Consider the following 57,671-nt stretch of genomic DNA (forward strand, 5'->3'; position numbering starts at 1 on the left):
CTTTACAGGATACCTGTATCTTTTTTCGGCTATCGTTTGCTATCCCGTTTCTCTTGCTCTACTTTTTACTCTTTTCGAGTTCGTTTCCTCGCGATTATTCCGCTAAACGTCATTTCGCAGAAGTCTTACTAGTACAGTGAACACTTCCCCTCTTGAAATCGAGACACTTGCTCCTCAATCATCCTTCTCTGATAAGGACGCCGTTAAAATCAAATCAGAGCAATTACGTAATATTGTCAAGTTGACCACAAACATGTTAGAAGATCTCGCACAAGGAGAAGATCCCAAAAAAGTTATCCGTAAGTACAAAAATAGCCCTTACTGGCAAGACAGCTTTGAAGATATGATATACATGGAAAATAGCGTTTATAATGGTGATTACGCTGAAGAGACACTCCTCATTCCCACTGGTATTGACACCTTCGTTAAGATCACTAAAGATAACCAAGTTATTATAAACACTGCCGAAGCACGAGATACACTAACTGAAACATTAATATACTTCTCTGAGATCTCTTACCCAAACGTTTTTGATGTTGAGAGCATTGACGCCCTTTTCAAATATAATCCGGTATATGATTTTATTAGAAGGATGCATAGCAACCTCTTAAAAGGAGCCTCCCTTAAAGCAGTAATGAAAAAATATGCCGAGGAACCCGGATGGAAAGAAGAATTTGAAGATATGATATTCTGTGACAACACGCTCTATATTCCCAACCCGACTCAAAAAGCTGAATACATCGTCACAAAACGGAATAAACAAAATGTTTTCCACAAATCAAAAGTAAGAGGAAATATACACTCCTTTTTCAAAGGTCCAATACCCCCAAAGATCAACAACATATTAAACAAATATGACGATTTTATTACTTTTGCCAAAAAAATCTATAATGATTTCGATGCTGGCATGCCTCATTATATGATCAAACAAAAATACAGCAATAATCCGTTATGGTACAAAAAATATATTGAGTATCTAAAATACATTAATGGCACACTGTATATTCCATACAAAGAAAGTGCTTTAAGCTATGTAAAAATAAACGCCCAGGGAACAACAATAATCAATAGCTCAGCGGATGAAAAAGAGATCGATGAGAACCAGTTCACTCATTCTCATACAATAAAATACCCGTTACGCATGCTTCCACGAGATAAGATAAAAAAAATATTACTATATACTGACGATGACTGGTATCGCGGTGATTATGTTGTACAAACAATGATTATACGCAGTCTTCTTAAAATGTTTCCCCATGCACAGATAGAAGTAATCAATAAATACCCCTCATTATGGGAAGGATTTGAGAGGGTCGCTCTTCTTCCTAAAAAAACAGATTATACAAAAAAAGAATTTGATCTTGTCATAGACCTTAAAGCCAATGGACACCGATTATACAACGCTCCGAATGTAATCCACATTGACAAAATGCGTAACAGTTTCGTCTACACGGACAATATTAAAAATGAAAGTATACCCATTAAGGGCGCTCCTATATACAGTTTTGGTATTAACGACGAAGATATGGACATATTCAATCAGAAAGATGAGCCAGAAGCAACGATGGGAAACTCATACCGCTTTTATTCTCGCCTTGCAGAAACGTTTGGGGGAGGAGAGATTGGAGACATTAAGTCAATCCTTTCCGTGTCAAAGCAGGAAAAGAATACAATGCTCGATCTTTTGAAGAAAAGCGGCATTACCAATCCTGAAAAAAAATATATTATCATACTTAATCCATTTTCTCGCATGGAAAAAAAGGAGCTTTCCGCAAAGACCTGGATAATGATCATTCAAAGATTACAAACAATCATTCCTCCAAACGGAGTCATAATTGTTGAGCAGGGATATACAGATAATCATAAAGAAAAAATCGATACTATAAAACACGAGATTTTCAAAACAAAAAATCTTGATAAAGACCGTGTAAAATTACTCATATCTCCCGATTCCGAACACAAGCAGCTTTCACTCCGTAAACTCATCGTATTGATCTCTGTATGCGATATGCTTATTGGGCCAGATACATTTAGTTCACATGCCGCAAACGCTTTTGAAAAAGATACCATAACAGTATACACAAAGAAACTAAGGGAATATTTTAGACCTTTGGAGTTTAACGGCATATCCCCTAATTCGGTTTTCATTGAACTCACCCCGGACGAACAAGTCTTCCCTGCCGATATTATTGATGAAAATGAGCTGGAGTTTATGGCGGCGGCATTTAAGAGTTTCGGACTTATAAAAGATCGAAAGTTTAATGCTTTTTTCACAAAGAACAAAATCCCCAAAAAAACCATTGAAAACCTAAATTTTTATTTTGAACGGCTCTTCGAGTCAGTATCAGAAAAGAAATATGATGAGGCGCTTAAATTATGGCAGGATTTCGCCCTTCTTAATAATAAGGACTTCAGGCACCTCGTATCACGTATCAGAGAACCCTACCGGACACTTTTCACGGAAGAAATCAACATGCTCCCTCATTACATTGTTCGTAAGGACCCAGCAAACCCGGGTATAGCAGGCTATCTACTCGCATCAAATCTGTATAAATTTGTATCCCAGATTAATGCCTATCTTGGATTTCGGATACTTTTAAAACAAAGAGTAAAAAAACGACTTGATAAATACATAATGTCACAGAATGAACTCGGTAAAGAAGATACGGATATCGTTGGGATTAAAGGAGCTTACATCAGTGAATTAAATAAAATCGATAACGTCAACACTCCTAGAGGATTTATAGTATCAAAGACTGCATTCAAAACATTTATGCAGCACAACAAATCTCTGGCTCAATCAATACGCAACACACTTCACACACTGGACTGCAAAAATCTCAGCAAGGTTATTACTGCCGCAACGCAAATAAAAAAACGTATTTGTGAAGCACCGCTGCCCAAAATACTTGACCAGATCATCACTGATAGTTATATCAATCTCTGCAAAGATCTTGATCATCCTGACAATGCGCTTCCTGTTGCCGTAAGAAACTCCCTCATCTCAGAGAAACTGCCGCCCTCATCACTTGCAGGGCAAATGCATACTGATTTGAACGTGATAGGTATAGATGCAGTAAAGGAATCTATTAAAGAAAGTTGGGCATCTCTTTTCACCGCAAGAAATATCCTGCAAAGAATAGATGTCGGGTTAGATCCCATGGATGCTGAATCAAGCATCATTATTCAACAAATGATTAATAGCAAGATATCCGGAACCGGATTCAACTTTGATCTGGCCTCGGGTTGGCATGAACCAAAAAGCGGGGTTGTTTCTTTTGATGTATCATACGGACTTGGGGAAAGCATTGTAAAGGGTCTCACTAATCCCGATAGATTTCTCCTGCACTATAACTCGGAAACACAATCTTGGAACATCGTTGCCAAGAGTCCTGGCGCTAAAAAAATCGTAATTGTACCCAATGGCGAAGGAACTAAAAGCACAGCTACAGCTCCATCTCATAAAGAAAAATTCGCCATAACCGATATCCGGTCAAAAAATATAGCCGAAACGCTGTCCAGAATATCTCAATATTTTGGAAACGATATGAAAATTGAATTTGCCATAGATTCTGAAGACAGATTATGGATAACTGATGCATTCCCGGAAACTATTGCCAATCAACCTTCATATATAGTTAACTTAAAGAAAAAAACCGTTCCTATGGATGCGGCAAGGGAAGCGCAGATAATTACTCAAGGCATTCGAGGATATGGCGCGCATACAGGTACAGCGGTCGTTATAAATGTAGACCAGATTGAATCAGAAATCATTAATAAAATTGGAAAACCAGTTAAAGAAATGAACGAGGAAGAAGAGACATTATATGAAAGTCTGCGGTTACAGAAATTAACTCGCGAACTTAAAAAGATAAAAAGAGGCAACATCCTCGTAACAAAGATGACTTCTCCGAACATGATACTTGCGCTGAGGAATGCAGGGGGCATTGTGGCTGATCTTGGGGGAACAACTTCTCATGCATCAATAGTATCACGAGAAAGAGACATCCCTACTGTCATTGGAACACAAAATGCCACACAGGTCATACGTACCGGGGATTTAATCACCGTTGATGCGAATACAGGAAAGGTGTACAAAGGGAAACTTCCCGTAATAATTGAGGGAGAAGATATTGATACCCGCAAATTACCAAAAACCAAAACAAAAGTTGGGCTCATTATCACTACTCCAAATAAAGCACGTAAAATCGCCGCGCTACAATATGCTAACTGCCATTACGGTATGAGCCTTGTCCGAGGGGAATTCATCCTCGGTGAAATAGGTATTCATCCTGAAATCCTTGAAGCATATGATTTTTTTACAAGAGCTGTAAATCAAGGTATAACTGACTATCGATCAAAAACATTCAACTCTCTGGTTAAAAACAAAGAAATGAGAAAATACGTATTAAAAATTAGAGATAATAATGCGCTTAGAAACCACATTACAAATATGATTACAGGATATCCATCTGGAAAAGCATTTTATGTACAAAAAGTGTCCCAGGCAATAGCCGCTATTGCGGCAACAACACTCCCTGAACAACGAGTAATCTACCGGATAACAGATTATAAAACAAATGAATTTCAAAAGCTTATCGGGGGAAATGTTATCGAAGGTGAAGAAGCAAATCCTGCAATGGGTAAACGTGGCCTTGCAAGAATGCTAGACATGAAAAACCATTCAACGTTTGCATGGGAAATGGAAGCTATAAAAAAAGCGCGTGATATGGGATATTATAATATAGCAATTATGTTCCCCCTTGTGCGAAGACCGTCAAATCTTGAAGAAGGAATAAAACAGTTAGAACGTCATGGGCTTAAGCGTGGACAGAAAAATCTCAAAGTTGGCATGATGATAGAAACTCCTGCAAATGTTTTTCAAATAGACGAGTTTCTTGATAAAGGGCTTGACTTTGTATCGTTTGGGACTAACGACCTCACACAATTCATGCTTGGTTGTGAACGCGACAATAAAAAACTTGAGAGGCTTTTTAATGAAAGTGCGCCCTCAATAATAAAAAGTATCCTTTATGTTGCTGCTATCTGTAAAAAACGTGGTGTTGAAACAGGGTTTTGCGGCCAAATGATCGCAAATAATCCTGATACCGCAATAATGATCGCACCATTTTTAGATTCGGTGGGAGTTACTCCTGATGCATACTTTCAGACTGTACAAAACATAGCTGATTTTGAGAAAATAATATCTAAAAAGAAATCTACTTCCGCACAATCTGACAGCTATACAATACCTAAAAATGTTGGCTACCCCGAAACAGTATCAATATATGAAATCAGTGGTAACAGGTTATTCTTGAAACGGATAGAAAAACACCCGCTTTCTTTCACCGATAGGGAAAAAGAAGCATTCATTGACCTTGTCAAAGACCGCATTATTCAGCTATCACCAACAGCAGGTAAAAACGATACTCTCGTATATTCAGTTACAGATTTACCGGTAAACGCCTATCTCAGCCTTGAAAATTCTAAACTTTTCGAAACACATGAAGAGAATCCTTTAATCGGTTTTCGCGGCATGACACGGCATCTTGCAAATAAAAATAATGAAGCACTCTTCAGACTTGAACTCCAAGGTGTGAAAAAAGCCCGCAATAAAGGATATAATGTCGGCATATTATTAAAGATGGTGCGAACTCTGGAGGAATTAGATCAAGCGCTTGCTATTATCAAAGAGGAAGGACTGGATGATGCCCCGATTGGCTTTGATATTTCTGTTTCAGCAAATTTAATAATGATACATGAAATTCTTCAAAGAAAAATTGATTTTGTCACTGTAAATAAAACATCTCTAGCACAAAACCTTCTTGCATCAGAGATTGCAGACGATCGGTTTCTTAAAAAGGATCTACACTCTGAAAAAGTAAAGAAATCAGAACTTGCAGAACTTCTTTTAACTGCACTCGTAAAAAACCCCGAAAGCCTCATTCAGTATCTCAAAATTGAAAATGCTCTCATTAATCCACTAAAGATCGTATCTACTGCCTGTGAAACACATAAAACGAAAATGGGTTACTTGTATAATGAAACAACTAAACGGGCGGGAGTAGAGCTCAAAACATGGAAAAACCTTGCCATAGCGAATAAAATGCCACAAGAGGAACTTGATGCCTTTTTCGAAAACATAGAAATTAATCGAGAAATCATTCCCTTATCAAAACTTATTCCCACACAAAATATTATTTTTAGCGATGAGATAGAAGTAAGAAAAGACGAATTAAAGATCGGCATCATGGCGCCAATACTTGCCATACGATATGGCCCTAATTCTAAAGAAACATATATTGTCGACGAACACGGACATTACCGATCATATCTTGCGTATAAAGAAGGCCACAAAGAGATTGAAGCGCTCGTCATTGTACTGCCATCAACGATAGACAATCTGCCTCCAGCCCTCGAATCTATGTCTAAAATACAAGAAGTAATCAAAACAGGGAATCTAAAAACCATTGCGGATATAGAAGTCAAAAAAGGATCAACTGAACTCTCACTTTTTGAGGGATATGAAAAGAAAGAAGAAAAACCGAAAAAATTTATAGTTGATATAAATGAAAATCTTATTCCTCTCTTTATTGCCCGTGAATATCCGGGAGCAAAAAGAGTTCCGTCCACAACAACGCTTCTCCATTTAATTTCAAGTAATGAGTATACCTATTTATTTACAACAAGGCCTTCTATACCGCCATTTGTTTTCAACGAAGACCAAATCAAACAAACAGCAGAATTTAGTAAGAATTTTGAGTATTTTATATACAATAAATCGATCATTATCATTCCAAAAGATCTCATCACAAAAGCAATATCAAACGACTTGAATAATATAACTTCTCTCACCAGCGAATCACCATAAACTCAAGGAAGAATCAACAAATACAACAGCTATCTCACCCTAATACACTCATTTACTATCTAATAATACTTATTGCAATTTATACCCACCTACGCGGTGGAATTGGGTTGTTATAAAGCTTTTTCACTGCGGCGGTGGAGTTTTAACTAAAGCGATGGATCGTAAACGGGTATGAGTGCTATGCAAAGGTTATTCTTTTATATCAATATTATTGATGCCGGTTTTTTCAAATTCATCATAATATTTTTTAGAAAACGCCGCTTCTTCATCTAGCCGCTTTTCAAAATCCATTGCTTCTACTTTTTCCTTACCATACATGTTCACCATGTCACGTTCAGCAAGCCGCGTTGCAAGTTCTTCCCAAAAAATATTATTATCATATTCGAGAATAAACTTGTGGTTTTGCTCTTCAAACTCACTTGAAGGTAAATATCTTTTCTCTTTCTCATCATACTGCACACATTCATCTAACCCCTCCTTTTTTGCCTCCGAGAGTAGATGACTAAAACATTCGTCAAAATCAGTAAAAGCGTTTTCTATGGCCGGAGCGTCAAGCATCCACATCCCCAAATACGCCATTCTTAAAATCTTATCTAATTGCTCCTTGGTTATTTGCATTGCCATAATATGCCCTTTCTTTCATTGTGGCTTTAAATCGATTACTTTACTTCTCAATGTACGTGCAATATCAGTATATATATCATCCTCTTTTATCCCCGCTCTGTCCACTAATTCTTTAGGCTCTACCGGTTTTCCAAATATAACTTTTATCCTGTGAGGAGTTGTTTTTTCTGCTGTTCTCGGCCACGACTCAAATGCCCCATCAATATATACCGGCACAACCTGTACATTTGTTTCTTTCAGCACAATGCCTATCCCTTTCTTGAATTGTTTCACCTTACCATCTATTGACCTTTCACCTTCAGGAAATATTGAAAGGATTTTCCCATTTTTCAGTACATAATTTGATATTTTTAACGCATTAACCAATTCACCCGCCGCATCAATCTGAATTACCCTCATCGCTTTCATAAGGTACTTAAGATATCCGCGCTCGAATATTTCCCTATATCCCAGAAAATACGTTTCTTTTATATATCTATATCCTAAAGCTTGCATTATGGCGAGACCATCAAGATAACTGGTATGGTTCGCACAAAGTACAAAAGGGCCCTTCCCGGGAAGATTTTCTTTTCCTTCTACAGTAAAACCACACCGCACTTTAAAAAAATATCCATAAATACACTGTGCCCCAATCGTTATTATTTTAGATATAATAGAAGGCTCTAACTCAATCTTCTTAAGAACCGCATCTGGCGGCAATACCTCCAATACTTTCTCCCACAAAGTCTTCGACTCATTCATTTTAATACATGTAACGTGTGGCGATAACAACTGCAGTTTTACAACCAAATCTTTTACTGTATACACATCAGAAAGAAAATCATCTGGAAGCTCATAGTGCAACAACTGTGATAAATCGCTTATTATCTCAACACGCGAAAGGGAATCTATCCCAAGATCAAGCTCTAAGTGCTCAAATAGCGTAACTTTTCTTTTACATCGTTTACTGAGATATTTCAGTAAAACACCGGTAATAGATAATGCATAGAGCTCTTTATCTGCATCTGATAACTGTTCTTCGCCGCCCACATCTTTTTCCTGAGATAATTGTTTTACATACGCATCTTTCACCTCGTATCTTTTTAGTTTTCCAAGGCGTGTTTTAGATAATTCTTGGTCTGTTATAATAAATCCCATAATTCTCTGATAGATAGGAAGTTCTTTAGAATAATTTTCAAAATCCCATCTGATACTGTTTTCAATATTTATTATTCCCCTCTTTTTAAAATATTCATAATCAGGCACAACAACAGCATGTATCTGGACATGTTCCCCTTTTTCAATATCAACAACACATATTTCCTTAATAAAGTGTGACTGTTTGTAATGCGATTCAATTTCGTCCGGATATATATTTTTCCCAGAATCAAGAACCATAACCTCTTTTAATCTGCCGGTAATATAAACAAACCCATCACCATCAATAAAACCTTCATCCCCTGTACAAAACCATCCATCTTCTATCACAGCCTGCGCCTCATCCGGGCGATTATAATAGCCCTCCATTACATTTGGTCCTTTTACAAGTATTTCACCTTTTCCTTCCTTATCAGGCTTATCTATAGATACTTCTACTCCCGGAATAATTTTCCCTACAGAACCGATCTTATATGTATCCAGTGTATTTATTGTAACTACCGGACTTGTTTCTGTAAGACCATATCCCTCTAAAACAGTAAATCCTAATGCAAAAAAATACTCCGTTATTGATGGATCTAATCGCGCACCGCCACACGCAATAAAACGAAGTTTTTCACCAAATGCACAGTGCAATTTTTTTAGACATATCTTAGAGGTATTCATCCGTGTTTTGCACCGCAAAAACCAGCCACTTTTTACGGTAAGCTTCAATAGCTCTTTTCTTATACCCTTTATACTGCCCATCCTTTTTTCAATACCTTTTTGAAACATTGATAATATGTGCGGAACAAGCGTAAGGATTGTTACTTCTTTTTCGTTCATACACTGAATAATCTTTTCTGGATCAAAGTGTTTTATGTATATGATACGTGCACCACAGATAATAGGAACTAATAAGTTGCACATAAAAGGAAATGAGTGGTGAAGCGGTAAGATTGATAAGATAATATCGTTTTTAGTAATAAGGTTTAATGTTTGTATCGAAGATAGATTTGAAGAAAAGTTTTTGTGTGTCAGCACAACACCTTTTGGTCTACCTACAGTTCCTGATGTGTAAATAATTGACGCAGAGTCTTCGACTCTACCACCTTCGGGGGGTCTCCTATTGTCCATAGGACTCTTGAAAACTGTTTCTAGTGAAACATATGCAGTATCTTTATCAGAAGCATCTATAATGATGACCTTTTGTACTGAAGATGCTTTTTTTACTCCCGTCAACAACCTACGTGTACAAAAAACATACCTGGCGCAACAATCGTTAATAATTGCTTCTATTTCAATATCAGATGATTGTGAATCTATAGGGACAGCGATACCACCTGCTTTAAGAATGCCAAAATAAATCATTGGCCACTCAGGCATATTCTCTAAGATAAGGGCAACTCGATCGCTTTTTCGCAGACCAGAATCGGTTAGAAATGAAGATATCTTGCTAATATTCTCGTATAATACCGCGTAGGTATATGAACGATATCCAGATTCATTTTTAGCTTCTATAATTATTTTGTCAGGATTATTTTCTACTGTTTCTTTTAATTTTTTGTGCAATAAAAAAGCATTGTTCATATATGTCTCACTGTTTCATTAACATATATATTATTATTATCAGACCAACAGACCAGCAGTAAAACGAGAAATAATAGAGTTTATATGCCCGCACCAATTTAAGAAGCAATACCAGTGAACAGTACCCTGCTATTATTGAGACAAAAAAACCAATGAGAACATATCCAATATCGGTAGAGGAAAAACTGACGACATCTTTACACTGAACAAGCGTTGCACCAATTATTGCGGGAATAGATATAAGAAAAGAGAACTTTGCGGCCTTAACCGGATCGATCCCTCTATAGATACCCGTTGATATTGTAATACCTGAGCGTGATATACCCGGGCATATCGCGCATCCCTGCACGATACCCAGCAGAATAACATCTATTATGTTTATTTCTTTTTTCTCTCTATGTAAATAATACTTCGTAAAAAACAGGATACCCCCGGTAATGAGCAAAAAGAACCCTACCATACCTATTGAACCAAACAATGATTCAAACCAGTCTTTCAATAAAATGCCCATTATTCCCGTTGGTATCGTCGCAATAATGATATATATCCCCATTCTGAATGTGGAACTCTCTTTATACACATTTTTATTCCCTCTCAGAATGTCAACTGCACCTTTTATGAATCCAATAGTAATGTCGCAGACATCTTTCCATAAGAATAAAAGGACGGCGATTAATGTACCCACATGCAAAACAATATCAACAAAAAGTTGAGGTTCTTCAAAACCAAACAGATTATGGGTAATGACAAGATGCCCCGAGCTTGATACAGGCAAAAACTCTGTTACACCCTGCACCACACCAAGAATCACATTATAAAGTATTTTTTCCCACATAATTGCCTCATACCTTCAGCTATAGTATTATTCATTATCATTTCTTGTTTCTACGTATTTCACTCAACAAATCCTCTAAATTATTTACAGAATCTTTCTTATTCATATCAATATAAATAGTTTTCTCTCTTAATTTTGGTTCCACCCTGATAACCATAGGTTCTAAAAGCGGTATATCAACGGTATTTATTGCACCGCTTTTATCGACGTAACGTGCAATATTCCCAAGGATACATCTGTTTGAATAGTGTGAATTCCTGAGATCTTGAAGCACTATTGGTTCCTCACCGAGACGCTTCTGAGAAATCAGTTCATTGGGTAAAATAGTTTTTATATCAGATGATTTTATGCCGATCAGCGCGACACATTGCCATTTACCAACTTGGGTAACCACAACAACATTATTGGGGAACACCCTCAGAAATGTCCTTGCTATAAGCTCAAATGATTCTCTATCATGCTGATACAAAGGAATCCACTGGCAAAAGAGCCCGTCTTTATTCAAATGATCTCTAATATTCACAAAATGTTCATATGTATATAATCTATAGGCACCCTGATTCCATGCAAAAAACAGATCTCCTATAATGACATCATATCTTTCTTTTGCAGTACCAAAGTAATGCACTCCATCATCTTGTACTATGGTTACTCGCGGGTCTTTATAAAAATAATTTGATAATGGACCAAAGTATTCTAGTGATGCATCAATAACTAAAGGGTTCATCTCTACAACTGTTATTGATTCTACCGCGTCATGTTCCTGTGCCCCACTCGCAGTCATCCCTGTTGCAAGACCGATATAGGCAATATCACGGGGATTTTCATGCATCAAAAGCGGAATATGACTCATCAATCTATTCCACTGAGGATATTTTCCGGAAGATAACGTAAAGTTATTGTTAACAGTCATAATAATGTTTTTTCCGCGTAATTGTTTCACGCATACCACACCGGAAGGACCAACCTTGAGGTTAATAAGGGTTGCATCATCCCCGAGTCTTACGTGGGGTATAGTAATACTCAAAAACATAACAAAACACGCGCATATCACCGCGCCCCATACCCACGCACACCACGTGCTTGATCCTCTTTTCATTTTGGTCATCATGAGTATCCACACCACTAAAGGGACTACCCCAAGAAGCACGCATGATCTCCATATGCCAAAACGCGGTAACAGAACAAACTGGACCAATAACGCACCAATAACGGCACAGAGCGCATTTATTGACAATAACCATCCTATGATCTTTATCCCTTTCTTTTCATAATTCTTCGCTTGATCCAATAGCCAGGGAAATATGAGACCACACGTAAAAAGAACCGGACCGGCACTTACAAGACCAACAATAAGCATATAGGTAAGATATACCTCTAATCTGCCGGTAGAAATTGATATCATTTTCAATCCATTCGTAGCTTTATAAAAAAGTAATGGAAACACGCACAATGTACCGGCAATCAAAGGCACAATAAAAAGCAGTGTCTTTTTGCGTGAATATCGCCCAAAAGAAGAGATAAGCGCCGCAAATCCTAAAATCGCAATTACTTGAATGAGTATAATACCAAATGACCACGAACTGTTATGCCCCACTTGTGCACATGCGTGGAGCATTACCACCTCAAATCCGATAACAACAAGTCCGCTCATTCCGGCTAGGGTATATAAAATTGTTTTTTCAATATGATCCTTGTCTTCTCTATGAACATTTTCGAGAGAGGTATATCTATTAATATCCCGTTTAGAAAAAATATGGAGTATAAACGCGCTTATTCCTAAAAGCACACTGAGTGCCATAACCTGCTGTAATGTCCCGCTGACACCGAAGGAATATATAGCATAAAAAGTTACGCTTATTATGCCTACTACACCGCCGAGCGTGTTTCCTCCGTAGAGTACGGAGACTTTACCTTTAAACTGGATGTTTCTTATCGCTTCTATGAGTGCAAGTAAAGTACCTCCCATAAAAAATGTGGGGATTCCAACAAATGCACCGACGACTACTATCTTTACCGACGTTTCTGTTCCGAAGAAAGAGGACTCAAATAATGGATAAAGATTATAACAGGCTGCAAACAATGTTGGCAGCATGGTAAGCGCTATGGCAAGCTCTAAAAGCGCATACGAAAGCCACGGTGACTTCTGTAAAAGACTCCATAAACGAATGCTAGCGGCACCTAATGATAATGCAACAAAGAAGACAACAATAACCAGGGTAGAATTAAAGACTGATACGCCAAATATATTTGCAAAAACACGATTCCATAACGTTTCATAAGCTAACGCTGCAGCTCCGGATAAGATTGCTAATATAAATGCCCAGATAAAATTCATATAAACCTTTAACTTTGGTTGCGTTTTTACATGAATTATCTTATAAATAGAGTTGATTCGCTACCATTAATTACATTTTATGAAAAAATATATAATAACCCTACTCTCTTGCATTTTTATTTATACTGTGTGCATACCTGTCATATTTGCTCACGCACAATTTAAGCTTACAAAAAAAGAGTTTAAAGAAATAAAAGACGGAAAAATTATCCTTAAGGAAACACACCCTCATTATCTCAAAAAATATTCTAATACTCCATGGGTTGCAGTCACTTTCTTTGAAAGAACTCCTATTGAAATTGCAGGTGTCATACTTGATTTTCATAAATACACAAAAATGTTCGCGAAAGTAAAAGACCTAACAGTAAAACCCATGGGGCAGTCACGATACCGCCTTATATATACGGTGAAATCAGGGTTTTTCACGTTTTATTATACGATCATTATGACCTATGATAAGAAACAAAACCTTATCTGGTGGGATCTTGATCCAAAAGAAAAGAACGATTTTAAAACATACAAAGGATATTGGAAGTTCATCCAAAGAGATAAAGGTACCGTTGCAATATACTCAATATCCCCTATCGCAAAAATAGCCGTCCCTGATTTTTTACAGGAAAACGGTTCTCGTAACGAAATGCCAAAAACGGTACAGGAAATTAAAGACTGGATTAAAAATAAGGGGCAGGAAAAAACTTCCCACCCCTCAATTCAATTAGAAACACCTTTTGAGAAAGATTCTACGAGCAATTGGTAACCATTCTTTAGCATATATTCGTTTCAAAGCAGCATTATTAACCGTTATACCAAACACTTACATAGCGCATGTATTGTTTTTTATTTTACCCCTTGACATCTAAGGTTATATATATTAAATTAATATTTAAAATGATCGTTTAAAATAGTTATTTTATGTTTTGGAGATGTTTTTATGACTGATAACATTGATACTAAAGAAAATACACGGTTACGTGTTCTCAAGAGCGCCTGCGACATCTTCGCTGAAAAGGGCTATGACAACACAACCGTGCAAGAAATATGTGAAAAAGCCGGAGCAAATGTTGCTTCAGTAAATTATTATTTTCGAAATAAAGAAACACTGTACGAGGAAACGTGGAACCACGCATATACTCTTGCAAACAGCGCCTATCCACCATTTCTTGAAGAAGAAAAAGATATTTCTCCAGAAAAACGTCTCCACACATACATTAATGCTATGATACGGAGGACACTCGATGGTGGCGAGGCAAGCTATTTCTCAAAATTCATGATAAAAGAGCTCGCAAAACCAACACCAGCTCTCAAACACATTGTTGAAAAAATTCTTCTTCCCCAAACTGTATACATTGAGAAAATAATAAAAGACCTTCTCGGCCCAAAAGCAACCGATACACAAGTCAGGTTATGTTTAATGAATATAATCAGCCCACATGTGCTTTTTTCGTGCAATACCCCTATACGAAATATTATTCAATCAAAACAATCCCCGCTTCTGCCCGATACAAAATATCTTGTAGAACATATCGTTACATTTGTCCTGGCGGGAATTAATGATCTAAAAAAACGCATTGAGGAAAATGATCATGAATAAAAATACTATACAAGTAACACTACTCATCACTAGTTTAATGATATTTTCCTCGTCTTGCACATTTTTACCAAAAATAAAAAAACCTCCTGAGGGGAAAATATCCGAAGCATTTACTGAAAGTGACAGCAAAGTAAAAATGCCCGATCAGTGGTGGACTTCATTTGAAAATAATGATTTGAATGCTCTTATGGGAAAAGCTTTTGTAGGCAACCTTTCACTTAAAGAAACCTTTTATCGCCTTAAACAGGCAAAGGCGCGTGCAGTTATTGCCGGTTCTGAACTGTTTCCGCAAATCAATGCTACGGGCAATGCAAGCAGAAACCGCACGATGAGAGAGAATGTCACAACTAATACAACAACCTGGGGAACTCAACATAGAAAGATCTCGACCACTATTCAGGACTGGGCGGTGGGTATCGCGGCAAGTTATGAAGTCGATCTCTGGGGACGGATTCGTTCCGGACGAAGTGCAGCTATATTTGAGGAGATGGCATCTGAAAAAGATCTTGAGACATCGGCATTCAGTCTTTCTGCTGAAATCACTGACCGATGGATCAGAATACTCGAACAACGTGCTCAAAAAAGACTATTACATGAGCAGCTTAAAACCAATAAATCGTATCTGGAACTCGTCGAACTACGATACAAAAAAGCAATTGTCTCATCGCTTGACGTCTACCAGCAAAAACAAACCGTTGAATCTATACGCCAGCAGATTCCGCTTGTTGAAGCGCAGGAACAGGTTTTACTACATGAACTAGCGGTACTCTTAGGAAAACTTCCTCGGACAAACATGGATATAACAGAAAAATCTCTTCCCCATCTTCCGGCACTGCCTGAGACAGGGATTCCCGCTGATCTCTTACAAAACCGCCCTGATGTAAAAGCCGCATTTTTGAGACTGCAGGAATCTCGCTGGAATGTATCAGGGGCTATCGCAAACAGATTGCCCGCTATTAATCTTACAGGGGCAGCATCGTATGATACTGAAGGTATTGAAGATCTTTTTGATAACTGGTTTTTTAATCTCGGATCAAGCCTCGCAATGCCGCTTGTCGATGGATTTAAGCGTAAAGCAGAGGTCGAGCGCACCAAAGCGGTTATGAATGAATATTTAAACGCGTACAGAAGAACGGTCCTTAACGCAATAAAAGAAGTTGAAGACGCATTAATACGCGAGAAAAAACAGATTGAGCACATTGATTCATTAAAAGATCAGATAGATGCCGCACGCAAGGGTCTGGAAGTTGCCGGTGAAAGATACTTAAAAGGCGTTAGCGACTATCTTCCTGTGCTCACCCAGCTCTCTGCGGTCCAAAGACTGGAAAGAGATATGATCACCAGTCACAGAAATCTACTCGTATATCGTGTAAATCTTTATCGGGCGCTCGGAGGTACCTGGACTGACAATATAGAACAAAAACTAGAACATGAAACTGAAACAGCTACGGCTAAAAATGTGAGGAAATAACCATGGAATCACATAATACTCAAACACCTTCTAACGATAGAAAACGGAGTTTTTTACCGGTCATTATAATTGGCATCGGCGTCGCACTTGCCGCTATAATTATACTGACTAAACCGGTTGAAAAACAAAGAAAATTTGAACAGGTGCCTGTTCTTGTTCAAGTTGAACCTTTGAAGAGTTCTTCCGAACTCATAACTGTAAGAGCAATGGGGACAGTGATACCCGCTCAGGAAATCGTCTTAAAACCGCGGGTAAGCGGTGAAGTACTAGAAATTTCCCCTCATTTTATTCCCGGTGGCAGATTTAAAACAGGAGAGCTTATTTTACAAATAGATCCTGCAGACTACAAACTCATTGAAGAACAAAAAGAGGCTGAAGTTGCACGAGCGCAATATGATTATAAAATGGAACTCGGACAGCAGGAAATAGCAAAACATGAATGGGGTATGATTGAAACAAGTAAAGATCAAAACGAACTTGACCAGGAACTTGTACTTAGAAAACCGCATCTCAAAAAAGCAAAGGCCTCACTAGGCGCAGCACAAGCGTCTTTAGAGCGTGCTGACCTCGACCTCAAAAGAACTTCAGTAACCGCTCCTTTTAATTGTGTTGTACGCTCAAAAAACGTAGATCTCGGGGCACAGGTTGACCCGCAAACACAACTGGCGACACTTATTGGAACTGACGAGTACTGGGTACAGGTCTCAATACCGGTAAGCAGACTCAAGTGGCTTACGTTACCGACAAACATACATAAAACAGGGTCCAGCACTGTTATACAATTATCAGCCGAAGACAACAGAGAAAACGAATGGGAAGGACACATCGTTGGAAGAAACAGCGAACTTGAGACACAGGGAAGAATGGCACAGGTCTTGGTTTCCGTAAAAGACCCTCTTGACCTTGATCACACTGCGGGTCCAAAGATACCGCTTCTTATCGGTTCGTATGTAAATGTTCAGATCGAAGGAAAAACAATAGATGCCGTATACACAATACCGCGAAGCGCCCTGCGTGATGGAAACAAAATCTGGATTGTTGGAAGTGACAATACGTTGCTCATTAAAAAAGTTGCAATAGTCTGGCGAGAAGAAGATCAAGTGTACGTCAAAAACAATATAACCAACGGCGATTTGCTCGTAACAAGCAATATTCCTATACCGGTCGCGGGGATAAAACTTGAAATCGAGGATAAAAACGAATCTGTAAAATAACACATACAAGGCAGATAAACATATGGCAGATAGCGATTATAAAACTAGTCATAAAGGCCCTCTTGCGTGGATGGCAGGAAATACTGTAGCCGCAAACCTTCTCATGCTTGTTTTTATTATTGGCGGATTATTATACAGCACAAGAATCAAGCAGGAAGTTTTTCCGAGCTTTGAACTTGATATGGTGAGTATCTCTGTCCCTTATCCCGGTGCAAGCCCGGAAGAAATTGAAAAAGGGGTTATTTTCTCTGTTGAGGAAGCAGTAAGAGGACTTGACGGCGTTAAGGAAGTAACATCAAAATCACAAGAAGGTGTCGGCACCGTTAGGGTTGAAATCCTGCTTGGTGAAAACAATCAGAAAATACTTCAGGATATAAAACAGGAAGTTGACCGCATAACATCTTTTCCAGAGGAAACTGAAGAGCCCCAAATAACACTTCTTACAATGCGAAGACAAGTGCTTCAACTTGTATTATATGGTGATACAGATGAAATAACTTTAAGGAAACTCGCTGAAAAAGTCCGGGACGAACTGATTCAGTCTAAGGACATCACGCAAGTTGAGCTGGGTGCTGTACGCCCGCTTGAAATTAGCATAGAAGTTCCTCAGAGCAACCTCAGAGCATATAATCTTACACTTGATGAAATCGCACGGAAAGTAAAACAAACATCAGTTGAACTTCCCGGAGGAGGTATTAAAACAAATAGCGGTGAAATACTCCTCAGGATGAAAGAACGCAGGGATTACGGAAAGGAATTCTCAAGAATACCGATCGTTACCAGCGCGGAAGGGACCGAAGTTCTGTTAGACGATATAGCGACTATCGTTGACGGATTTGAAGATATCGACAAGTATGCCCTCTATAATGGCAAATCATCAGTGCTTGTTAATGTCTATAGAGTAGGGAAACAGACCCCGATACAGGTCTCTGATGCGGTAAAAAAATTCGTTTCTGAGAACGTCCATCTCATTCCTCCCGGTATTGGGATCGCTGTACAAAATGATTCTTCAGACATCTATCGTCAGCGCCTCAATCTCCTTATTAGAAATGGACGCATAGGTCTTATTGTCGTTTTTATTATTCTCGCACTGTTCCTTGAAGCCAGGCTCGCGTTTTGGGTAACAATAGGTATACCCATATCATTTTTGGGATCACTTCTTTTCCTGCCCGTTTTCGGGGTCTCTATCAATATGATTTCTCTATTCGCTTTCATAATCGCACTCGGTATTGTCGTTGATGATGCGATTGTTGTCGGTGAAAATATTTATAAATACCACCAGGATGGGGTGCCCTTCCTAGAGTCCGCTATAAAAGGTGTCCGTGAAGTAGTTATGCCGGTGACATTCAGTATTCTTACTAACATCGCTGCTTTCATGCCACTCTTTTTTATACCAGGTGTAACAGGTAAAATCTTTCGAACAATACCAGCTGTTGTTGTCGTGGTGTTTTTAATATCACTTGTTGAAAGCCTTCTTATTCTTCCCTCTCATTTAGGTCACCAGAAAACAAAACGGGGTAGATTTGGTGCATGGGTCCACGGATATCAGAAACAGTTCAGTGACGGTTTTTCGCATTTTATTAAGACGGTTTTTGGTCCATTTCTGGAGAAAGTCATACATAAACGCTACGTAACCATTGCCATTGCAGTAAGTATTCTTATTATAACAATCAGCTTCATGACCAGCGGCAGACTTGGCATGACACTTTTCCCGCGTGTTGAATCTGACCTTGCTGTTGCGGGTATAGTTATGCCGTTTGGCTGTTCTGTAGAAGAAACGGAAAGCGTACAGAAAAAACTCATTACGGCACTCAATGAAGTCGTAGCAGAAAACGGCGGAGAGGAACTGGTGAGCGGAATATTTTCTGAAATCGGTGCCGCAACAAGTTTAAGCAGTATGCGTGAAAGGCAAAGATCAGGGGCACACCTCTCCCAAATTATTGCGTATCTGACTCCTCCGGATGTCCGGCCGATAGGAACGGCAAAACTGGTAAAACTCTGGCGCGAACGTGTAGGAGAAATACCGGGTGTTGAATCCCTAACCTTTCAATCGGATGCAGGCGGACCCGGGTCAGGATCTTCCCTGAAAATTGAATTAAGCCACTCAGATATAAAAGTTCTGGAAAAGGCAAGCAGTGAACTTGCCGATGCCTTGAGTTATTTCCCAAAGGTTAAAGACATCGATGACGGTTTTTCCCCGGGAAAACAACAGCTTGATTTTCATCTCTTACCTGAAGCACGAAGCCTGGGATTGAATACTCTTGATGTCGCCCGTCAAATACGAAACGCCTTTTACGGTTCCGAAGCATTGCGCCAGCAAAGAGGAAGAAATGAGATTAAAGTAATGGTGCGGCTGCCAAAGTCAGAGCGTATATCAGAATATAACTGGGAAGAGCTCTTGATATCAACACCAAGCGGCATCGAAATCCCTATACTGGAGGCAATTGACTTTAATCGGGGGAGATCCTATACCTCTATTGAACGTCGTGAGGGAAGACGCATCGTAAATGTCAGGGCTGACGTAGAACCAAACAGCCATTCCGGTAAAGTTATTGCGGCACTCAAGAAAAATACACTCCCAGAACTCACAAGAAAATATCCGGGATTGAATTACAGTTTTGAAGGTAAACAAGCAGATATTGCAGAAAATCTGGGAAGCCTGAAAATCGGCTTTTTGTTTGCTATGATACTTGTTTACGGGCTACTCGCCATCCCTTTCAGAAGTTACATTCAGCCGGCAATAGTCATGGTCAGTATTCCGTTTGGCATAATCGGTGCGGTTATAGGTCATTTGATTATGGGATACAGCCTGAGTATCCTGAGCATGTTTGGCATTGTCGCTCTTTCGGGGGTGGTCGTGAACGATTCACTTCTTTTAATCAATTTCGCAAATAATGCTCGGGCAGAAGGAAAAACAGCTTTTGAAGCTATAGTGCTTGCCGGAACACGGCGTTTCAGACCGATCATACTCACAACCATCACCACATTCGGCGGTCTCGCACCAATGATATTTGAAACCTCTATGCAGGCACGATTTTTAATACCAATGGCAATCTCTCTCGGATACGGCATTCTTTTCGCCACTGGAATAACCTTACTTCTCGTCCCCAGCCTATACATGACGATAGAAGATGTAAAAAAGGCTTTCGGATTACGCATGACACATCATGAGGATCATAATTGATATTTACGTGCTTGACTCGACCGCTACCGGAAGTGGCTCAACAATAACTGGTTCTGCCTTGAATTGTGGTATATTTGACACATCAATATGATAATTCTTCACAATATATCCTTGATGCTTATCGCTATATACTCTGTTATTATCCCACTGGCCACCTTTATAATTTATTGCAAATGAAATAAATTGATTCCCAAACGGTATATCACGCTCAGCGATATAATACCCGCTCTTTTCATCAAACAAGAGTATATCGTCCTGAATATTGTACCACGGTGCATTTGAAAGAGTACTATCAGCCGTTCCCCACCTAATAACATTCGGAACAACATCCCTGTTTTTCGGATGCACCAAAATTCTAATTTTTTTACTTCCACTGCCATCAGTAATAACGCGGAAACGGAAGTAAGGATACTCTGTGATAATACTCTTATTTTCAACATTTGTAGCCCACTGCTTGATATATTCTGCAGCTACTTGTGATGCTTCAAGCACATTACTTATGTAAATTGAATTAAGCTGGTATTTTAAAATATCTCCGCTGTTATAAAGATCTACAAGCATCTCAAAAGACTCTAAATACGCTTCAGGTGTACTATCACTGGGAATAACAGTATTTCCTGAGCCTTCTTTATAGTTAATCGGCTCACCTTGAATACCAATGAGTCCTTCCCAAAACGGCGGTGAAAACTGCAGCCCGCAATTTGCTGATACATCGGCCTCAGTATATTCACACGCGCCTGTACGACGTTCAGAATCCTGCACCTGGACATCAGACGCTGCGAGAAGCGCTATCTGTTCATCAATGCTGAAACTCGGTATAAATATCAGTTTTCCTTTTTTGCCGTTTGTTTCCATTTCACGATTTAATTTATTTGCAAGTTTTCTCATTTTTCTTCCCATATCCTCACTAGCAGGATACGGCTGCACATTTCCAAATATAACTACCTGAACGCCTTTTCCCAGAAGAACCCTGAGATTTTCATCAACAAAAGCTCTGTTTCTCCCTCCTTTTTCCGGAACAAATCTGCCCGAATAACTGACAACCATAAGATTAGGATCAATGGGATTAGTATCCGTTAGTATACCCTCGGCCTTTAATATTTCATTTTTCTTGCCCAGCAATAATTCTCCGAGTTTTCTTTTCGCTTCTTTCTTTACTTCATTGATCTGGAAAGTGGTGATACTACGCGCCATTTGATCAAAAGTAGTTTCGGACTGGCTTTTATCGCCGTATTTTTCGTGGTATATATTCCTAAATTGAGTGGTAGAATAATTAAGATCGTCTCCGTTTGTTACCCCATAGAGCATCTTTAACATGGGATCATACCCTTGGACCTCATAGGCATGAATACCGCTCACTCCCTTGGTATAATCTGATCCACGCAACCCTATGCTTGCCATATCAACTTGTTTCTCACTATTTACCATAAGCCAATGATACTCACGAGGAATACCCATATTGGTAAAAATGCGTGCCCACCAGTCCTGATAAGCACCCTTAAAGCCACGGTTACGATAGGTATGGGTTGTTCCTGACAATAATGTATTGTTAACGATCTGATCAGCAGGATTCTGCACCCTATCCATTTGAGCCCATGCCGAAAGCAAGAGGGACTGGCTGTCATTCAAATCAACCACCGCACCTTTCCATTTCTTCCCAAGTGTTTCCTTTCGTTTAGCTTCATTCCACTTAATGAATTTCCATGCGGCTTTCGTAAAAAACTCCGTAAACATATAGTCTTCAACCGCCTCTAAACTGTCACTGTATTCGTAGAGCGTTTTAACAAAATACGGATCATCTATACCAAGTGATTTTTCAAGGTATTCTTTCTGTTCGCTTGTGAGGTTATCTCTTATCATATAGGTAACCATTTCTTTACCATATACGTCACGGACACCTTTATACACCTCTACAACCACATCATCAGTCACTAACCCGTCTTTTCTAAATATAACTTCTAACGGAAATGTATATATTTTTTCAACTTGCGATAATGGGACCCCGATTGCCAATTTATCAGGATCTGAGTTTGTATAATCAACTTCTCCTAATGTCTCTTTATCTACACGTTTATAACGATAATAGGGCTCAACAAACACTACATCAAGCCCAAGCTTCAAAAGGCCTTCTGTATGATACTTCATAACTCTGCCCAGTCCGCCTTTTAAAGCGTGTCCTTCAGGCGTTACCATGTACACTTTTCTCCCCTTCATATCAGAAAAGTATCGATCAACCCATGTTTCGGCCCATTTTCTCAGTTGCACTTCACTCACACCTTCTTTAGCAAGATACAATTGTAAATAAAGAGAATATGTAAGCGGGGCAGCGTATAAACTATCACCTTCGTCAAGTGTTTCTATCCATTTCACCAAATCCCGCTGATCCGCTTGTGAGAGTAATGCAACAGCCTTACTTATTGGATAACGCGCTTCAATAGGAAACTGTTCTTGAAGAGCTGCAGCGTGAGAGAGTTTATCAAATATTATCCGTAATTGAGAATAATCATTCTTTTTTCTACATGTATTCAGTGTCCCTGCTATCATTTTTCTGATGTTTTGTATATCAAACGCCCATACAGCAGCTATAATAGGATCCGTAGCCAAATCATAATATTCTTGATCATCTTTTTTAGCGATATACTTAACGATCCCCTTATCCATAAGTGACATCAAAAGATAGCCCATGTACCTGTAATCTTTATCCGGATGAGGATCGCGGTTGATCCCGTATTCCTTTAATTTTTTTGCTGTACTTGCAAATAAAAAGTCTTTAGGAAGTTCATTCTTTGTATCAAAAAATATCGAGCACATAACCTGCATTTCGAGCCAATTGGGTCGGTATGGCTTGCGAGCATCATATACTTCCTGCTTTGGATCGTAGGGCGGATCAGCTACTGTCGTATATGTTTCCTTATACGTTGCTGTATCTGTATCGTCGCTTGAAATATCAGTTAATCTCGATTTAAATGTGGTCTCTGGGGCAAGATACTGATTTGTCACACATATTCCATGTGAAGAACACATGGCAATATAAATCAGTGTAGTTATAAAAAATACAGTATGTTTTCTCATATTATCCGTCTCACTGCTCTTATAAACGTTACCCCTATATTATACATGAATTTGTTCACATGTCAATAGGCTGAGACGGAAAAGTACAAATAATTTGGTGCTTTAAGTAGGTCTTTCTTAGGAAACATGTAGCGTTTCAAAGTATTAAGTCTACGAATAGAAAACTGCCCCAACAAGGATTATAGAGATGTACGAGATTAATTTAATGGTTACAGCAACCATCTAAACAAAATGATAGGCAATGGGACAAAAAAATTCCCCTCGATAATGAAATCGGGAGGAATTTTATATTTAATTTTAAAATAACTCTATTCCTGTATATCTACAACTTCAACCTGTGTCTCTGGCTTTAATTTCTCTTTTGCATCAATAACTACCAATTCACCAGGTTTGAGACCTTCATCAATTTGTGCATTATCAGTTGTTGCATACCCTATTTCTACCTCACGAGGCTCTATTTTGTTCTCTTTACTTATCACATTGACCATGTATCCACCCTCGCCTTTATTAAGCGCAGATGTAGGGATAACTATTGTGTCGTCTTTTTCATATACCTTTATGATAACCCTAGCAAACATACCCGGAAGTAGTAATATATCAGGATTAGGTACCTTGGCCTTTACCGTTAGTGTTCTACTCCCCTGAACTGTTGATGCAATACTGTAGACCTCACCGGTAAATTCCCTATCAGGATACGCATCTACCGTAACATGTACCGGCAAACCTTGTTTTATCTTCTCAACATCTTTTTCAATAATACCCATCTCAATCAAAACATCTTTGACTTCAATCAAGCTGGCAACCTTCACTGAGCTCGTCACGTATTCACCAGGTTCAATGTCTTTTGAACCAAGAATACCGTCACGATTAGCATGAAGATATGTCTTCTCAAGCTCCTGATTTGATGACTCCAACTCTATACGTGCAGCATCAAGCGCTTGTTTAGCTCTGTCATATTCAAGTTTTATCTCATCAAGCTTCAATTTTACTATAGCATTTGCTTTGTAGAGCTTTTCATGTATTTCAACTTTTTTACCAGCAGATAAAAGATTCGTCTTCGCGGTATCAAGTTTCGACTTTCTAAATTGAATTTTCAAATCAGCGTCACTATGCCCCAACTCAGCAATTATCTGACCTTTTTTAACGAGATCACCTTCTCTAAAATTAAAATCTTTTACACGTCCTGCTGTTTCAAAACGCATATTAACAGTACTCGATCCTCTCACTGTACCAATGTTAGGAAGATTATCCGCATAGTTTTGTTTTGATGTTTTATACGCCTTTACGCGAGGCAATTCACGCTCTTGTGGAGCCTTCTTTTTCTCAGCTTGTTCTTTCTTAGCCAGCTTTTCTTTTTCTTTTGAAGATTGGAAAAAACCACTTTTATTGACAACAAACATTATGGTCAAAAAAACAATGATAATACCTATTACTATTGGCACTTTATTTGTCTTTTTTGCCTGTTTCATAACAATCTTTCTTTAAATTACAAAATTAAGCGGGGTTTTTATAACCCCGCTTAATTAGTTTACATTACTACACAATTATCTACATTACAAACTAACGTGAACCACCTTGGAACAACTGCTTTACCATATCGCGGGTAACAAGATCTTCTGCATTAGGTTGAAACGGCTTCTGATCAGCTGCACTCTTGAATGGTGAGTTACTGAGCGATCTATGGCTGACAGAATCGAACTTCCACACCTGCCACCATTTTTTCTGTGTAGCGCGTGGAGCTGTAGCTTTGCCTTTTGCCCACGGCATCCACCACATATTCTTTGGCTTGACAATGCCAGTCTTTGTGTCTTTTTCCCATGTTTCCCACCAACGATCTTTGAGTGTTGCCTGGGTTGTACCGTCTTTTTCCCAGATATCCCACCATTTTTCGTCAGGTTTAACAGACTGAACGATTTTTTCTGCTCTAGAAAGTTCCGCAGCATAATTGCTGATATTATTTTTAGATCGTACAAGTTTTCTTCTCGAAATATTTTGATCGATAAGTGACTCTTCTATCTTACCTGATAATGGATCAAAATATCCTGTTACACCAACTGCTTTATTGATCTTACAAATCGAGATGAAATAGTTCATTGATGCTCTATTAAAACCAGTCTTGTGACCATTTGAGCGAATTTTTGAACGTAAAACATCCGCTAATTTTGCTTGGTTGAGATCGTACTGTGATTTAGCAATCTTTACTTCTTCATCACCAAGTCTCACTTTTCCCAAAAACCCATCAAGATTAAGTTTTGCTTTTTGATAATCAAAATATGATTTCTTAACCTCAAAATCGATAGATTTCTTTGCTTTATACATTGCTTCAAGAGCTTTATGATACGCAATTTGAGCTTGCACTACACTCATTGTTGCAAAATTATCAAAAAGTCTTAAAGTTGTGGTAATACTTTCAAAACGGTTAGAGGTTGTCTGACCAGCTGATGGAGCTTTGTCCTGATTAATGAATGATTCCTCTAACGTGTGCGGCCCAATAGGAAGACTGGCTTTAAGCCCGATAAAATATTCTTTTAACATATCAAGCTTTGTTCCATAATTTGCTTCCCTTTTGAGTCCATATGCACCAGTAAGGTCAACTTTTAAACGCCCCTTACTCTTTGAAATTTCAACACCATATTTATAGAACTGCACCATAAGTTCTTTGATATAGAAATCTGAGCGGTTGTTATATGCAAGTTTCAAGCAATCATCTAAATTAATTACAAATGATTCATATTCGCTCTTGGTCAGTCTCTGTACCGGAGCAATATCGAATACTGTTTCAGAATCAATATTAAGAAGATGTGCTAATGTCATTTTTGCAAGTTCTAAGTCGTGCTGAGCGCTTCTCTCTTTAAAAGAAACGTCATCATGCTGTGACTGGATATTTAAAACGTCAACATCCCTCGCAGTACCAATCTTCTTCTGGTTTACGATCGCATCTAAGTCACCTTTTGCAGTAACATGCATTGTTTCATGGCTTTTAAGATTTGCTTTCGCATTTGCCATTTGGAAGTATGCCTGCTCAACTTCAAATGTAAAATCGTCTTTAACTTTATCATAATTTTTCACTGAAACAGCCAAGCTGATCTTTGACTGACGCACCGTATTAATGAGTCGTCCACCTTGATATATCGGCTGTTGTAATTCAACTGCGAATTCTCGACCACGGAAATTTTGACCTCCAGGAACAGAACCTTCGATCTCTTCTTCTTTTAAGCTTGCGCTTGGGAAGAGACCTCTTTTTGCCTGAGATACTTTCATCTTAGCAAGAAGGACTTCTTCAAGAGCCACACGCATCGGCTTATGATTTGCAAGTGCTATCGTAACACAATCCTTTATTGTAAGCATTGTATAATCAGCCTTTGCCTGAGGAGCAAGAGGAGCTGTTATCACCTCAGCCTTAATTTCTGGTGTCATCGGTGCAGCAACCATCAGTCCTGGGATTTCCATAATGCCAGGAGAAACGGCTTTTGGCATTTCAACTGCAATCTCATCAGATATCATCTGCGGAGCTTTCTTTGCTTCTGCTCTTTCTATATATCTTAATGCTTTTTTATTTGCAGGATCACTTTCAAGTACGTTGTTCCATGAAGATATCGCCATGTCATAATCGCCATCACGATAATATTTTTTACCTTCATTTAATAATCGCACTACATCCGTCTGATCTTCAACAACAACCGGAGCGGCTGCAATAGGAACCATTTCAGGTTTTTCTTTTTCAACTTCAACAATAATTTGTTCTTCTATAATAAGCGCTTCACCTTTTGCTGCGTCTCTTTCTGCTACAATATCAGATGCATACTCTTCTGCAGCAGCTTCAGCATCTGCCTTGTCTTCCGCTGATGAAGCTTCAGTACCATAAATTTCTTCTACCTCATAGCCTTCAATATCATAGTCTGCTGTCATACCATTAAGTGACAAACTGAACACAGTTACTGATGCGACCATGAATGACAATACGACAAACCTGACTTTTCCCAGTTCCCTCAGATTCATTCATCTCCTCCTTTCAAATATTGGAAGTCTTTTGTCTTTCTTTATAGATACAATTATCCTAATACAAATTAATTTGGGAATATCTTACATTACTCAGAAAATTTGTCAATATTTTTTTATTTAAAAATAATTCATTTAAACCATAGCGGTACTATTTCTTAAATATTACGTTCTTACGCACTACACATCTACATTCATTAACGATCAGATAAAAAATATTTGTTATATATTTTTATCTATACATTCTTTTTATTCGCACACATAGGTTAATAAGATTGACAAGGAATTTACATGTATGTGGATAAATTTATTTTCAGATTTTGAATTTATTATTTGTTTAGAGTTTAGGATTTTCTTTAGGGTCTGTAGTCTGTGTAAGTGGTTCGTTGCATATCACTGTATAGTGTTTTTTCTCTTTATTTTTTCTTGACAGGCACAATATATAGTACTACTATCTTTCAAAAGAAAATTTATTCGTGACTTTTAAGCTAACCCGTAAAATAACGACTATATAACAATGTACTTTAAGCGAATTGAAATAGCTGGCTTTAAATCCTTTCTTGGAAAAACCGTCCTTGATTTCGAACCCGGTATCGCTGTTATTGTTGGCCCTAATGGCTGCGGTAAGAGCAATATCTCTGATGCGATCAGATGGGTTATTGGCGAGCAAAGCGCTAAGCTTCTCCGCGGCGCCCGCATGGAAGATGTTATTTTTAACGGTGCCGACGATAAAAAACCCCTCAGTATGGCTGAAGCTTCCATTACACTTGCTGATTGTGATAAGGACCTCCCTCTCGGATATAATGAAATAACGGTAACGCGCCGTATTTACCGTTCAGGTGAAGGTGAATACTTCATAAATAAGACCCCATGCCGATTAAAAGACATTAACGAGCTCTTCATGGGTACCGGTGTTGGAAAACAAGCATACTCAATTATTGAGCAAGGGAAGATCGGACAAATACTTTCAACAAAACCTGAAGAACGCCGACATATTTTCGAAGAAGCCGCAGGAATCACAAAATATAAAAGCAGAAAACGTGAAGCATTACGAAAAATCGAACATACCGAAGAGAACCTTATCCGCCTTAACGACATCATTAAAGAAGTGAAACGGCAAATCAATTCCATTAATCGATATGCGAAAAAAGCTCATGAATATAAATCTGTGTACGATGAACTTAAAGAACTCGATATTCATTATAATTATTATAAATACTTTGAGCTCAAAGCAGCTGCCGACGAAACGGCTAAACAAATAACTCTGATTAAAGAAAATGAATCGCAACATACGAGCCGTATTAGAGAGCTCGAAGAAGCATCAGACAAGGTTCGACAAGATCTCGATGTTTTAGAACAGTCGATCATGTCTTTTGAAAACGATCGCTTGTCAACTTCAGAAGCAATAAACCAGACTGAAAGCGAAATAACGTTACATGAGGAACGCGTGCGAGACCTAAAGCTTCTTGAAGAAAATGCGCTTAAAGAAATTGAGGCACTCAAAGAAAATCTTGGTCAGTTTGAAGCACAACAAAAAGGATCAGAAGAAGAATATACGCGTATTAAAGAATCAAATGTAGCACTCAAAACAATTATTAAAGAAAAGCATGAGCAGATCCATGCTTATAGTACACGCATCAAAGAGAAGGAAATGGAATTAGCGAAGAATAAAGAAGAATCGTTTGAGATGCTCTCCGTTGAAACAAGAACGCGCAATGAATTCTCAAACTTTCAAATGGAAAAAAAGAATGTATCACTTCGTAAAGAGAAACTACATGTTGAAAAAAATGAAATTATCGATCAGTGCGAATCAATAGACGCAGAATTCACAGCACTTAAGACAACTATAGACGAAGAAGAAATTTCTACTCGTTCACTCCGAGAATCTATACATGCTTTAACACACACTCAAAACACTATTTCTGAAGACGTAAAACAGCACACCGAAAAAATTCAACACTTGAAAGAGCAATTATCCGAAAAACGTGCAGATCTAAAACTGCTTAACGAACTTAAAGAACGATTCGAAGGTTATGATACAGGAGTGCGCTCAATACTTGAAACATGTACACAGGGAACAGCAAACGGTATCATAGGCCCCATAGCAGACTTTATCGAGATTAAGCCTGGGTACGAGCTTCCTGTGCAGCTTGCCCTTTCTCAAGACATGCAAGACATTCTGACCGATGATATAGACTCTATTAAGGATCATATTTCGTATTTAAAAGAACATGGAAGCGGACGAGCATCATTTATTCCCTTTATCGACTTTAAATATCGCATTAACACTGAAACCAAAAAAGATACTTTCGAGCACCTTTTACACAATCCATCCGTAAAAGGATTCGTTGCAGACTTTATCCAGTGTAAAACAACCTTTAAAGACATCATTGAGTTTCTCTTTAAGGACACTCTTGTCGTTGACACATTCGATTCTGCACTTAAACTCATTAAGCATGAGAACTTTAATTGCAATATCGTTACGCTTACCGGTGAAATGATTGACAAAAATGGTATTGTACGCGGCGGGAGCATACCGAAAGAAGAGCTCGAAATACTCAAACGTGATAATGATATCGAATCTCTCATCAAGACGATTCAAACACTTGAAAATGATATAGAAAACAACTCAGCCCTAAAAGATAAAGAAGAACTCGAACTTAAAAAGATTGTAGACGACATAACAGTCCAACGTGAAAAACTCAGAGAAAGCGAAGTGCTTCTCGGCACAAAAAAGAATGATTTTGATAAAGTCCGTTCACAAAAAGAGCGTTTACAGGATCATCACACTGTCATTGTTTCAGAAATAAAAGAACTATTCTCTGAAGACGAAAAAGTGACCCAGGAGATTGAAAAGCTCAATACCCTTTTAAACGAAAAAGAACAGGCAAACGTCACACTAAAAGTAAACCTTTCAGATATCGAAGCAACACTTACAGAGATCAACCGGGAAAAAGATGAACTCGCCGAAGAAATGACTCGATACAAAATTGATCTGGCATCTTCTGAAGAAAAAGAATTTAACACACAGGCTGGGCTGGGTAGAATTATTGAAGACCTTGCTTCAAAAAATGCATTACTCACCAGTCGCACACAGGACTGTGCAAGCTATAACGAGAAACAGATTGAATTTACACATTCCATTGAGGCGGCAAAAAATAAACTGTCATCCTTAACGGTAAAAAAAGAAGGCATAGAAAAATATCTTGAAGAAACAAAAATAAAAAAACGTTCGTTTATTAATGAACTATCCGAAATTGAAGAAGAACAAAAAGAGCTTAGATCTCTTTTAACATCATACAGCGAAAAACGTATGCAGCATGAGATTAAAATATCTGAAACAAAAATGCACCTCTCAGCAATGATTGAACATGTCAGAAAAGATTACCACATTGCTCTTGATGAGGTCTCTCTCTCTCTTGAAGAAAATACTGATTGGACTGCAGTCGAAGAGCGGATTGAAGAACTGAAAGCTATTCTCGAAAAAATCGGACCGGTGAACCTTGCCGCTATTGAGGAAAATGAAGAATTAGAAAAACGACACGCATTCATGGTCAAACAGCATGAGGATCTGGTCAAAGCAAAAGAAACATTAATGAAAGTTATCTCAAAAATCAACTCTACAACTCGTAAGCTTTTTATCGATACCTTTACCCAGGTAAGAACTAATTTTCAGGAAATGTTCGTACACCTCTTTGGCGGCGGTAAAGCAGATCTCATATTGGGAGATGAATCGGACATACTTGAGACAGGTATAGAGATCATTGCGCGGCCTCCGGGAAAGAAACTGCAAAATATTTCTCTTCTTTCCGGTGGAGAGAAAGCGCTTACTGCAGTCTCCCTGTTATTTGCAATATTCAAGGTAAAACCAAGTCCGTTTTGCGTCTTGGATGAAATTGACGCACCGCTTGATGAATCAAATATCGGCAGATTCACCGACGTCTTAAAAGACTTTGCTAAAGAATCACAATTTATCGTTATTACACATAACAAGAAAACTATTAGTTCTGCGGACATCATGTACGGAATTACTATGGAACAGATGGGTGTTTCTAAGGTTGTTTCCGTGCGGTTCTCACCAAAAAGAGATAAAGCTGAAAAAGAGGTGCAAGAAACATTACCTATCGAGGGTGTTCAAAAACCGTTAAGACACGAGCTCCGCTATGATGATGACTTGAGCTCTATTGATAAAGAATTAAATATCGAAATAAAAGAACCACTTTCACAGACTACTGACCTCAGTCAACAGACCTCAGACGTCAGACCAGAGACTACAGACACCGTACCTCAAACATCTGACAGCATACCACAGACTACGGACGTAAGACCAGAGACTACAGACTAAATCGTTGTTCATATCTCGTGATTCGTGAATCGTACCAAAGAAATCAATAAGTGAATTTCTCTAGGTGTACTCCCAATGGGGCCTCCAATTAAAAATAATACGCTATCCGCTAAACGCTATATTTAGTATATTATCTTATAGCATATAACTTACAGCTTACGGCTAAACTTTATTCCCTGGTAGGTATTTCTTCTTTCGAATTCCTTATCAATCTTATGTAACACCGGGGCTTTTTCCGTTGTCCACAGTGGTGCAATAAGTTTTCCGCTCGGCCCATCCCCCATCACCCGCTGAACAATTATACAAGGATCTAAATGTTCCAAAAAATCACATACTAAACTTACATACTCATCCACCTCAAAAAGGGGTGTTCCACCCTTTTTATATTTTTCTTCCAACACTGTGCCCTTAACAATGTGTAAATGATGAAGCTTCACTCCTTCTAAACCTAACTCTGATATCTTTTTTGCCGCAGATATATAATCTTCATGCGTATCTCCCGGCAACCCGAGAATAATATGCGCACATATATTGATACCTTTTCTCTTTTTAATGCGATTAATGGCATCGTATATTTCATCAGTACCGTGTCCCCTATTAATTGCACGAAGCGCCTTATCATTAAATGATTGGATGCCGAGCTCGATCCATACTTCGTACTGCGCAGTATACCCCTCAATTACATCTAACACAGGTTCGCTCACACAATCTGGTCTGGTACCGATCGCTATTCCTACAACACCCTCATGTTCATTAACTGTGCCATAAACCTCGTTTAATTTATCAGGATCGGCATAGGTATTTGAAAATGCCTGAAAATAAGCAATAAACTTCTCTACCCCATACCTCCTACTGAGAAACTCTATTCCCTTCTCTATCTGCTCTGATACACTGCTATTTTCAGAGCAATATGGAGCGCGATTACCGCCTTCGTCACAGTAGATACACCCACCTGTTGATACGGTGCCATCCCTGTTTGGACAGGTGAAACCGGCATCAATGGATATTTTATATACTTTTTGACCATACTTTTTTTTAAGATAAGTGCTGAACTTTGTGTAGCATTCCATATTAATTTAGACCCCAACTACATATTATTATTCAGCTGTAAGCTTTAAGCTGTAAGCTATATGTTTTAAGCTCCAATAATCAAATAGCAATTACCAAACAAATTTCAATACACAATGACTAAAATACCAAACCATATGTTTGATTATTGGTAATTATTTGCCCCGAGAAATTTGAAAAATTCCCGGGATTTAGTCCCTTGGGGAGAAATTGGTATTTGGTTATTGGTATTTAAACGAGATACGATTCACTAATAACGAACCACGAAAAAAAGCCCCGGGATTGTATTCCCAGGGCTTTTTTGTTTTTCTATTAATCAAATCAATTATGGATTTGATGGACTATCTTCTAATATTTCCTGAATCTGTTTTTTATTTAGAAAATTTAAACTGTTGTTTGTTTGACTAGGATCTGGTTGATTTGCATCTCCTCCACCAGTCTTTTTCTGTGCGTTCTGCGCAGCTTGCGCTGCTGCATTACGAACCGGTGGTAACTGTGATGGAAGCGCAGCTTTCATGCTCCCAGAATCGTCAATTGTTACGGTCATTCCCGCTTCAAATGTATGTGTCTCACTATATCTGCCTGAAGAAGTAACAACAACACTACCTTTTGTTACCGCAATAGTCGAACCAGTTGCATCTGTTTCTACCGCATTTGTCGGATTAATAGCAATTGTTGTACCATTTGCCATTACTACATCTACATCACCTGACAAACCCTCAATGCTAACGTTACCATTTGCATCAACACTTACCTGTATTGAATCACCGTCACCAAGACTGACGTTCGGACGACTATCACCAGCACCAAGCTCTACGAGAACTAAACCTTCTTCAGTTAAAATCTGTACCGTACCATCAGCAAGAACTGACAATGATACTGTTGTTCCCTTTACCGCTGCAACTGCACTTGGGGTAACAAACTCTGTCTTTGTTGATGTTCCCGGAGTAATCTTTGCCCACATGTCACCAACAAAAAGTTTAATTCTTCTCGTTACCTGTCCCGAAGATTCATCTTTAAGATCTGTTATTGTTGTCACACTATGATCTTTTATCTTTAATATCGATCCATCAGGATATACTATATCTGCTGTACCGTTTTCAGTCTTAATGCTATCTCCGCTACCCAACTTAACATCACTTCTCTTTATTTCAACCCACTTATCTGAATCTACGGTTTTCACCAACACTTTACCATCATACGATGATATTACAGCTGATGCATCATCTGCATATAAACTTCCCGCTGTTACAAATCCTATTGCCACAAAAACAGCCACTGCAGAAACACAGAGTTTCTTATAAAAAGACATGCCCACCTCCCGTTTGGTTTTCTATATTTATTTTCTAGAAGAATTGTAGGATAAATACAATTATACGTCAACAAAAATCTAACAATATTATCATCTTTTATCATTTCTTTTTTTATTTGATATTTTTGCCATATTATATTAAAATATTAATTGTAAATATACATTGAGAATATTACTTAAAAAATACAAAAGGGATATATATGAACCTTGCAGAATTTGCTGTAAAAAAGCCCGTGTCTACCATGATGGCGTATCTTGGCCTATTCCTTCTCGGACTCCTTACTTACACTATGATTCCTCAAGATCTTTATCCGCCGATCACGTTTCCACAGCTTACTGTTGTTACAAACTACCCGAATGCTGCCCCCGAAGAAGTGGAAAACTTGGTCACTAAAGTTATTGAAGAAGCGGTCAGTACCGTTAAGGGCGTAAAAAATATTCGCTCGGTTTCACGTGAAGGCACCTCTATGGTTCTTGTTGAGTTCACCTGGGGGACAAAACTGGATTTTGCTTCACTTGCCATGCGTGAGAAGATCGATTTAGTTAAGTCGCGTCTTCCCCGTGATGCCAACGAACCGATTGTACTTAAATTTAATCCGTTTGCGCGCCCAATGATGGTATTGAGCGTTACCGGAAATTATTCACCCGAAGACCTCCTGAAAGTATCGGAAAAAATACTCAAGGACAAGCTCGAAAAAGTAAAAGGCGTCGCTTCAGCAGGCTTAAGTGGTGGTCGGGAACGGCAAATATTCGTTGAAATCAATCAGGCGCAGTTAAAAGCGAGTCGCGCCGATATTCTCTCAATTGTCCAGTCACTAAAGGATTCAAATCTTAACTATCCCGGCGGATCAACAAAAGAAAAGTTTTATGAATATCTTATCCGGACAATGGGAGAATTCGAACATGTCTCTGATATTGGTAAAACAGTGATTACGCTTGAAGATGCGAAGGATCAAAGAAGACGAGACCAAGAAAGAAGTACCGGCGGCTGGGACCAACTTCAAATTAAAAGCGATAAAGACCGCAGAGGATTCCAGAAAAGAATTATCACACTAAATGACGTGTCAGTCATAGTGGATGACTTCAAAGAAATTGAAAGTTATTCCCGCTATAACGGTAAAAATAATATTTCTATTGCAATACAAAAACAAACCGCAGCAAACACCATAAAAACCGCAGAAAAGGTACGTAAAGAGCTCAAAAAACTCCTTCCCATGCTTCCTAAAGGAGTGGATGTAGACATTGTTTATGACCAGTCGATCTTTATTAAAAATTCTATAAGGGGTCTTTTTGATAATGCGTGGCAAGGCGGGTTGCTTGCCTTTATCATCTTATTTCTGTTTTTGAGGAGTTTTGTAAATTCGCTCATTGTTATCTTTATTATCCCAACTTCAATCCTGGCAACTTTTTCGCTGATGCATTTTACCGGGGTCTCGATCAATATGATGAGCTTGGCAGGGCTAGCAATGGGTGTCGGTATGATTATTGATAGCGGTATCGTTTTAATCGAAAATGTGTCTATCAAGAGGGAAGAAGGAATGGGACAAAAAGAAGCAGCAATTTCAGGAACATCGGAACTGGCTAAACTCGTTATTAGTTCGATACTCTCAAATGCTGCCGTGTTCTTCCCTATGATCTTCGTTATCGGTATCGCCGGTCAGCTGTTCAAACAATTATCAATGGTCGTTGTATTTATCCTGCTTGTATCGGTACCAATCGCTATAACTATTGTTCCCCGGCTGTATAGCATGGGAAACAGACCATTTGTAAAAAAACCAGAGTTTGGCATCATTCTTATTGCAAGAAAACTTTACGATAAAGCACTCAACATCTTTCTCAACTTTCCTATTACAAGTCTTCTTGCAATTTTTGTTCTTTTTATGTCCAGTCTCTTCCTTATGTCAAAACTTGATTTTACCGCTATGCCAAAAGTCGATGAAGGTAAATTCTCCATTAAAGTTGATATGAGGACCGGCACAGTTCTCGCTGTAACAAATGCGGCTGTTGAAAAAGTCGAAAAGATATTACTTGAAGCCCCTGAGATCAAAGATGTCACTGTGAGGGTAGGATCAACAAAATCGACAAAAGCCGGGGCATCCCTTGAAACACTCGGCAGCAATCAGGGTCAGATCATGCTAAACATGAAAGAAGGTCTAAAAATATCGACAAATGATTTTGTGCAACAGATCAGAGAAAAGATCGACAAACTGCACTTGAAAGAAGCGACCATAAACTATATCGTGCAAGACAGTGAAATAGGCTCTGCATTTGCCGGTGGGGCAGATATCGTTATTGATGTCAAAGGACCAAGACTTGATACCCTTGAAAAATTCACTAGAGAAATAAAAGCAGCACTTAAAAAAATACCGGGACTTACCAATATTAAAGACACCGTTCCAAAATCCGCACCTGAGACAAAAATATTGGTAAGAAAAGATAAAGCCGCTTCATACGGGCTTTCTGTTAAAGCAGTTGCAGAAACCGCACTCTATGCCGTCAAGGGTGTTGTCCCCACAAGGCTCAAAGAAGGAGGACGCGAAATCGACATCATGGTACGTATGAGAGAAGAAGACAGAAAAAATATCGATACATTGAAAAAATCTATTTATATTAAGACACAGCAAGGATTTGATGCCCCATTAAATGATGTGTGTACCCTCAAAAGCGGCATGGGACCCAGCGAAGTCATCCGACTCAATCAGAGACGAACCATAAATGTTCTCGCGAATATCTATGGAAGAAAACGTGTTGAAGTTGAACAAGAAGTTGAAAAAGCACTGAAGAGCATTATTATGACTAAAGCAGAAAAAGAAAACTACACCATTGATATTGGCGGTGATAGAGAAGCAACTCAAAAATCGATACAGAGTCTTGTATTTGCACTCATATTATCAGTACTCTTGATCTACATGATCATGGCAAGCCAATTTGAATCGCTCTGGCAACCGTTTATTATCATGTTCTCAATTCCCCTATCGATCATCGGTGTTGCAGTAGCGCTATATGTGACAAATACCCCATTATCCGGCGTGGCTTTTTTCGGTATCATTATACTTGGTGGTATTGTGGTCAATAACGGCATCATTTTGATAGAGAATTTCAACATGCTTAGAGAAGAAGGTGAAACACTCCGTGAGGCACTTGTTGAATCAGGCAGAAAGAGATTTCGCCCGATTATCATGACCGCTTTGACGACACTTGTTGCGCTTATCCCGCTTGCGCTTGGACTTGGTGACGGTGGCGAATTAAGAGCCCCAATGGCTCGCGCTATTATTGGTGGCGTATTTGCCTCAACTCCGCTTACGCTCTTAGTTATACCAACAATAATATTAGTAACCGAGAGATTATTTACGAAATTAAAGAAAAAATAAAGTGTGATTCTTTTTCGATGAACGATAAACAATCCCCTACGGGGACAATACTCAGAAAAATTTACTTATTAATTTTATGGGTGTGAACGATAAACGAGTTTTATGAATTTACCGCAATTTTCAATTAAACGCCCTGTATCCATGCTCATGGTGTTTACGGGCATTATACTCTTTGGTATTGTCAGCTATACAAGGCTTCCTGTAGAGCTGATGCCCAACATGTCTTATAAAACAATCTCCGTTATTATTCAGGCGCGCGGTGGTATCCCTCCCACTGAAGTTGAATCCCTGATAACGGTCCTTGTTGAAGAGGCACTGTCTACCGTAGCAAATCTTGAAAGCCTCAGTTCAACCTCAGAAAAAGGGAAAAGCACCGTAGCTCTCAAATTCCAGCCGGGAACAGACATGAATTTTGCTGCGCTTGAAGCGCGTGAAAAGTTTTCTAAGATCAAGAACAAATTACCCAAAGATATCGAGAAGCCCGTCATTGCAAAATATGAAGAGAATGATGTCCCTATCATGATCCTTGCGATCACGAGTACAAACAAAAGTTATACTGTTGAAGAAATCCGAAAGATCGTTGAGATAGAGATCAAAGAACGTATTTCTCGTGTACCGGGCGTTGCAAATGTAGACTTGGCCGGCGGCCGTGAAGAAAAGATCATTGTCGATGTCGATGAAGAACGCCTCAAAGCATATAAACTCCCAATGAATGAAGTAGTCAATAAGATCGGCATCGAAAACGTATCTCTTTTAGCGGGTTCCGTAAAAGATACCAGGATGGAAACAAAGATCCGAACAGCAGGTCTTTTTTCTGATATTAAAGAGGTTGAACAAGTCTCCATAAAATCAACAAAATCAGGTTCACTTATCAGGTTAAAAGATATTGCAAAAGTAAAACGTGATTATATGGAGCCCCAGGGATATTCTCGTATCAACACAAAAGGAACTGTATCACTCTATGTTCAACGCGAAAGCGCGGCAAATACTGTTTCTGTCGGTGCCGGTGTAAATAAAGTCTTGGAAAATTTAAAGCCGACACTTCCAAGACATATCAGAATACTTACCGTAAGTAACCAGGCAGATTTCATACTCCTTGCTATCGGTGAAGTAAAAAAAGCACTTGTCTACGGTTTTGTTCTTGCTACCATTATTATCCTCTTATTTCTGAGGAACATCTTTTCCGCACTTATCATTGTCATGGCAATACCGATTTCAATGATGGTCACTTTCGCATTGATGTATTTTACGGGCATCACTTTGAATGTAATGACATTAAGCGGACTTGCGCTCGGCATTGGTATGATGCTTGATAACTCTATTGTTGTACTCGAAAATATCTTTAAGTTGAAAGAAAAAGGGGGCGAACCGGTAAAAGCTGCAATTGATGGTTCTAACGAAGTATTGATGTCAATTTTTGCGGCTACCATTACCACAATTATCGTATTCTTACCGCTCAACTTTGTTTCAGAACAAATTAAAATACTCTATGGCGGACTTGCTATTACCGTAACCTATGCCCTTATCGCGTCGCTTTTTACCGCGCTTACAATGGTTCCCCTGCTTGGATCGAAAATGAAAGAACTTAAAAAAAGCACATCAGGCACTGCTCAAAAAAAAGGACTTCACAAAATATTTTTCAAATATTACCGTAAAATTCTCGTCTTAGTTATCAGATACCGTTATATTGCAATCATTTCAGCATTTGCACTTTTTATTGTTTCACTTTACGGGAGTCAATCACTTAAAAAAGAACTTTCCGGTGGGTCCGAACAAAGTAGGTTTACCATATTTGTTGAACTTCCTGACGGTGCACGATTAGAAATGTCTGACATTGTTGTAAAAGAAGTTGAAAAAGAAGTCAGCAAAAACCCTGATGTCAAAAGCGTGCAATCACGTGTTGAAGGATGGTCCTCAAAAGTATATGTAAACCTTAAACCGGAAAAAGAACGTCAGAAGCAGATGGCAGATATTGTAGAAGGACTTCGACCAAAACTCTCCAAACTCGGTAAAGCACAAGATGCATTTATCTATTTCTCGGCGGGACAAGAGTCGGGAGGAAAAGAAATACTTATAGATATTTACGGCCATAGTTATGACACACTCAAGAAACTGGCAATCAAGATATCAAAGGAAGCTGGCAATATCAAAGGACTTGTTGATACAAAGATCAGAATCACTGAAGGTCGTCCGGAATATCGCTTTTATGTTGATAAAGATGCTGCGGCCCTCGCAGGACTCACCACTCGAGATATTGCTGAAGAAATACATGCCAAGATACGAGGATTGCGTGCAACCGCCTTTCGCACCGAAGGGCGCGAAATTGAAATTATTGTACGAGACGATGAAAAGTACAGAAAGAACAAAAAAGATATTCAACGATTCGCCGTTTTTAACAAAAATAAAAACATGTTCTATGTTGATCAGGTAACACGGTATGAACCAGGTCTTGGACCAAGTGAAATATGGCGCAACAACAAGAGTAGAATGATACAGGTAAGCGCGACAGTTACCAATATGACCATCGGTACCGCAATGGAAAAAGTAAGCGAAAAGCTTAAAGACTTTGAGTTCCCAAAGGATTTTTATTGGGAATTTGGCGGTAACTACGCAAAAATGCAGGAAAATCAAAAACAGCTCTTTGTTGTCTTCCTTCTTTCTGTTCTCTTAATCTATATGATCCTTGCCTCATTATTTGAATCGTATATTCAACCATTTATTATTCTTACGGCAGTGCCGCTGGCTTTAATCGGTGCTATCGCCGGACTCCTTATGACACAAAAACCGGTCACTATGGGAGTACTCGTTGGGGCAATTATGCTTGCTGGTATTGTTGCAAGTAATGCGATCATATTGATCAGTAAGATCAATCAGCTTATGGCAAGTGGGTGTAATCTGTATAAAGCGCTCATATCTGCCGGAGAAAGCAGATTACGGCCTATTATTATGACTGCAGCATCTACTGTTATAGCGCTTTTTCCTATGGCCGTCGGTCGGGGCGGAAGTTCCGCGCTGTGGGCACCTTTGGCTATCACCGTTATGGGGGGTCTTATTACATCAACGTTTCTTACCCTTCTTATCATTCCCGGCATCTATTCTATGATTGAAGATATTAAAAAGATAAAAGCTCGCCCGGATGAGGAGCTATCATAAAACAATTCTTTAAAAACCCGTATTGACTAATAAGGAAGGCGCAGAGGCTGCAGAAGCATGCATTAACACTTCTGCAGCAAAAATAAAATGGGAATTCAGATCATATAAGCGGGACACGAGACGCTAGCTGAGATAATACAGGAAACTTTGAAAAAATGCGATATTCTATGAGTTTCATTATTGTTGAAACATCCTTTACTTCAGTAACTAAATCACTTTTGGCTTGAAGTAATTGTGCGGCTTCATTACCCAGATCCTTTATAAAATCCTCTATCGATTCATCGGTAACAATATCTTCTAGATACGCGATTAACTTTTCTAATTCACCTTTTTCAAGCCATACTCCCTGACAATCCATACACAGAAAAAGTATTACCTCATGCCCGCGATAATTCACCTGATACATCTTTTTTCCACATTGAGGACATCCCTTTTCTGAAACAGCCATTTGATGCTCTTTATCTTCTTTCCATAAAGGGATATCAAGCCATCTAATAAAACGATCTTCTTTTGCTTTCAGCTCATCCAAATGATCCTTAGTGATCCATATACCCTGACAGCTTTGACATTCATCAATGGTCACTGTATCTTTTACCGTTCTTTTCATATCTGTACTACAGTTGGGACAGCTCATAAACATCTCCTTTGGCTTACGGTATATGTACCTTTTACATTAATACAATTATAGGTGTTTTACTTTTCACTTTCAACTTTTTCTCTCAGCGCATTTAACTGGTCAACTCCGCGCTTTAGTGTTTCATCATTTACAGCATATGATATCCGAAAATGTGTATCTTTTTGTGAGAATACATTTCCGGGAATTATCAAAACATTATTATCGATCGCTCGTTCCACAAATCGCGAAGCATTCCCATCAGGCGCTTCAGGAAAAATATAAAACGCGCCATGAGGCTTTTCAACGGTAAAGGCATCTTTCAGACCGTTATAGACAATATCTCTTTTCTTTTTATAGTCCTCTATATACGGTTCCATAGAAAAATCAAACGCGTTAACCGCAGCTTTTTGCGCAAATGAAGGAGCGCACACAAAGGTATATTGCTGTAACTTTGTCATTTCCGCAATAATATCTTTTGGGCCTGCTGCATATCCAATACGCCATCCGGTCATAGAATATGATTTTGAAAAACCATTTAAGGTAATTGTATTATTATAAAGCGATCCCATATGAGTATAATCACCATCGTACGTAAAGGTATCGTATATCTCATCAGATAAGACAATAATCCCGTGTTCTCGGGCAAGATCTGCTACCATGGTCAGTTCTTCCCTGGTATACACTGTTCCTGTTGGATTCGAGGGGCTATTTATAATTATAAGCTTTGTTTTCTTAGTGATATTCTTTTCTATGTCAGATCGCAACAGGCGAAAATGCGGATAGGTATCAACATATCGTGGGACACCTCCCATCAAGCTCACCAGATGCGTATACATCACAAAATAAGGATCAGCAATAATAACTTCATCACCCGGATCGATTAACGCCATAAAGGCCAAAAGCAAACCGCCTGAAACACCGGAGGTGATTAATGAGCTCTCATAAAATATGCCTTTTTTGTCTAATTCTTTTTCAACGTTTTTGCGCAGTGGATCAATTCCCTGAGTAACCGTGTATTTGTTAAACCCACTCTCAATAGCTTTCACTGCTTCATTCTTGAGTATATCAGGCACATCAAAGTCAGGTTGGCCTATGCTAAGATTTATAGGATCTTTCATATTTTTTGCAAGCTCAAAGACTTTTCGTATCCCTGAGGAATCAATTTTTTTCATTCTTTCGGCAAACATATTACCCTCTTTTCAAAATAGTTTTTCCACGTGAATCAATAGCTACTATAACGGGGAAATCCTCAACTTCAAGTTTCCGTACAGCTTCAGTCCCAAGTTCTGAGTATGCGACAATAGAAGCCTTTTTCACGCAGCATGAGAGTAACGCACCAGCTCCTCCTACTGCTATAAAGTATACCGCTTTATTTTTTTGTATCGCTTTAACAACCTCTTGAGAACGCTCACCTTTACCTATCATACCTTTGAGCCCCTTTGCCAACAAGGCCGGAGTGAATTCATCCATTCTCGCGCTTGTTGTTGGGCCACAGGATCCTATAGCACGACCGGGTCGTGCGGGAGTTGGCCCACAATAATATATGAGGGCACTCGATAAATCAATTGGCACTCTTTTATTGTGCGCCAGCGCATGACATATTTTTTTATGTGCTTGATCACGTGCAGTATACAGTGCCCCGCTTAATAGCACTTTCTGCCCTGCTTTTAATGATCTTACTTTTCCTACTGTTAATGGCATTTGTATTTTCGTTTCATTCATTTTTTTCAGCATGTAACTCTCAATGATTTTTATATAATCTTTTCTTTATGTCTGAGCGCATGACAACATATATTTACCGCAACAGGTAATCCCGCAATATGCGTAGGATGCGTCATTACATTTACTTTAAGTGCGGTTGTTTTCCCACCAACGCCTTGCGGGCCTATCCCTAACGCATTTATCTTTTTTAACAATACATTTTCAACTTTTCTAATTGGCAATGACTTCTTTTTATTATTAATAGGCTCCATTAACGCATGCTTTGATAGTAACGCTGCTTTTTCAAATGTACCCCCTATCCCCACTCCCACAATAACAGGGGGACATGGTCGCGCACCACCAACCTTTACTGTTTCAACAATAAACAATGTTATATCTTCGATTGATGCGGTTGGATTAAACATCTTTATAGCACTCATATTCTCACTGCCAAAACCTTTCGGAGATACACTGATCTTTATACGTGAGCCGGGAACAATCGTAGTATGAATTATTGCCGGTGTGTTATCGCCTGTATTCTTTCTACTTAATGGATCAACAACAGAATTTCTAAAATAACCAGTTTTGTACGCCTGCCTAACACCCTTATCGATCGCTTTACTTAGATCGCCACCCACAAGATGAACATCCTGCCCAATCTCAAGAAAAACGACTACCATGCCTGTGTCCTGACACAAAGCAAGTTTATTATCTTTGGCAATACGTGCATTATCTACCAATGACTGCAAGCAATATGCCGCCAAATCAGATTTCTCTTTTTTTAAACTCTTTTTCAGCTCTATCATTACATCTTTGGGGGCGTTTATATTCGCATCAAGACACAGTTCTTGTACAATACGGGTTAGCTCTTTAACATGTATTTTTCTTACCATATATTCTACCGGTTCTCATAGTTTCTATTGCAATATAACTTGCTCTACACCGTTAATTTTTGCCTATCTCTTGATATTAGTCAACTGTTTGTTATGTTACATTCGCTCCATACCACGCACACCCAAGAGCACCTGCAAATTGTGGGCGATCAATTTTGACAATACTCACTCCCAATTCCTCTTGAGCAAAGTGTTGTATTGCAATATTTCTCGCACCACCACCAGTAAAAAGCACTGGAGTTTCCCCATCCAAGAATTTGAGTATATACAATTTTATCCTTAAAAATGCACTGTAATTAACACTTGATGCTATGATTTCTTTTGACAGGCCACTATTAATTTTTCCGATTACTTCGGTTTCTGAAAATACTGCACATGTCGCATTCAAATACTCGGGCGAATCATATTGCATGCCTAAATCATCTATACTAATACCTAATATCTTACTCATGTTTTCAAGGTACCGTCCTGTTCCTGCAGCACACTTATCATTAACAATAAAATCTTTTACTAACCCTTCTTTTACCGATGCCACCTTTACATCCTGCCCGCCAATATCAACTAAAATAAACGACTCATGTCCAGTTGAGTACCGGGCACCATATATATGAGCATAAATCTCTGAGATAGAGTTTTTACCACTGGCACCAATATTGCCTCGTCCATACCCTGTTGAAATGATTTTACCGGGACGTTCAGGAAACAAAGACATATCGATAGAAAATGAATCTTCCCCATGTTTTCCAAAACATTTATAAAAATCTACCGTATCAAATATCTGTTCCTTTGCAATCTTCTCATTCTGAACATAGATTATTTTAGTATTTCTACTCCCAATATCAACCCCGCAGGTCAACTTTTCTTTTATTTTTCCCGACTTTGTTATAGATCCAGAAATGTTCGAGGCACTTTTCTTCGGCAGGTGAGTACTCCCCCTTTTTATAGATAATGATTTTGTAAATGTATCAATTCTTAATTTTTCTTTTCCATCAAGTTTACCCGGTTTATCACACTCTAGAGCAAGTATCGGAACTGAAAGCTCTTTTTTAAATATTTCATGCTCTGCATGATGATGACAAAAACTCTGCACATAATGTATGATCCCATCAATGTTTCTCTTTTTTATCTCACCTTCAATATCCGCTATTTTCTTCTTTATACCATATGGGTACGTATAGAGCATATACTGTTGAACAACATCAGCTGCAACATAAGGCATTGCACATTGCCGCTGCATTTCATTAAAGACTACTTTTGCTCCGGACTGTTCAATGTATTGATAGAGATCGGATACTATAGGAGGCACACCGATAACGCCGATTCTGATAAGCTTGTCCATCGGTTCAGCAGAAACAGTTCGCTTTGAAACAACTTTATAGAACTCATCGAGTTCTCTTTCGAACGTATCAGGATCACCATTAAAGTCACTGCAGCTTATCTGCCAAATATGATTTTCAAAACCGCTTACACTACCAATACGCCATGTCAGTTCATCTATTTTTTTTACTTTTGATCTGATCCTATCAAGTTTTCTCTTTGTTTGTGCTACATCTTCCCAGGAAACATTAAAATATTTCATCAGCTTCTCTATTTCTCTTTTAAGCAAGTAGCTGTCCCCATCATACGGGTATGAAAAAGGAATTATTGATACTCCTTCGGTCTCTACTCGTTCACTCAACGATATGGCATTACTGCAATCTCCCTGTACAACGGCAATTATCTCTCGAATATCACGCTGTTTTATCGTTGCATACAGTCCTTTAATCCATGCACACATATTACGAGGAAAACCGTTTTCCTCCGCATATAAAATATGCCTCGACGGATCACTATCAGTAACAAACGCATTGTTAAGATCACAAGCACGATAACCGGCGGCGTAGACCACTTCTATAGGCACAGTTGTTGTTATTCCAATTTGTTTATTCATTTTGTGTTCCCTGCTCTTATAATTTAGATCACGTTTTCTATTTTTCATGGTACGTTTAATATCTTATGTATTTGCGGCATTACCCTCACTTCTAGAAGGGATTTATTCGCCAATTTAAACAAATCGACTAGCTTTTCTTCTGTTATTCTACATTTTCCATCTATATCACTCTCCGGCTGAATAAAAAATGGGATTGCCTTATCAATTTTTCTCACACAATCAATGGCACGAGAAAATTCTTTCCCTTCTGTCTCTTTACCCACAACAACTTTTATATAGAGATCTTTCTCTGAGGCCCTCTGCAAAAATTCTGTGTGCTGTGACCAGTAACTTTTTCCGCTACACGAACTTGGAAGTTTAATATCTATAGAAACAATATCAACATATGTTTTTATTCTTTCGAAAGCTTCTGGCATAGTACCATTTGTTTCAAGGAGTATCTTTACGCCCTCTGAACTTAATAGTTTTAACACGTTTTCTAAGAACTCATCCTGAACCAGAGGTTCTCCACCGGTAACACTAATCGTTCTAATATCTTCTTTTTTGCGTAACAATAAGATGTTTTTTACTACTTCTTCGGCCGTCATTTCTGACTGGGCAGCATAATCTGTATCACAATAAGAACACGCACCGATATTGCATCCAGCCAAACGAACAAATATATGTCTTTGCCCTACATATTTTCCTTCACCCTGTATGGAATGAAATATTTCAACGATTTTTCCTTTTATTTCTTTTTCCATCCAAATATGCCTTTTAAATATTCAAATTTATAGTTTTTCTTATAGCTTAAAGCTTACAGCCTATAGTTCTAAGATTATTTAGGGTTTAGAAATTCGAAATTAATATTTTATCTACATTTTGATTGCTGGATCAATGACCCCGGCATCTTTAAAACCTTTTGCTCTCAACACACAAGAATCACAGGTTAAACAGGGAACCTTCCCCCCATCGTAACAGGACCAGGTAAGTTCATAGGGAACCTTTAGGCGCATTCCCCACTTTATAATCTGGGCTTTTGTTTTATGTAAAAGAGGGACATTAATTTTTATACCTCGTCCTTCAACACCCGCTTTTGTTCCAACACGCACAATATGCTGAAACTCCCTGAAATATTCCGGTCGGCAATCAGGATACCCGCTATAGTCCACGGCATTGGCACCAATAAAAACTGCTTCCGCTTCTATCGATTCTGCACATGAAAGAGCATAACTCAGAAATATTGTATTACGAGAAGGAACATACGTGGAAGGTATATTGTCCGCACAATTCTTTCTCTTGCGAGGTAATGGAACAGCCTTATCTAGAAGAGCACTCCCTTTCCAAGGAAGCGCAATTTTTAGCGTACTGTGCTCAACCCCACTTGCTTTTGCAAGCTGGCGGGCACTCTGCATCTCTTTCTTATGCCTTTGTCCATAGTCAAAGATAAGACAAAATATCTCATAGCCTTTCTTCCGCGCAACATACAGTGTTGTAGCGGAATCTAAACCTCCGGATAATAATACGACTGCTTTTTTCATTCTTCTCTATAGGTAGCACAGTTAGCATTTGTCTCCCAGACAGAAACACTACTCATGCTGCAACTTTTTGGTAATTTCTTTTTCACATTGTTGTAGATCAGCTGCGCGATATTTTCTGCCGATGGGTTTATTTTTTTGAAAAATGGTGTTCCGTTAAGCACTTTATGGTCAAGATTCTTAATAAACGTATTTGTGATCTTTTTTAGCTTAACAAAGTCAACAACGAACCCATTTCTATCAAGTTCTGGTGAGCAAACCAGCACTTCTACTCTCCAGTTATGACCATGTAAATTTTCACATTTTCCATTATAATTTCTTAACCTATGTGCTGAATTAAACTCTGTTACAATCATTGCTTCAAACACTTTTGCCTCTTTTCATCTTGTATTTCTTGTTTTTTATGATAACCAATGTATTCATTCTTATGCGTAATGCCATTACAAAACAAAATGACCCCTTGAGCAATACCGCAGGCAATTTTCTCCCTATGTGTGTCTTGTGAAAGCTGTGTTTCTTCATGTGTATTGGAAATAAAACCAACTTCGATTAGCACTGCGGGCATCTGTGTCTTTCTTAAAACAAAAAAACGCGCTCTTTTCACCCCTCTATCACGTGAAGCAATATGTGTTTTTAAAGATGAATGAATGGAATCTGCCAAACCAATACTATATGAACGCGACTCACTCGAAGCTGAATCTAACAGTTTTAAATATAACCTCCCTATTTCATGATTTACCTGTGAAAATAAGTCGTATTTCACATATCCGTTGCCCTCACTAAATAACATCGTAGGATCCAATGAATCATACAGCGGATCAGACAGATAAAAAGTCTCATACCCATGAGCGCTTTTATCCGTGTGAGCGTTCGTATGAATACTAATAAAAAGATCTGCGTCAATCTTGTTTACAAACTGCGCACGTTCCTCTAACGAAATGGTCTTATCTGAGTCACGTGTCAGGAATACTTTAAAACCGTTTCTTTTTAGATACCTCTCTAAATGTAGTGCAATGCTAAGATTTACCTGCTTTTCTTCTATTCCATTTATACCAATTGCTCCGGGATCTCTTCCCCCATGGCCGGGATCTATAACAATAACTTCAACTTTCTCCGGCACTTTCTTGTCATCTGAGTTTACTAAAGCATAGTCACCTCTCACACTATAGGCGAAAGCCACTGGTGCATATACATGCACCAGTGAGCATACCATAAATAATAAGCTGAGAACAAACACTGCTTTTTGTAAAAAATGGTAAATATATGTATAAGAATTCTTTATCATAAACATGAGCACTGTATATAGTATCTATTACTTTAATTACTCGTCAAGCTCAAAAATATCTGTCTATAGACCAGAAATATAGATGCTATCAATCTAATACGCTTAAAAATAACTCTTTTACTATGTTTTAAAACGTTCTACAATACAGGCATACAAAAAATAAGGAGGAATATATGGCAAAAGCATATCTCAAGATAATTGTTGAAGGCGGAAAAGAATCTAAAATTAAGACTGCTCTTCTTAAAATAAAAGGGGTTAAAAGCGCTGAGCTGACTACTGGCGAACAGGATATTATTTGTCTTATCGAAGGGAAAACGCATAAAGATGTCCTGAGACTCATCATTGATAAGATCAGAAAAATAAAAGGCGTCAAGGAAACCGTCACAAACCTTATTCTGGAATGACAAAAACGTTAATCGTTCAGAGTTCAGCGTTCACCGTTTAGTTTTTGTTTTTTAACTATACGCTATGCGCTAAACGCTATCCGCTGAAAGAATACTATGTCCGATGAACTTGATCTCGCATTAACGTTACTTAAAGAGAACAAACTCGATGAAGCACGCTCATGGTTTAACCACGTCCTCTTCCATACCAAGTGTGATGTTGAGGAAAAGTTATGCACACGCCACCTAAAAGATATTAATGCCCGTATAAGCGAATTGCAGTCCATTTCTACTATCAGTATCGACTCGACCCTAAAAGAAAATTTATTAAGAGAATGTACTATTAAATTCGTTTCACGAGAGGCCGCTCACCGAGATCTCGCACAAAAAATCTTTACCGCAATACACAAACATTCCTATGCCAGCGACTCATCGATAAAGATCGTTTTACATGATGCCGGATTAACCCTGGTTATACACGGAAAAGAAAAAGACTCGCGATGCACACTATGCGCCAAATTCAGGAACAAACTAAAAGACAATCTCGGTAAAGATGGTTTTTGGAAAGAGGGGAAATGCCCGTTCCAGCTATAAGCTGTAAGTTGTAAGCTTTAGTGAGACACGAAGGGCACTAGTGATAACATAGTGGCTTTCGACTGTCGAACTATCCCCCCTTCTTTACGATTTTGGAGGCGAAGTCCGATAAAATCTAGGGGGGATAAGTCAAAAAACAAATATTACGTTTAGTGAATCGATCTAGCGAAAAACTTTCTATCGATGAATCATCAACGATCCCCTACGAGGACAATACCCAGAAAAATTTACTTATAAATTTTATGAGTGTAGACGATGAACTAAACTGCGCTCACCGCTTACCGATCAACTAACACCGCAAAATTAATGTCCGCCTTTGGGTATTTTTCCATGACATGCTTGTCTATTAGCACGTGCTTTTCTGACAGCTTTTTTACGGCTTGACTTACAAATTCGTTTCGCTCTATTTTTTGGCATACTACACTCCTTCTTTTGTCAGACTATAGACATCAGACCACCGACTACAGACCTTTTATTTAAATAAATTCACACCTAATAAGGGAAAAGTAAAAACTAATGTGGGGTCTTCAGCCAATTTAATAAAATATTATATTAATCCTTAGTTTTGAATTTTTCTTTTTAACTTTAGACTTTAGCAAAAATGGTGGAGGTGGCGGGAGTTGAACCCGCGTCCTTGAGCGGCTCGAATATAACGTCTACATGCTTATTCTATCTTTAGTTCTCATCTCCCAAAGGATAATAGAAAAACCTTAAAGGAGATCAGCAGCGTAAAGTTCGCTTCTCACCCCGCCGCATAATGAGAAACTAGCCTATTAATCGGCGTCTATAATAATGAACAGGCACATCACCATAGACGAGCTACTTAATTAAGCAGCGTTAGCTAACACCCCAAGATTAATTGATGGAGCCTTAATGGCTGGCACAATATTCTCAAAGGGTATAATTTTACCTTTGTCAGCATTTATGTGTTTGCCAGGTTTTTAGGAGGCCACCTGACACCCTCCGCATGCAATTATACTCTGCAATCACAAGTCGAATCCGAATCACCCCCATACTAAAACAGGGTTATAATTGTAAAAGAGCAGGTACTAGCTACTTATTGTGTTTTCTTATGGCACGTTGCATTTCTCTTTGAGAATCTCTTTCTTTGATCGTTTCCCGCTTGTCGTACTGTGTTTTACCACGTCCGATAGCGAGAGCCACTTTCACTTTACCTTTTTTTAAATATAATTTCAAGGGAATTAACGCAAATCCTTTTGTCGTCGCTTTTCCCGATAACTTCATTATTTCACTTTTATGGAGCAATAATTTACGCGTTCTCAAGGGATCGTGATTGTTAATATTACCAAAATCGTATGGACTAATGTGGAGGTTAAAAAGGAACACTTCCCCTTTAATTACCCGCGCAAAACTGTCGTTCATATTACCTTTTTTTTGGCGCAAAGACTTTACTTCTGTCCCCCGCAACTCAATTCCCGTCTCGAACGTATCTATAATATGATAATCATGAAGAGCTTTTCGGTTGGTAATAATAACGTGTGAGGTATTCTTATTCATCACTCACTTCGTCTTCGGACGTTTTCTTCTTCATTTTTTTCTTTGTTGCGGGCTTGGGATTTGTCTCAGACGATTTAAACCGCAGATTCTTGACCTTTTCCGTGTTTTTAAAATGAAGTTTTGCAGCTCTCTGCATTATATCCATTCCTTTTTCATTGTACATTTTAAGCGCCAGTTCATTTACCTTATCCCCAGCACCTTTTAATAACTGATAATTAAGCTCGACGGAGATTCTTCTCAAACGCTTCAAAAATTCTCCCCGAGCAACTATTGATGCTGCAGCAACCACTAAATCGCTTTCTGCTCTATGTCTTTGCTCTAAATTAATGTCTCTGCCCTTCTTGAGAAGTGCAGATTTCACCATTCTTTCATCAGCGAACTGATCAACAATAACTTTTGAGCATTGTACTTTTGTTACAAGATTTTCTATTGCACGAGCATGTGCCCACGCAAGCATGACATTTAAATTTGACATCTTTACATAAAGCTCGTTATACTTTTCAGGACCAATAACAACAACCGAATGGGGATATTTTTCAATAATTTTTTTATACAGCACATCAACTGCTTTGTCCGAAAGTTTCTTACTGTCTCTAACACCCATCTCTTCTAATTTTACAATCTCTGACGCCTCAGAAAACACACTCGCGACAACAAGCGGCCCAAAATAGTCCCCTTTTCCACTTTCATCAACACCAATTCTACTCTCACCATAATCAGCATCGATACGTTTTCCTCCGCTCATCGTAATTTTCTTCAAGAGCTGAGGTTCTAGATAAAATTCCACAAATTCTGACGCCATCTTACCTTGTATGACAAGCTTCCCTTTTAAATACATAGTAACGGAAAGATTTTTCCTTTGCGCGCTGAAATAGGTATAGGGAACCTTTTTAAACATATATCCACTCTCATCAAGATACTGCCTGAGTACAGGCACTTTATCTTTATCAAGATCACAGACATATAAACCTTTACCTATTAAATCAACCATATGGTACCTCATATTAAATATTTATAGAGTGAGTATAACAAATATACCCCAAAATTGCAATATAAATATTGCTAATTTTATTGCTTAAACCCATATCAGTAATGCGCAACATTATTTAGGCATAATTACATTACAACCATACATTTTTATATAAAATGTACTTTAACACTTTAAAACTTATTGCTATAATTACATATAGAGCTATCTAACTTTAAAAAACTCAAACAACAAGGGGGTGCTATGGAAAAAATCTTTATATTAGACACAAATGTTATTCTTCATAGTGCAGCTTCATTAAAATCATTCGGAGACAACATGGTTGTTATCCCTCTTGAGGTCATTGAAGAGCTAGATAAATTTAAAAAAGAGAGCTCTGAACGCGGGAGAAACGCAAGAGCTGCCATACGACAATTAGATATTCTCAGAAAAAGAGGTCGCCTCAGTGATGGCGTAAAAATGAAAAATGGCGGGATCTTCAAAATCTCACTGACTCAACCAGATGAAAAAATTGATTTTGATAAAAATATCACAGACAATAAAATACTTATGCTCGCTTACAACCTCCACAGGACAAATAAAGATAAAAAAGTGATTTTTGTTTCAAAAGATATCAACGCGCGCATTAAGTCTGATGCCCTCGGTATTTATACTGTCGACTTTGAAAAACAAAAAGTTGATTTTGAAAAATTATATACCGGATGGCAGCAAATGGATCTCAATAAAAAGAATTATGACACACTCCTTGCTACGGGTGAAATGCCAGTTGAGGGAAGAAAATTATGTCCAAACGAATATGTTATTGCATACAACGCAAGCAGCAAAGAAGATCATGTTATCTGCAAACACGATCATAGAAATAATAAGCTTGTGGTCCTCCCCAATGACAACTTAAAGCTTTGGAATATCCGTCCGCGCAGTTTTGAGCAGCGTATAGCCTTTGACCTTCTTCTTGACCCTGAAATTAAATTGGTAACTCTCGTAGGACAGGCAGGTACCGGTAAAACTCTTCTTGCGCTTACCGTAGGGCTCCAACAAGTTATCAATGAAAGTAAGTTCCAGAAAATGCTCATTTCCCGACCTATCATGCCGCTGGGAAAAGACATTGGATACCTTCCCGGATCAAAGGAAGAAAAGATCGGACATTGGATGGATCCAATCCATGACAATCTTGAATATATACTCAGTCATAAAACACCTGATATAAAGGTTAAAATATACCAGTTATTTAAAGACAATAAGATTGAAACAGAGGCATTAACATATATTCGAGGCAGAAGTATTCCAAATCAATTTGTTATAATTGATGAAGCTCAAAATCTGACCCCACACGAGATTAAAACAATTATTAGTAGGGCTGGATATGGGACAAAAATGATATTAACCGGTGATCCATACCAAATTGATAATCCATATCTTGATGCGAGCTCTAACGGTTTGTCTTATGCAACCGAACGATTAAAAGATGAATCATTAGTTGGAACGGTAACATTAACAAAAAGTGAGCGTAGTCCTTTAGCATCTATTGCAGCAGAACTATTATAAGGCTTCAGACAAGAGGCTGAAACAACGTTGAGTGCATAGTGTATGGTATTTTTGCTTTTTTTACTATACGCTAAACGCTCTGTTTACCATTACCTGTTATGGTAAACAGATAATTCACTTTGCCGAGATGGTGAAATTGGTAGACGCACTAGATTCAGAGTCTAGCGCCCGCAAGGGCTTGGGGGTTCAAATCCCCCTCTCGGCATTTTCGTTAATAGTTCATAGTTCAACGATAAACGCATCTACAGAAAAAGAAATACGATCATCACGATACTGAGTACGCTAATTATCGCAGCAGCAATCCAGGAAAAGTAGTTATAAAATTTTGAATTTACATAACTACCCATAAGCTTCACATTATTTACCAGCAGTATCATCGCGACTAATATAAACGGCAACATGACACCATTAATGACCTGAGAAATAAGCATGATGGGTATAAGCGGTGCATTGGGGAACAATATTATCCCGCCCCCAATAATAATGAGTATTGAATAAAGAATATAGAATTGCGGGGCTTCAGAGAAGGTCTTGTTCACTCCTGACTCATAGCCAAATGCCTCGCATACAAAAAACGATGTTGCAAGTGGTAATATCGATGCCGCAAATAGTGACGCAACTAAAAGGCCGATAGCAAACAGTACCATGCAATGTTCCCCCGCAAGTGGTTTTAGCGCCATAGCTGCATCTTTTGCGGTATGGATGGTAATTCCTGATTTAAAAAGTGTCGCGCCACATACCACTATTATAAAAAAAGCAATTACCGTTACCACCACTCCGCCAATGATCGTGTCCCAGCGAGAATATTTATAATCTTCAATCTTTATCCCTTTTTCAACAACACTCGCCTGTTGATAAAACTGCATCCAAGGAGCAATAGTCGTTCCGATAAGTCCGACTAACATAATAAGGTACGGGCCCTTTAATTGGAATTGCGGGATCAATGTACACTTAGCAACTTCACCCCAATCAGGTTTAGCAAGAAAACCACTTACTACGTACGCCAAATAAAATAAGCACGCAACAAGAAATGCTTTTTCTACACTTCTATATGTTCCCTTTGTGACTAGCCACCACACAAACCCCGCACTAATAGGAACTGAAATATATTTACTGATACCGAAAAGCTCCATACTTGCTGCAATACCCGCAAATTCTGCAATGATATTTCCTAGATTTGTAAAAAGGAGCCCTAACATAAGATAAAACGTAATTTTTAAACCAAAACGTTCGCGTATAAGGGATGACAATCCTTTTCCGGTAACGACCCCCATTCGGTTACACATTTCCTGGACCATTATAAGGAGTATCCCTATCGGGATAAGTGACCACAAAAGAGTATATCCAAAATTCGCGCCACACAAAGAATATGTGGTAATCCCACCTGCATCATTATCGACATTTGCCGTAATTATACCGGGACCCATAACTGCAAAAAATATCGCAGCTCTTTTCCACCACTGAAAACGCCTTACACTCACGCTCATAACACATTTACTCCCTAGCAAGTTGAGGAACTAATTCTTCGAGAGAATTCTTTAATGCTATCACCCCTTCAAGCTGATTTTCATCATCAGTAACCGGCAGCACATCAAAATCATATTTAGCAAACATTCGCATTACTTCTTTTCGATTAGTATCAACCTTTACGCGAATCACATTCTCATGCATAAACTCACCGATCTTGGTATCTGGCTCATTGATCATAATCCTTCTTAATGTGGTCACACCTCTAAGACTATTATCATCATCAGTTATATAAATATAATTTATTAATTCTATTTCTTGAGCAGCTTTACGTATTTTTTCTAAAGCTGCTTGTACCGTCATATCAGCACTCAACGTAATATAATCAAGCTCCATAAAACTACCCGCTTCATTTTTAGGGACAGCAGCAATCTCTCTTATTTTTTCAACTTCTTCTTTATCTAATGTACTTAAAAGGACTTCTGCTTTCCTATCCGGAAGCTCAACTATAATATCTGCAATATCATCTACCGGTAATTCTTTAAATATCTGCGTGCCTTTTTCTTTTCCAATCGCCTCAAAAACTGTCTTTCTCACATGCGGACTCACTTCTTTTATTACATTTGCTGCGGTTTCAGTATCAAGCGCCCTAAAAAGATTCATCCTTTCCTTCATACCGAGATCTTCAATAATTTCAGCTAAATCAGCAGGCCACAAACCTGACAACTTTTGTTGTGTAACTTTTAGTTTAAGGACAGAAGAAGGCTTTCCAGGCTCATCAAGACTTTGTACATATTTCCATGAAATAAAACGTTCTTTCAAGGTGTAGTCAAATAACCAGTGTGTAATATTATCAACGATTTTCTCAAATCCTAATCGACGCATAATCCCTCGTGCACCTACATCCGCATGCACAACCCAAAGAATATCTTTTTCTTTCAACAAGTGAAAATCATTCACACGCACAACATTCGCTCCATACGTATCCACTATTTGCATATCGAGATATTCATCTTTCAATAGAAACTCACCTTCGGAAGGTTCATACACTTTGAGAAGATCTTGATACTCACCCTTCAACAAATACATACGATTTTTAACATATTCGAGTTTGTTCCACGGAATAATCATCTGTTTTTTCGTTTTCTTTTGCATAATAAGTGCGCCGACAATCCGTGGATATAGCTCCTTAGTAGATGCAACTAAATCAACAATACGCCCTATCATAACAGAGGTATCCTGTTCAATAACCTCGCAATCCAACATCTCGGTAAAATAAAGAAAATGTTTATGTTTATCGATCATATATATCCTTTTGATTCGTAATCAAATATCTTCCATATGAATCATACATGAGTCGTGTTCTATCTGGAAACATATTTTTCAAGATATCAAAATCACCCGGCTCTTTTGTAATAAAAAACACTCTTTTGTGCCCGTTAAACAACTGCTCAAATTCATTCCAGTTTACAAAATATTTCCTGTGCTCTGGATACCTACTGCCAAAATCAAGATCACCGTCTACTCTCCATGGTTCGCACACAACGTAAGCGCGTTTTTTGAGGTAGAATGAGGCAGTTGAGTTTCTTTCATACTTACCTCTAATAACAATGAGATCACCATCATTATAATGCGTATTAATAATGTAAGCATGCTCATTCGCAGATTTCTCATCATTCACTAAGAACGTATTTTGAGACAAGACAACACCTGCACAACCTACCCCTATAAGAAACACGATAAACGCAGTTGTTCGTTTATCTCTAAAAAACAAAAATACTGATAGGAGCGCACCCAACATCATAAAAAAGAGCATAAGCACAGATGCCGGATATACTTCTATAGAAAGATTATCACACACAATCTGTGGATAGATCAGTAGAAGCGTCAAACATGCAAATCCTGCTAAGATATATATACTAAAAGTTATTGCAACTATTCGTCTTTCAATTTTTCGCGCCATATCAACAATGCCCGCCTCCCACACAAGTCCTATACATAAAGCAACCGGTACAAGTGCAGAGAGCATATAATAATTTGCTTTCGCTTTAGAAAGAGAAAAGAAAATAAGAATGGTAAG

Annotated in this window: 35 protein-coding genes, 1 tRNA gene and 1 other RNA gene (1 of these 37 running past the window's edge); 13 read left to right on the top strand and 24 right to left on the bottom strand. The window is 38.5% G+C overall.

The window, feature by feature from the left end:
* Nucleotides 1-136: 136 nt before the first annotated feature.
* Nucleotides 137-6,871 carry a PEP/pyruvate-binding domain-containing protein gene (locus P9M13_09405; GenBank protein MDP8263497.1) on the top strand — a complete coding sequence of 2,245 codons (6,735 nt, stop codon included), beginning with the start codon at nt 137-139 and terminating at the stop codon, nt 6,869-6,871.
* A 189-nt stretch (nt 6,872-7,060) separates the two neighbouring features.
* Here the strand turns inward: P9M13_09405 and P9M13_09410 are convergent, their stop codons facing one another.
* Genes P9M13_09410 through P9M13_09425 form a run of 4 tightly spaced genes read right to left on the bottom strand, consistent with a single transcriptional unit; the run spans nt 7,061 to nt 13,374 of the window.
* Entirely contained in the window at nt 7,061-7,495 is a 435-nt protein-coding gene (locus P9M13_09410; GenBank protein ID MDP8263498.1) for a hypothetical protein, read from the bottom strand.
* 15 nt (nt 7,496-7,510) lie between these two features.
* Nucleotides 7,511-10,201: an AMP-binding protein gene (locus P9M13_09415; GenBank protein ID MDP8263499.1), complete on the bottom strand. Its 2,691-nt coding sequence runs from the start codon at nt 10,199-10,201 to the stop codon at nt 7,511-7,513.
* Between the two features lie 7 nt (nt 10,202-10,208).
* Complete coding sequence (locus tag P9M13_09420; GenBank protein ID MDP8263500.1) at nt 10,209-11,036, bottom strand: undecaprenyl-diphosphate phosphatase; 828 nt, start codon at nt 11,034-11,036, stop codon at nt 10,209-10,211.
* Nucleotides 11,037-11,073: 37 nt separating this feature from the next.
* Entirely contained in the window at nt 11,074-13,374 is a 2,301-nt protein-coding gene (locus P9M13_09425; protein MDP8263501.1) for a hypothetical protein, read from the bottom strand.
* A 79-nt stretch (nt 13,375-13,453) separates the two neighbouring features.
* Between P9M13_09425 and P9M13_09430 the strand changes: the two genes are divergently transcribed.
* From P9M13_09430 to P9M13_09450, 5 genes are all read left to right on the top strand, one after another.
* Nucleotides 13,454-14,131: a hypothetical protein gene (locus P9M13_09430; GenBank protein MDP8263502.1), complete on the top strand. Its 678-nt coding sequence runs from the start codon at nt 13,454-13,456 to the stop codon at nt 14,129-14,131.
* Nucleotides 14,132-14,305: 174 nt separating this feature from the next.
* Complete coding sequence (locus P9M13_09435; protein ID MDP8263503.1) at nt 14,306-14,965, top strand: CerR family C-terminal domain-containing protein; 660 nt, start codon at nt 14,306-14,308, stop codon at nt 14,963-14,965.
* Complete coding sequence (locus P9M13_09440; protein ID MDP8263504.1) at nt 14,958-16,436, top strand: TolC family protein; 1,479 nt, start codon at nt 14,958-14,960, stop codon at nt 16,434-16,436. The genes P9M13_09435 and P9M13_09440 overlap by 8 nt, the downstream gene beginning before the upstream one ends.
* 2 nt (nt 16,437-16,438) lie before the next feature.
* Complete coding sequence (locus P9M13_09445; protein ID MDP8263505.1) at nt 16,439-17,650, top strand: efflux RND transporter periplasmic adaptor subunit; 1,212 nt, start codon at nt 16,439-16,441, stop codon at nt 17,648-17,650.
* 22 nt (nt 17,651-17,672) lie between these two features.
* A complete protein-coding gene (locus tag P9M13_09450) occupies nt 17,673-20,834 on the top strand; it encodes an efflux RND transporter permease subunit (GenBank protein MDP8263506.1) in 3,162 nt (1,053 codons plus the stop codon).
* A 3-nt stretch (nt 20,835-20,837) separates the two neighbouring features.
* Here P9M13_09450 and P9M13_09455 read toward each other — a convergent pair whose 3' ends face one another.
* The 3 genes from P9M13_09455 to P9M13_09465 form a co-directional block, all read right to left on the bottom strand.
* The gene (locus P9M13_09455) at nt 20,838-23,906 is read right to left on the bottom strand and encodes a glycogen/starch synthase (GenBank protein MDP8263507.1); all 3,069 of its coding nucleotides are present in this window, start codon (nt 23,904-23,906) and stop codon (nt 20,838-20,840) included.
* 308 nt (nt 23,907-24,214) lie between these two features.
* A complete protein-coding gene (locus P9M13_09460; GenBank protein MDP8263508.1) occupies nt 24,215-25,375 on the bottom strand; it encodes an efflux RND transporter periplasmic adaptor subunit in 1,161 nt (386 codons plus the stop codon).
* 91 nt (nt 25,376-25,466) lie between these two features.
* Nucleotides 25,467-27,905 carry a TolC family protein gene (locus P9M13_09465; GenBank protein ID MDP8263509.1) on the bottom strand — a complete coding sequence of 813 codons (2,439 nt, stop codon included), beginning with the start codon at nt 27,903-27,905 and terminating at the stop codon, nt 25,467-25,469.
* A gap of 517 nt (nt 27,906-28,422) precedes the next feature.
* Between P9M13_09465 and smc the strand changes: the two genes are divergently transcribed.
* Nucleotides 28,423-32,250 carry a chromosome segregation protein SMC gene (gene smc / locus P9M13_09470; GenBank protein ID MDP8263510.1) on the top strand — a complete coding sequence of 1,276 codons (3,828 nt, stop codon included), beginning with the start codon at nt 28,423-28,425 and terminating at the stop codon, nt 32,248-32,250.
* A gap of 149 nt (nt 32,251-32,399) precedes the next feature.
* On the opposite strand, the gene P9M13_09475 is transcribed toward smc, so the two are convergent.
* Nucleotides 32,400-33,320, bottom strand: coding sequence for a TIGR01212 family radical SAM protein (locus tag P9M13_09475; protein ID MDP8263511.1), 921 nt, complete (start codon nt 33,318-33,320; stop codon nt 32,400-32,402).
* Between the two features lie 323 nt (nt 33,321-33,643).
* A complete protein-coding gene (locus P9M13_09480) occupies nt 33,644-34,630 on the bottom strand; it encodes a FecR domain-containing protein (GenBank protein ID MDP8263512.1) in 987 nt (328 codons plus the stop codon).
* Nucleotides 34,631-34,830: 200 nt separating this feature from the next.
* Here P9M13_09480 and P9M13_09485 point away from each other — a divergent pair, with 200 nt between their 5' ends.
* The gene (locus P9M13_09485; GenBank protein MDP8263513.1) at nt 34,831-38,001 is read left to right on the top strand and encodes an efflux RND transporter permease subunit; all 3,171 of its coding nucleotides are present in this window, start codon (nt 34,831-34,833) and stop codon (nt 37,999-38,001) included.
* 102 nt (nt 38,002-38,103) lie between these two features.
* Nucleotides 38,104-41,154 (top strand): efflux RND transporter permease subunit, encoded by a 3,051-nt coding sequence (locus P9M13_09490; protein ID MDP8263514.1) that lies wholly within the window; start codon nt 38,104-38,106, stop codon nt 41,152-41,154.
* Between the two features lie 100 nt (nt 41,155-41,254).
* Here the strand turns inward: P9M13_09490 and P9M13_09495 are convergent, their stop codons facing one another.
* From P9M13_09495 to P9M13_09535, 9 genes are all read right to left on the bottom strand, one after another.
* Nucleotides 41,255-41,788 (bottom strand): zf-TFIIB domain-containing protein, encoded by a 534-nt coding sequence (locus P9M13_09495; GenBank protein MDP8263515.1) that lies wholly within the window; start codon nt 41,786-41,788, stop codon nt 41,255-41,257.
* A 59-nt stretch (nt 41,789-41,847) separates the two neighbouring features.
* The gene (locus P9M13_09500) at nt 41,848-42,957 is read right to left on the bottom strand and encodes a pyridoxal phosphate-dependent aminotransferase (GenBank protein MDP8263516.1); all 1,110 of its coding nucleotides are present in this window, start codon (nt 42,955-42,957) and stop codon (nt 41,848-41,850) included.
* 1 nt (nt 42,958) lies between these two features.
* A complete protein-coding gene (locus tag P9M13_09505) occupies nt 42,959-43,504 on the bottom strand; it encodes a Fe-S-containing hydro-lyase (protein MDP8263517.1) in 546 nt (181 codons plus the stop codon).
* A gap of 17 nt (nt 43,505-43,521) precedes the next feature.
* Complete coding sequence (locus tag P9M13_09510; GenBank protein ID MDP8263518.1) at nt 43,522-44,364, bottom strand: fumarate hydratase; 843 nt, start codon at nt 44,362-44,364, stop codon at nt 43,522-43,524.
* A 91-nt stretch (nt 44,365-44,455) separates the two neighbouring features.
* Complete coding sequence (locus P9M13_09515; GenBank protein MDP8263519.1) at nt 44,456-46,294, bottom strand: acyl-CoA dehydratase activase; 1,839 nt, start codon at nt 46,292-46,294, stop codon at nt 44,456-44,458.
* A 44-nt stretch (nt 46,295-46,338) separates the two neighbouring features.
* Nucleotides 46,339-47,037, bottom strand: a complete 699-nt coding sequence (locus P9M13_09520; GenBank protein ID MDP8263520.1) for a 7-carboxy-7-deazaguanine synthase QueE — start codon at nt 47,035-47,037, stop codon at nt 46,339-46,341.
* Nucleotides 47,038-47,148: 111 nt separating this feature from the next.
* The gene (gene queC / locus P9M13_09525) at nt 47,149-47,814 is read right to left on the bottom strand and encodes a 7-cyano-7-deazaguanine synthase QueC (protein MDP8263521.1); all 666 of its coding nucleotides are present in this window, start codon (nt 47,812-47,814) and stop codon (nt 47,149-47,151) included.
* On the bottom strand, nt 47,811-48,179 hold the full coding sequence (gene queD / locus P9M13_09530; protein ID MDP8263522.1) for a 6-carboxytetrahydropterin synthase QueD: 369 nt from the start codon (nt 48,177-48,179) through the stop codon (nt 47,811-47,813). Before queD ends, queC begins: the two co-directional genes overlap by 4 nt.
* Nucleotides 48,164-49,009, bottom strand: coding sequence for an N-acetylmuramoyl-L-alanine amidase (locus P9M13_09535; protein MDP8263523.1), 846 nt, complete (start codon nt 49,007-49,009; stop codon nt 48,164-48,166). Before P9M13_09535 ends, queD begins: the two co-directional genes overlap by 16 nt.
* Nucleotides 49,010-49,269: 260 nt before the next feature.
* Here P9M13_09535 and P9M13_09540 point away from each other — a divergent pair, with 260 nt between their 5' ends.
* A complete protein-coding gene (locus P9M13_09540) occupies nt 49,270-49,500 on the top strand; it encodes an Lrp/AsnC ligand binding domain-containing protein (protein ID MDP8263524.1) in 231 nt (76 codons plus the stop codon).
* Nucleotides 49,501-49,596: 96 nt separating this feature from the next.
* Entirely contained in the window at nt 49,597-50,073 is a 477-nt protein-coding gene (locus P9M13_09545) for a hypothetical protein (protein ID MDP8263525.1), read from the top strand.
* Nucleotides 50,074-50,675: 602 nt separating this feature from the next.
* Here P9M13_09545 and ssrA read toward each other — a convergent pair.
* The 3 genes from ssrA to rnhC form a co-directional block, all read right to left on the bottom strand.
* Nucleotides 50,676-51,085: a transfer-messenger RNA gene (gene ssrA / locus P9M13_09550) on the bottom strand.
* A gap of 41 nt (nt 51,086-51,126) precedes the next feature.
* On the bottom strand, nt 51,127-51,591 hold the full coding sequence (gene smpB / locus P9M13_09555) for an SsrA-binding protein SmpB (GenBank protein ID MDP8263526.1): 465 nt from the start codon (nt 51,589-51,591) through the stop codon (nt 51,127-51,129).
* Nucleotides 51,584-52,582: a ribonuclease HIII gene (rnhC, locus tag P9M13_09560; protein ID MDP8263527.1), complete on the bottom strand. Its 999-nt coding sequence runs from the start codon at nt 52,580-52,582 to the stop codon at nt 51,584-51,586. The genes smpB and rnhC overlap by 8 nt, the downstream gene beginning before the upstream one ends.
* 240 nt (nt 52,583-52,822) lie before the next feature.
* Here rnhC and P9M13_09565 point away from each other — a divergent pair, with 240 nt between their 5' ends.
* Both P9M13_09565 and P9M13_09570 read left to right on the top strand, forming a co-directional pair.
* Nucleotides 52,823-54,124: a PhoH family protein gene (locus tag P9M13_09565; protein ID MDP8263528.1), complete on the top strand. Its 1,302-nt coding sequence runs from the start codon at nt 52,823-52,825 to the stop codon at nt 54,122-54,124.
* A gap of 121 nt (nt 54,125-54,245) precedes the next feature.
* Nucleotides 54,246-54,329: transfer RNA gene (locus P9M13_09570), tRNA-Leu, on the top strand.
* Nucleotides 54,330-54,366: 37 nt separating this feature from the next.
* On the opposite strand, the gene P9M13_09575 is transcribed toward P9M13_09570, so the two are convergent.
* The 3 genes in view from P9M13_09575 to P9M13_09585 are tightly spaced (at most 7 nt apart) and all read right to left on the bottom strand, a layout consistent with a single transcriptional unit that may run on beyond the window.
* Complete coding sequence (locus P9M13_09575; protein MDP8263529.1) at nt 54,367-55,611, bottom strand: Nramp family divalent metal transporter; 1,245 nt, start codon at nt 55,609-55,611, stop codon at nt 54,367-54,369.
* 7 nt (nt 55,612-55,618) lie between these two features.
* On the bottom strand, nt 55,619-56,896 hold the full coding sequence (locus P9M13_09580; protein ID MDP8263530.1) for a CBS domain-containing protein: 1,278 nt from the start codon (nt 56,894-56,896) through the stop codon (nt 55,619-55,621).
* On the bottom strand, nt 56,886-57,671 hold the 3' end of the coding sequence (locus P9M13_09585; GenBank protein MDP8263531.1) for a glycosyltransferase family 39 protein. Its footprint extends 885 nt past the window's final position; only the last 786 of its 1,671 coding nucleotides appear in the window; its start codon lies beyond the right edge, outside the window; it ends in the stop codon at nt 56,886-56,888. The genes P9M13_09580 and P9M13_09585 overlap by 11 nt, the downstream gene beginning before the upstream one ends.

This window comes from Candidatus Ancaeobacter aquaticus (genome assembly GCA_030765405.1).
GTDB classification, from domain to species: domain Bacteria; phylum Auribacterota; class Ancaeobacteria; order Ancaeobacterales; family Ancaeobacteraceae; genus Ancaeobacter; species Ancaeobacter aquaticus.

Bases quoted from the DNA above. Each gene is read 5' to 3' on its own strand.
- P9M13_09485 (MDP8263513.1), top strand. From the start codon at position 34,831: ATGAACCTTGCAGAATTTGCTGTAAAAAAGCCCGTGTCTACCATGATG.
- P9M13_09545 (MDP8263525.1), top strand. From the start codon at position 49,597: ATGTCCGATGAACTTGATCTCGCATTAACGTTACTTAAAGAGAACAAA.
- P9M13_09425 (MDP8263501.1), bottom strand. From the start codon at position 13,374: ATGAATTTTATCTGGGCATTTATATTAGCAATCTTATCCGGAGCTGCA.
- P9M13_09410 (MDP8263498.1), bottom strand. From the start codon at position 7,495: ATGGCAATGCAAATAACCAAGGAGCAATTAGATAAGATTTTAAGAATG.
- queC (MDP8263521.1), bottom strand. From the start codon at position 47,814: ATGAAAAAAGCAGTCGTATTATTATCCGGAGGTTTAGATTCCGCTACA.
- smpB (MDP8263526.1), bottom strand. From the start codon at position 51,591: ATGAATAAGAATACCTCACACGTTATTATTACCAACCGAAAAGCTCTT.
- P9M13_09430 (MDP8263502.1), top strand. From the start codon at position 13,454: ATGAAAAAATATATAATAACCCTACTCTCTTGCATTTTTATTTATACT.
- P9M13_09520 (MDP8263520.1), bottom strand. From the start codon at position 47,037: ATGGAAAAAGAAATAAAAGGAAAAATCGTTGAAATATTTCATTCCATA.
- P9M13_09440 (MDP8263504.1), top strand. From the start codon at position 14,958: ATGAATAAAAATACTATACAAGTAACACTACTCATCACTAGTTTAATG.
- P9M13_09435 (MDP8263503.1), top strand. From the start codon at position 14,306: ATGACTGATAACATTGATACTAAAGAAAATACACGGTTACGTGTTCTC.
- P9M13_09540 (MDP8263524.1), top strand. From the start codon at position 49,270: ATGGCAAAAGCATATCTCAAGATAATTGTTGAAGGCGGAAAAGAATCT.
- P9M13_09475 (MDP8263511.1), bottom strand. From the start codon at position 33,320: ATGGAATGCTACACAAAGTTCAGCACTTATCTTAAAAAAAAGTATGGT.
- P9M13_09420 (MDP8263500.1), bottom strand. From the start codon at position 11,036: ATGTGGGAAAAAATACTTTATAATGTGATTCTTGGTGTGGTGCAGGGT.
- smc (MDP8263510.1), top strand. From the start codon at position 28,423: ATGTACTTTAAGCGAATTGAAATAGCTGGCTTTAAATCCTTTCTTGGA.
- P9M13_09490 (MDP8263514.1), top strand. From the start codon at position 38,104: ATGAATTTACCGCAATTTTCAATTAAACGCCCTGTATCCATGCTCATG.
- P9M13_09460 (MDP8263508.1), bottom strand. From the start codon at position 25,375: ATGAAACAGGCAAAAAAGACAAATAAAGTGCCAATAGTAATAGGTATT.
- P9M13_09505 (MDP8263517.1), bottom strand. From the start codon at position 43,504: ATGCTGAAAAAAATGAATGAAACGAAAATACAAATGCCATTAACAGTA.
- P9M13_09575 (MDP8263529.1), bottom strand. From the start codon at position 55,611: ATGAGCGTGAGTGTAAGGCGTTTTCAGTGGTGGAAAAGAGCTGCGATA.
- P9M13_09495 (MDP8263515.1), bottom strand. From the start codon at position 41,788: ATGAGCTGTCCCAACTGTAGTACAGATATGAAAAGAACGGTAAAAGAT.
- P9M13_09515 (MDP8263519.1), bottom strand. From the start codon at position 46,294: ATGAATAAACAAATTGGAATAACAACAACTGTGCCTATAGAAGTGGTC.
- rnhC (MDP8263527.1), bottom strand. From the start codon at position 52,582: ATGGTTGATTTAATAGGTAAAGGTTTATATGTCTGTGATCTTGATAAA.
- P9M13_09415 (MDP8263499.1), bottom strand. From the start codon at position 10,201: ATGAACAATGCTTTTTTATTGCACAAAAAATTAAAAGAAACAGTAGAA.
- P9M13_09480 (MDP8263512.1), bottom strand. From the start codon at position 34,630: ATGTCTTTTTATAAGAAACTCTGTGTTTCTGCAGTGGCTGTTTTTGTG.
- P9M13_09450 (MDP8263506.1), top strand. From the start codon at position 17,673: ATGGCAGATAGCGATTATAAAACTAGTCATAAAGGCCCTCTTGCGTGG.
- P9M13_09465 (MDP8263509.1), bottom strand. From the start codon at position 27,905: ATGAATCTGAGGGAACTGGGAAAAGTCAGGTTTGTCGTATTGTCATTC.
- P9M13_09510 (MDP8263518.1), bottom strand. From the start codon at position 44,364: ATGGTAAGAAAAATACATGTTAAAGAGCTAACCCGTATTGTACAAGAA.
- P9M13_09455 (MDP8263507.1), bottom strand. From the start codon at position 23,906: ATGAGAAAACATACTGTATTTTTTATAACTACACTGATTTATATTGCC.
- P9M13_09445 (MDP8263505.1), top strand. From the start codon at position 16,439: ATGGAATCACATAATACTCAAACACCTTCTAACGATAGAAAACGGAGT.
- P9M13_09500 (MDP8263516.1), bottom strand. From the start codon at position 42,957: ATGTTTGCCGAAAGAATGAAAAAAATTGATTCCTCAGGGATACGAAAA.
- P9M13_09565 (MDP8263528.1), top strand. From the start codon at position 52,823: ATGGAAAAAATCTTTATATTAGACACAAATGTTATTCTTCATAGTGCA.
- P9M13_09580 (MDP8263530.1), bottom strand. From the start codon at position 56,896: ATGATCGATAAACATAAACATTTTCTTTATTTTACCGAGATGTTGGAT.